Origin of the sequence: Roseivirga sp. UBA1976 (assembly GCF_002336325.1) — a bacterium.
Classification (GTDB): domain Bacteria; phylum Bacteroidota; class Bacteroidia; order Cytophagales; family Cyclobacteriaceae; genus Roseivirga; species Roseivirga thermotolerans.
Genome location: NZ_DDDQ01000114.1, coordinates 1 through 57,671, shown reverse-complemented (window position 1 = coordinate 57,671; position 57,671 = coordinate 1). Strand labels below are relative to the sequence as shown.

General features: G+C 44.0%; 50 protein-coding genes, 1 tRNA gene and 1 pseudogene (1 of these 52 running past the window's edge). 22 read left to right on the top strand and 30 right to left on the bottom strand.

From position 1 onward, the window contains the following. A protein-coding gene (locus B3763_RS11465) for a (Fe-S)-binding protein (RefSeq protein ID WP_414707134.1) crosses the window boundary here: on the bottom strand, nucleotides 1-747 show its 5' portion. 42 nt of this gene lie to the left of the window's left edge; only the first 747 of its 789 coding nucleotides appear in the window; the start codon lies at nucleotides 745-747; its stop codon lies beyond the left edge, outside the window. 13 nt (nucleotides 748-760) lie between these two features. Beyond that, the gene (locus B3763_RS11460; protein ID WP_286746598.1) at nucleotides 761-2,089 is read right to left on the bottom strand and encodes a 4Fe-4S dicluster domain-containing protein; all 1,329 of its coding nucleotides are present in this window, start codon (nucleotides 2,087-2,089) and stop codon (nucleotides 761-763) included. A 100-nt stretch (nucleotides 2,090-2,189) separates the two neighbouring features. Here B3763_RS11460 and B3763_RS11455 point away from each other — a divergent pair. Then, nucleotides 2,190-2,262, top strand: a tRNA-Phe gene (locus B3763_RS11455). 112 nt (nucleotides 2,263-2,374) lie between these two features. Here the strand turns inward: B3763_RS11455 and B3763_RS11450 are convergent. The 5 genes from B3763_RS11450 to B3763_RS11430 form a co-directional block, all read right to left on the bottom strand. Continuing rightward, complete coding sequence (locus B3763_RS11450; protein ID WP_286746597.1) at nucleotides 2,375-3,169, bottom strand: pseudouridine synthase; 795 nt, start codon at nucleotides 3,167-3,169, stop codon at nucleotides 2,375-2,377. 43 nt (nucleotides 3,170-3,212) lie between these two features. After that, a complete protein-coding gene (gene scpB, locus B3763_RS11445) occupies nucleotides 3,213-3,800 on the bottom strand; it encodes an SMC-Scp complex subunit ScpB (protein WP_189628676.1) in 588 nt (195 codons plus the stop codon). Continuing rightward, entirely contained in the window at nucleotides 3,800-4,186 is a 387-nt protein-coding gene (locus B3763_RS11440; RefSeq protein WP_189628675.1) for a TraR/DksA family transcriptional regulator, read from the bottom strand. The genes scpB and B3763_RS11440 overlap by 1 nt, the downstream gene beginning before the upstream one ends. A 205-nt stretch (nucleotides 4,187-4,391) precedes the next feature. Continuing rightward, nucleotides 4,392-4,544, bottom strand: a complete 153-nt coding sequence (locus B3763_RS11435) for a hypothetical protein (RefSeq protein WP_189628674.1) — start codon at nucleotides 4,542-4,544, stop codon at nucleotides 4,392-4,394. Between the two features lie 111 nt (nucleotides 4,545-4,655). After that, nucleotides 4,656-12,107 (bottom strand): lamin tail domain-containing protein, encoded by a 7,452-nt coding sequence (locus B3763_RS11430; protein WP_286746595.1) that lies wholly within the window; start codon nucleotides 12,105-12,107, stop codon nucleotides 4,656-4,658. Nucleotides 12,108-12,187: 80 nt separating this feature from the next. On the opposite strand from B3763_RS11430, the gene B3763_RS11425 reads away from it, so the two are divergent. Further along, nucleotides 12,188-13,180 (top strand): aspartate-semialdehyde dehydrogenase, encoded by a 993-nt coding sequence (locus tag B3763_RS11425; protein WP_189628672.1) that lies wholly within the window; start codon nucleotides 12,188-12,190, stop codon nucleotides 13,178-13,180. Further along, nucleotides 13,177-14,361 (top strand): THUMP-like domain-containing protein, encoded by a 1,185-nt coding sequence (locus B3763_RS11420; RefSeq protein ID WP_286746594.1) that lies wholly within the window; start codon nucleotides 13,177-13,179, stop codon nucleotides 14,359-14,361. The genes B3763_RS11425 and B3763_RS11420 overlap by 4 nt, the downstream gene beginning before the upstream one ends. Before the next feature lie 200 nt (nucleotides 14,362-14,561). Here the strand turns inward: B3763_RS11420 and B3763_RS11415 are convergent, their stop codons facing one another. Next, nucleotides 14,562-17,915 (bottom strand): T9SS type A sorting domain-containing protein, encoded by a 3,354-nt coding sequence (locus B3763_RS11415; RefSeq protein WP_286746592.1) that lies wholly within the window; start codon nucleotides 17,913-17,915, stop codon nucleotides 14,562-14,564. A 150-nt stretch (nucleotides 17,916-18,065) separates the two neighbouring features. On the opposite strand from B3763_RS11415, the gene B3763_RS11410 reads away from it, so the two are divergent. Then, on the top strand, nucleotides 18,066-18,509 hold the full coding sequence (locus tag B3763_RS11410) for a DUF6438 domain-containing protein (protein WP_286746590.1): 444 nt from the start codon (nucleotides 18,066-18,068) through the stop codon (nucleotides 18,507-18,509). A 92-nt stretch (nucleotides 18,510-18,601) separates the two neighbouring features. Here the strand turns inward: B3763_RS11410 and infB are convergent, their stop codons facing one another. The 3 genes from infB to rimP are packed head-to-tail and all read right to left on the bottom strand — an operon-like array spanning nucleotide 18,602 to nucleotide 23,157. Further along, nucleotides 18,602-21,397: a translation initiation factor IF-2 gene (infB, locus tag B3763_RS11405; protein ID WP_286746588.1), complete on the bottom strand. Its 2,796-nt coding sequence runs from the start codon at nucleotides 21,395-21,397 to the stop codon at nucleotides 18,602-18,604. A gap of 39 nt (nucleotides 21,398-21,436) precedes the next feature. Then, nucleotides 21,437-22,681, bottom strand: coding sequence for a transcription termination factor NusA (nusA, locus tag B3763_RS11400; protein ID WP_189628667.1), 1,245 nt, complete (start codon nucleotides 22,679-22,681; stop codon nucleotides 21,437-21,439). Nucleotides 22,682-22,686: 5 nt separating this feature from the next. Then, nucleotides 22,687-23,157, bottom strand: a complete 471-nt coding sequence (gene rimP / locus B3763_RS11395) for a ribosome maturation factor RimP (protein ID WP_286746586.1) — start codon at nucleotides 23,155-23,157, stop codon at nucleotides 22,687-22,689. Between the two features lie 150 nt (nucleotides 23,158-23,307). Between rimP and B3763_RS11390 the strand changes: the two genes are divergently transcribed. Next, the gene (locus tag B3763_RS11390) at nucleotides 23,308-24,312 is read left to right on the top strand and encodes a M28 family peptidase (RefSeq protein ID WP_286746584.1); all 1,005 of its coding nucleotides are present in this window, start codon (nucleotides 23,308-23,310) and stop codon (nucleotides 24,310-24,312) included. Between the two features lies 1 nt (nucleotide 24,313). Here B3763_RS11390 and rfbA read toward each other — a convergent pair whose 3' ends face one another. Then, nucleotides 24,314-25,177, bottom strand: coding sequence for a glucose-1-phosphate thymidylyltransferase RfbA (gene rfbA, locus B3763_RS11385; protein WP_189628664.1), 864 nt, complete (start codon nucleotides 25,175-25,177; stop codon nucleotides 24,314-24,316). Further along, entirely contained in the window at nucleotides 25,174-26,223 is a 1,050-nt protein-coding gene (gene rfbB / locus B3763_RS11380; protein WP_286746582.1) for a dTDP-glucose 4,6-dehydratase, read from the bottom strand. Before rfbB ends, rfbA begins: the two co-directional genes overlap by 4 nt. Nucleotides 26,224-26,392: 169 nt before the next feature. Here rfbB and B3763_RS11375 point away from each other — a divergent pair, with 169 nt between their 5' ends. The 4 genes from B3763_RS11375 to hpf all read left to right on the top strand — a co-directional run bounded on the left by B3763_RS11375 (nucleotide 26,393) and on the right by hpf (nucleotide 29,068). Then, entirely contained in the window at nucleotides 26,393-27,532 is a 1,140-nt protein-coding gene (locus tag B3763_RS11375; protein WP_189628662.1) for an acyl-CoA dehydrogenase, read from the top strand. A 75-nt stretch (nucleotides 27,533-27,607) separates the two neighbouring features. After that, nucleotides 27,608-27,802, top strand: a complete 195-nt coding sequence (rpsU, locus tag B3763_RS11370) for a 30S ribosomal protein S21 (protein WP_189628661.1) — start codon at nucleotides 27,608-27,610, stop codon at nucleotides 27,800-27,802. A gap of 62 nt (nucleotides 27,803-27,864) precedes the next feature. Continuing rightward, nucleotides 27,865-28,746 carry a tyrosine-type recombinase/integrase gene (locus tag B3763_RS11365; protein WP_286746579.1) on the top strand — a complete coding sequence of 294 codons (882 nt, stop codon included), beginning with the start codon at nucleotides 27,865-27,867 and terminating at the stop codon, nucleotides 28,744-28,746. 25 nt (nucleotides 28,747-28,771) lie between these two features. Further along, a complete protein-coding gene (hpf, locus tag B3763_RS11360) occupies nucleotides 28,772-29,068 on the top strand; it encodes a ribosome hibernation-promoting factor, HPF/YfiA family (protein WP_189628659.1) in 297 nt (98 codons plus the stop codon). Between the two features lie 183 nt (nucleotides 29,069-29,251). On the opposite strand, the gene metK is transcribed toward hpf, so the two are convergent. The 4 genes from metK to B3763_RS11340 form a co-directional block, all read right to left on the bottom strand. After that, nucleotides 29,252-30,505, bottom strand: a complete 1,254-nt coding sequence (metK, locus tag B3763_RS11355) for a methionine adenosyltransferase (protein ID WP_189628658.1) — start codon at nucleotides 30,503-30,505, stop codon at nucleotides 29,252-29,254. Between the two features lie 66 nt (nucleotides 30,506-30,571). After that, on the bottom strand, nucleotides 30,572-31,282 hold the full coding sequence (locus B3763_RS11350) for an SAM-dependent methyltransferase (protein ID WP_286746576.1): 711 nt from the start codon (nucleotides 31,280-31,282) through the stop codon (nucleotides 30,572-30,574). A 1-nt stretch (nucleotide 31,283) separates the two neighbouring features. Further along, entirely contained in the window at nucleotides 31,284-32,045 is a 762-nt protein-coding gene (locus tag B3763_RS11345) for an alpha/beta fold hydrolase (protein ID WP_286746574.1), read from the bottom strand. Next, nucleotides 32,042-32,758: a pyridoxine 5'-phosphate synthase gene (locus tag B3763_RS11340; RefSeq protein ID WP_286746572.1), complete on the bottom strand. Its 717-nt coding sequence runs from the start codon at nucleotides 32,756-32,758 to the stop codon at nucleotides 32,042-32,044. The genes B3763_RS11345 and B3763_RS11340 overlap by 4 nt, the downstream gene beginning before the upstream one ends. Before the next feature lie 69 nt (nucleotides 32,759-32,827). On the opposite strand from B3763_RS11340, the gene B3763_RS11335 reads away from it, so the two are divergent. The 11 genes from B3763_RS11335 to B3763_RS11285 all read left to right on the top strand — a co-directional run bounded on the left by B3763_RS11335 (nucleotide 32,828) and on the right by B3763_RS11285 (nucleotide 42,329). After that, nucleotides 32,828-33,280 (top strand): GatB/YqeY domain-containing protein, encoded by a 453-nt coding sequence (locus tag B3763_RS11335; RefSeq protein WP_189628654.1) that lies wholly within the window; start codon nucleotides 32,828-32,830, stop codon nucleotides 33,278-33,280. Further along, nucleotides 33,281-33,805, top strand: coding sequence for a CvpA family protein (locus B3763_RS11330; RefSeq protein WP_286746569.1), 525 nt, complete (start codon nucleotides 33,281-33,283; stop codon nucleotides 33,803-33,805). Then, nucleotides 33,802-34,368, top strand: a complete 567-nt coding sequence (locus B3763_RS11325) for an anthranilate synthase component II (RefSeq protein WP_286746567.1) — start codon at nucleotides 33,802-33,804, stop codon at nucleotides 34,366-34,368. Before B3763_RS11330 ends, B3763_RS11325 begins: the two co-directional genes overlap by 4 nt. Nucleotides 34,369-34,429: 61 nt before the next feature. Beyond that, on the top strand, nucleotides 34,430-35,095 hold the full coding sequence (locus B3763_RS11320; RefSeq protein WP_286746565.1) for a CBS domain-containing protein: 666 nt from the start codon (nucleotides 34,430-34,432) through the stop codon (nucleotides 35,093-35,095). An 8-nt stretch (nucleotides 35,096-35,103) separates the two neighbouring features. After that, entirely contained in the window at nucleotides 35,104-35,979 is an 876-nt protein-coding gene (locus B3763_RS11315; RefSeq protein ID WP_189628651.1) for an NAD kinase, read from the top strand. A 44-nt stretch (nucleotides 35,980-36,023) separates the two neighbouring features. Beyond that, nucleotides 36,024-36,740: a DUF6089 family protein gene (locus tag B3763_RS11310; RefSeq protein WP_286746562.1), complete on the top strand. Its 717-nt coding sequence runs from the start codon at nucleotides 36,024-36,026 to the stop codon at nucleotides 36,738-36,740. 83 nt (nucleotides 36,741-36,823) lie between these two features. Then, nucleotides 36,824-37,561 (top strand): isoprenyl transferase, encoded by a 738-nt coding sequence (locus tag B3763_RS11305; protein WP_286746561.1) that lies wholly within the window; start codon nucleotides 36,824-36,826, stop codon nucleotides 37,559-37,561. Between the two features lie 8 nt (nucleotides 37,562-37,569). After that, nucleotides 37,570-40,230, top strand: a complete 2,661-nt coding sequence (locus B3763_RS11300) for a BamA/OMP85 family outer membrane protein (protein WP_286746559.1) — start codon at nucleotides 37,570-37,572, stop codon at nucleotides 40,228-40,230. A gap of 3 nt (nucleotides 40,231-40,233) precedes the next feature. Beyond that, nucleotides 40,234-40,776, top strand: a complete 543-nt coding sequence (locus B3763_RS11295) for an OmpH family outer membrane protein (RefSeq protein ID WP_189628647.1) — start codon at nucleotides 40,234-40,236, stop codon at nucleotides 40,774-40,776. Nucleotides 40,777-40,794: 18 nt separating this feature from the next. Further along, the gene (locus tag B3763_RS11290; protein WP_286746557.1) at nucleotides 40,795-41,370 is read left to right on the top strand and encodes an OmpH family outer membrane protein; all 576 of its coding nucleotides are present in this window, start codon (nucleotides 40,795-40,797) and stop codon (nucleotides 41,368-41,370) included. Between the two features lie 68 nt (nucleotides 41,371-41,438). Continuing rightward, nucleotides 41,439-42,329 carry a S66 peptidase family protein gene (locus B3763_RS11285; RefSeq protein ID WP_286746555.1) on the top strand — a complete coding sequence of 297 codons (891 nt, stop codon included), beginning with the start codon at nucleotides 41,439-41,441 and terminating at the stop codon, nucleotides 42,327-42,329. Nucleotides 42,330-42,334: 5 nt separating this feature from the next. Here the strand turns inward: B3763_RS11285 and chrA are convergent, their stop codons facing one another. The 6 genes from chrA to B3763_RS11255 are packed head-to-tail and all read right to left on the bottom strand — an operon-like array spanning nucleotide 42,335 to nucleotide 48,394. Continuing rightward, the gene (gene chrA, locus B3763_RS11280) at nucleotides 42,335-43,516 is read right to left on the bottom strand and encodes a chromate efflux transporter (protein WP_189628644.1); all 1,182 of its coding nucleotides are present in this window, start codon (nucleotides 43,514-43,516) and stop codon (nucleotides 42,335-42,337) included. A gap of 6 nt (nucleotides 43,517-43,522) precedes the next feature. Beyond that, complete coding sequence (locus tag B3763_RS11275) at nucleotides 43,523-44,497, bottom strand: isopenicillin N synthase family dioxygenase (RefSeq protein WP_286746553.1); 975 nt, start codon at nucleotides 44,495-44,497, stop codon at nucleotides 43,523-43,525. Nucleotides 44,498-44,540: 43 nt separating this feature from the next. Next, nucleotides 44,541-45,233, bottom strand: coding sequence for a DNA repair protein RecO (recO, locus tag B3763_RS11270; RefSeq protein ID WP_286746551.1), 693 nt, complete (start codon nucleotides 45,231-45,233; stop codon nucleotides 44,541-44,543). Next, nucleotides 45,233-47,470, bottom strand: coding sequence for a T9SS type A sorting domain-containing protein (locus tag B3763_RS11265; RefSeq protein ID WP_286746549.1), 2,238 nt, complete (start codon nucleotides 47,468-47,470; stop codon nucleotides 45,233-45,235). Before B3763_RS11265 ends, recO begins: the two co-directional genes overlap by 1 nt. Further along, entirely contained in the window at nucleotides 47,467-48,069 is a 603-nt protein-coding gene (locus tag B3763_RS11260) for a thymidine kinase (RefSeq protein WP_189628640.1), read from the bottom strand. Before B3763_RS11260 ends, B3763_RS11265 begins: the two co-directional genes overlap by 4 nt. A 1-nt stretch (nucleotide 48,070) precedes the next feature. After that, a complete protein-coding gene (locus tag B3763_RS11255) occupies nucleotides 48,071-48,394 on the bottom strand; it encodes a 2Fe-2S iron-sulfur cluster-binding protein (RefSeq protein WP_189628639.1) in 324 nt (107 codons plus the stop codon). A 34-nt stretch (nucleotides 48,395-48,428) separates the two neighbouring features. Between B3763_RS11255 and B3763_RS11250 the strand changes: the two genes are divergently transcribed. Both B3763_RS11250 and B3763_RS11245 read left to right on the top strand, forming a co-directional pair. After that, nucleotides 48,429-49,436: a hypothetical protein gene (locus tag B3763_RS11250; RefSeq protein ID WP_286746546.1), complete on the top strand. Its 1,008-nt coding sequence runs from the start codon at nucleotides 48,429-48,431 to the stop codon at nucleotides 49,434-49,436. A 423-nt stretch (nucleotides 49,437-49,859) separates the two neighbouring features. Continuing rightward, nucleotides 49,860-50,852, top strand: a complete 993-nt coding sequence (locus B3763_RS11245; protein WP_286746544.1) for a hypothetical protein — start codon at nucleotides 49,860-49,862, stop codon at nucleotides 50,850-50,852. Here B3763_RS11245 and B3763_RS11240 read toward each other — a convergent pair. The 7 genes and pseudogenes from B3763_RS11240 to B3763_RS11210 form a co-directional block, all read right to left on the bottom strand. Then, nucleotides 50,833-51,360, bottom strand: coding sequence for a hypothetical protein (locus tag B3763_RS11240; RefSeq protein ID WP_286746542.1), 528 nt, complete (start codon nucleotides 51,358-51,360; stop codon nucleotides 50,833-50,835). The genes B3763_RS11245 and B3763_RS11240 overlap by 20 nt on opposite strands. Nucleotides 51,361-51,364: 4 nt before the next feature. Further along, entirely contained in the window at nucleotides 51,365-52,639 is a 1,275-nt protein-coding gene (gene rodA / locus B3763_RS11235) for a rod shape-determining protein RodA (protein ID WP_286746540.1), read from the bottom strand. Then, on the bottom strand, nucleotides 52,636-54,474 hold the full coding sequence (mrdA, locus tag B3763_RS11230) for a penicillin-binding protein 2 (protein ID WP_286746538.1): 1,839 nt from the start codon (nucleotides 54,472-54,474) through the stop codon (nucleotides 52,636-52,638). The genes rodA and mrdA overlap by 4 nt, the downstream gene beginning before the upstream one ends. Before the next feature lie 3 nt (nucleotides 54,475-54,477). Then, a complete protein-coding gene (locus B3763_RS11225) occupies nucleotides 54,478-54,990 on the bottom strand; it encodes a Rod shape-determining protein MreD (RefSeq protein WP_286746536.1) in 513 nt (170 codons plus the stop codon). Next, nucleotides 54,983-55,837 (bottom strand): rod shape-determining protein MreC, encoded by an 855-nt coding sequence (mreC, locus tag B3763_RS11220; RefSeq protein ID WP_189628631.1) that lies wholly within the window; start codon nucleotides 55,835-55,837, stop codon nucleotides 54,983-54,985. The genes B3763_RS11225 and mreC overlap by 8 nt, the downstream gene beginning before the upstream one ends. Nucleotides 55,838-55,846: 9 nt before the next feature. Then, complete coding sequence (locus B3763_RS11215; protein ID WP_189628630.1) at nucleotides 55,847-56,875, bottom strand: rod shape-determining protein; 1,029 nt, start codon at nucleotides 56,873-56,875, stop codon at nucleotides 55,847-55,849. A gap of 72 nt (nucleotides 56,876-56,947) precedes the next feature. Next, a pseudogene (locus B3763_RS11210) lies at nucleotides 56,948-57,671 on the bottom strand (bifunctional phosphoribosylaminoimidazolecarboxamide formyltransferase/IMP cyclohydrolase PurH); the annotation flags it as partial.

Sequence of the window (57,671 nt, the reverse complement as noted above, 5' to 3'; positions counted from 1 at the left end):
GACCTCTACACTGTCTTCTTTCTCTTTACTTTTAACACCATCTCGCATCATGGTCATACAGAAAGGACAAGCAGCCGCAATAATGTTGGCACCGGTGGCCAAGGCATCTTCTGTTCTTTCAATATTTACTTCTTTATTTCCTGGCTCAGCATCTTTGAACATTTGCGCCCCACCAGCTCCACAACAAAGGCCTTTGGTTCGGCATCTTTTCATTTCAACCAACTCGGCATCCAATGCTTGCAGCACCTCTCTTGGCGCCTCATAAATATTATTGGCTCTGCCCAAGTAGCATGAGTCGTGGTAGGTAATTTTCTTCCCTTTAAATTCTCCACCACCTTTCATTTTCACCCTGCCCTCATTGATTAATTGCTGAAGAAAGGTGGAGTGGTGAATGACCTCATAGTTACCACCCAGGTCGGGGTATTCATTTTTCAAAGTGTTGAAGCAATGCGGGCAAGCGGTCACAATCTTTTTCACCCCGTAGCCATCCAATACCTGAATGTTGGCCATGGCCTGCATTTGAAAGAGGAATTCGTTACCGGCCCTTCTAGCCGGGTCTCCTGTACAGGTTTCTTCCTCGCCCAAAACGGCATAAGAGATGCCCACTTTTTCTAGAATTTTTATGAAGGCAATGGTTACCTTTTTATATCTGTCATCGAAAGAACCGGCACAACCCACCCAGAAAAGAACTTCTGGGGTTTCTCCTTTGGCGGTCATTTCGGCCATGGTTGGAACACTTGTATTCATAGTACTCATCTTCTTACTTTTCTGCGTTTTTTAATTCATCAGCCCACTTGAACCTATCGGTTGGTGCAAACTTCCATGGTGCGAAATTGGTCTCAACATTCTGGAACATGCTGTTCCAGCTGGCTGGCGAACCCGACTCTTCCATGGCTACATACCTTCTCATTTGAAGGATGATGGAAAGTGGATCTATATTCACCGGGCAGGCTTCTACGCAAGCATTGCAACTGGTGCAGGCGTTAATTTCTTCTTTGGTGATGTAGTCACCCAAGAGTGACTTGCCATCTTCCAGGCCTTTTCCACCTTTGGCCAAACTGGCTCCAACCTCTTCTGCACGGTCGCGGGTGTCCATCATTATTTTTCTTGGAGAAAGCTTCTTGCCCGTCTGGTTGGCCGGGCATTCAGAGCTACAACGGCCGCACTCGGTGCAGGAGTAAGCGTTCATTATATTCACCCAACTCAAGTCATTCACATCTTTGGCTCCGAATCTGGCTACTTCAGTTGGCGGGTTTTCTGCACCTTCCACAGGCATGCCCAGCATCATTTTCACCTCATTGGTTACCACAGGCATGTTTTCCATGTGTCCTTTGGCTTTAAGGTTGGAGTACCAGGTGTTTGGAAAGGCCAAGGCAATGTGCAGGTGTTTAGAGTAAGTTACATACACTGCAAAAGCCAAAATGCCTACAATATGAAACCACCATGCCGAGCGCTCAATGAGAATAAGTGTGGATACATTTAAGCCTTCGAACAGGGGAGTTAAAAAGGAGCTAAAGAAGAATTTACCGGTTTGTGCATAGTGTTCATCTTGTCCCTGAATGAGCATATCCGTAGCATTCATGGTAAGAATGGCAAACATAAGTATGATCTCGATGACGAGAATCAGGTTTGCATCGAGTGTTGGCCATTTCTTCATTTCCGGAGAATGGAAGCGTTTTACTTTGAGTATGTTGCGCCTGATTAAGAAGGCAATGCAGGAAACCAGAACGCCAACAGCCAGAAACTCGAAGATGTTGATAAGCACCGTGTAGAAATCGCCCAAAAGCGGAGCAAAAATTCGGTGAGTTCCGGCCAGGCCGTCTATTACAAACTCTAGCACCTCCAGGTTGATGACCAGAAAGCCGACATATATGAGCAGGTGTAAAAAGGCAGGGACAATTCTTTTAAACATCTTCTTTTGCCCAAAAGCTACCAGCCACATGGTCTTCCAGCGTTTCGGCCGCTGATCGGTTCTACTCTCTTTGCGACCCAATAATATGTTTTTACGAATTTGTGTAATTCGTTTGTAGAGGAGGTAGGTAGCCACCGCAATGACTACTACAAAGGCAATTTGTGGCAAGTATTCCATGTTTTAAATGGGCTTTGTTGGCGATTCTGTTTGAATTTTGAATTTATTGAAAATGTTTTGCACGCTTTAACTTTTTGTATACTTTTGTGCCTCCAATTCAGGTGCTGTAGCTCAGTTGGTAGAGCATCGGACTGAAAATCCGTGAGTCGGTGGTTCGAATCCACTCAGCACCACAACCCAGAAGCCTCCTCGTGAGGCTTTTTTTATTGATGGGTATAGAAATCGTTTGCACATCTTTGCGAATATAACAAACCACGAAAAAATAGTATGCATGCATACTATTTTTTATTTAAGCGAGCGCAATTCTTTTTCACTCAAAAACCTCCATTTCCCACGGGGGAGGTCTTTTTTAGTGAGGCTCGCAAAAACGGTTCGATCGAGTTTTTCTACCCGATAGCCAAAGTGTTCGAAGATTCTTCTCACAATTCGGTTTCGGCCCATATGAATCTCAATGCCTATTACCGTTTTGGTAGCGTCTAATATGGCCAGGTCGTCAACCCGCACAGGGCCATCTTCTAACTCAAAGCCTTCAACAATAGCAATGAAGTCGTTTTTAGTAAGGGGCTTGTCTAAGGTTACCTGGTATATTTTTCTGATATTACCGGAGGGGTGGGTGAGTTTCTTGGCCAAGTCTCCATCGTTGGTAAAAAGAAGCAGGCCCGTAGTGGTTCGGTCTAGCCTTCCTACAGGAAATATTTGCTCCGTACAGGCATTCTTTACCAACTCCATTACGGTTTTTCTGCCTTCCGGGTCGGAGGTTGTAGTAATATAGCCTTTGGGTTTATTCAGAAGCACGTATACGGGCTTCTCGGGTTTTAGCACCTTGCCTGCGTGCCGCACTACATCATTTTTTTGCACCTGAAAACCCATTTCGGTGATCGCTTTGCCATTTACGGTAATTTCTCCTTGCTCAATGAGTTTATCGGCTTCTCTTCTGGAGCATAGCCCGGAGTTGGCAATGTATTTATTGAGCCGCATAGGAAAAGCTTCCATCACGTTCTTTTCCGGAGCAGCTTGTTTACTTGAGGCTTTGTGTTTGAGGCCGGAGTGGCCTTTTGGTCTGAATGGTTTTTTGCCCATAATTCTTGTGCAGTATCATTACTGTAGTTTTGGGCAAAGGTAGTTAATCTTCTTCTATGCTGGGCTCTTCTTCTTTTTCGGGGCTGCCTATTTCGTTGTCGTTCTGGGCAAAATCTTTGGGGGTGGGTAGTTCTTTCAGGTCGTTAATGCCAAAGTAGTCCATAAATTTCTCGGAGGTACCGTAGAGCATTGGTCGACCTATGCTTTCGGCCTTGCCTTTGATTTCGATGAGCTCTTTTTCTAGCAGTTTTTGTACGGTATAGTCGCAGTTAACTCCCCTTATCTGTTCTATTTCCGATTTAGTGACGGGCTGTTTATAGGCAATTATGGATAGGGTTTCCAGAGCAGAGGCCGAGAGTCTTCTTTTAGACTGCTGCTTTAGTAATATGCCAATGCTCGCCTGATAGGCCGGCTTGGTAAGAAACTGATAGCCTCCCCCGCTCTTAATTACCTCAAAGGCATATGCATCGGCTGCGTACTTTTCCTGTATGGAAGATATGGTTTTATCGATATCTTCCATGGGAACATCGGCCTCAAACATTTCGCTTAGGCATGCCTGTATGTCTTCTGCCTTAATGGGTTTGGGAGCACAGAAAATGAGCGCTTCAATATGGTTGGCCAAAAAGTCCACTAGCTGCGCTGAGCCAATTTGGCTTCAATGGAGTGCATGGTATGCGGAACGGCCTTAAGACGCTCTTTGGAAATTAGCTTGCCGGTATCTACACATATACCGTAGGTTCCGTTCTTAATGCGGATAAGAGCATTTTCCAGGTTGTTAATGAACTTTTGCTGACGTGCCGCCAACTGGTTAAGGTTTTCTTTTTCCAGCGTGTCTGCACCGTCTTCCAATACTTTTGTAGAGTTATTGGTTATGTCTTCACCGGTGTCACCACTTTTGGTAAGACTTTTCTTCAATTCGGCCAGTTCATTTTTGGCCTTTTCTATTTTATCAAGAATGAGCGCCTCAAATTCCTTTAGCTCACTTTCTGAGTACCTTGTTTTCTCCGTCTGGCTCATATTGTTATTGAATTAGTGTCGAAAAAAATTTGCGCTAAAATAAGTTGACCCAACTCATTTACAAAGAATAAATATGTTTTTTAAAAACAGCTAAAATTGAGTTTTCGTGTGGTGAACTGCTCTTTTTTGGGGTGTTAATTCTGTGATGGGCGGGTTCGGCCAAATTACTTTTCAAAAGTAAAGGCTCGTGATGAGCCTTTAAGTTTTAGTAATTTAAGTTGATGAGATCTAAACGTTTGGATAACGCGGAGTTCTCGATGGTTACTTTGTACTTTAGCCGTATGTATCGGGCAATTACGTCCATTCTACGACCTTTTCGCATATAGCGATCGATAGTCTCATTGATTAAGCAATTCATTTAGTTGATTCTTTGGTGGTCTCATTTAGTTGGTTAACAGAAAGATAGGTAACATTGTTATAATATCCATAACATTAGGCTAACAATTGTTAGTTTGTCAATTGTGCTATACTAAAGTCTTGAACCTATAGCTACCTTGTCTCTTATGTAACTGATTTTTCCCTCTGCTGAGATCACTTCCATGAGCACCATGTAGTATCCCACTCTGGCCTTGCCTCCGTCTTCGGTAGTGCCATCCCAGGTAAAGAATCCTTCCTTGCCCACAATAGTGTTTTGAGTTAGTCTTTTTACTATGCGTCCTTCGGCATCGATAATTCTAATGTTCAGGGTGTTGCCGGGCGTGTCGAAGGCGTAGTTGAGCGTGGTGAAGTTTTTGGCTCCGGCTACATCGGGGGCAAAGGTTGGTGGATCTACCCTCACGGCCCCTATCTGGTTTTGAGGGGTGCGCGCCTGCGAATTTTCATAACCGGGTGTAGCGTAATTTTCTGTCGAGGAGGCCGAGAACCAATTGTTTTTGTCGTTGGAACCACCCGAAAACAGAATTCTTTCCAGCGATACACCATCCACATCATCCAACAAGGGAGAATGATAATCTTCACTGTAGGCGAAATGGTCAATTTGCAGGTTGTTTAAATTGTATATAAACACGGTACCCTCGTTGGTTGGTAAGCTGGGCATTGAGCTAATTTCAATAAAGGTAGACTCATCGGCTGAGGGGTACTGGCTCTTAATGTTTGCTCCGTTTGAGGTTACCACAAAGTAGGACCCCGGATGGATAAACAGGTCTTTGTCTGTAATTACCCGGGTGTTCGTAAGGCCGGCAATCTTCCAGCCTCTTAGGTTAATGTATTTGTTAGACCGATTATAGAATTCCACAAAACGATGACCACCGGTTACCGGATTAAAGAGTACCTCATTCACTATTATGTCTAGTGGTTCGGCTTTGGCCGGAATAATGAGCGTGGCGGATTTGCCATTGGCTTGTATAAGGTTGCCCGTGCAGTCTGTAATGTTGTCTGCCGTAATGGTGTAAAGGCTATTATCAGCCAAATCTGTGGCCGTAACCAGGGTCACAATTCTTTTAGTTTCATCCAGTTGCGCGGAGATAAACGATAAACTATTGTCGGCACTAAAGCGGTCCAGGGCCACGGTGGATGATTCTAACTTTTCACTAAAGGTTAATTGCACTACGCTTTTGGTAACAGCCACGGCCTGCAACAAACTAGGGCCAGTAAGGTCGGGGTTGTCGCCATCTACAGAGTTTAAGGCTCCCGGTGTTCCTCCGTTTGGGTTGTCTGAGGCTATCCAGTTTGCTCCCTCAAGGCATGGAAAGTCAGGGTCTATCATTTCTAAAGAATATCCGCCATTGGCCTTGGTGCTGCTTCTGTACCAGCTGGAATTGTAGTTTACCTGGTGTATTTCTACCCCGCTTGGCGTATATAGAGTCGGGCGGTCGGCAGAATTATTGAGGTTGGGCCAATTGGTTACTGGCAAAACTTTTCCGTAACCATTGAGTTGACTGGCAGTTGAAGATGGAGCCAGTAGAACGTATTCTCCCGGGCTTATATTCATGTTACCCAACAGGGTTGAGTTGGTAGCATCGGCTAATATTACTCCGGTTAGTGATAGTATTTGGTTCGAAACATTGAGTATTTCAAGATACTCTACCTCCGGAAGGCCTTGAGCTGGAGTGGGGTTGGCCATTATTTCGGTAATAATGAGTTGGCCTGGTGAAGGAGTGGCACCCCGGCTGAACTGAAGGATTTGCTGTGGCAGTGTATTGCCAGCACAATCGCTCAGGTTATTAACAGAAAGTGTATATGGTGTTCCGGTGGCAAAGGCAGTAGAAAGAGTAAGCCTAATTTTTCGGCCGAACTTTTCGGTTTGAGTAATGCTGCTTAAACTGAGCCCTCCTGAAAAGGTGAAGTTGGCAGGAACCAGTGTGGCCACATTCATAGATTCGCTAAACTGAATATCGAAAGTAGTTGAGGAAACCACTGTGAACTGCGTAATGGTTGGAGCCGTGGTATCAGGTGAATTGTCATATACTGAGTTTTGAGCTCCAGGAGTGCCCCCAACAGAAGAGTTGGTCACTATCCAATTGGCTTTATCGAAACAGGCCGGTGCCAGATTAATCATTTCTATACTAAACCCACCATCGTCTTTACTGTCGTTTTGGTAATAGGTTTTGTCGTATTCAACTTCAAAGATTAATTCGTTATGGATGTTTTCCAGCCGTATGCGATCTTTTTCAGTAAGGGTAGGAAAGGAGTTAACTCCCAAGACGTGTCCATAAACGGCTAAGTCGGTAGCCCCGGAGTTGCTGGTTATAATAATGTATTCGGCAGGTTGCAGATTAAAACTGCTTAGACGGTAGGTGCCGTTGTCATCTTTAAAAATTACCTGACCCAAATCCATCACCTCACTACTGTTGTTATAAATTTCAAAGTATTCCCTTACCGGAAGCCCGTTGCTGGGGGCAGGTGTAGCCATTATTTCCGTTACCAAAAGCTCGTTAGCCTCCGGTGTAGATCCTTTGAGGAAGGTACCTTGTGTGGAAAGAGTGTTTCCTGTACAGTCCTGAATATTGTTGAGTGTGATGGTACGCGATATTCCGGTTTGGAAAGGAGCACTTAGGTTGAGCAGTATCTGACTTCCAAAAGTGTTTTCGAGTGTTATGGTGCTTACGGTTATGCCATCTTCCAACGTGAAGTTGGCCGGTATAAGCGAGGCCAAATTCATTGATTCATTGAATGTAAGGCGCAGTTGGGTGCCTGAAACTACAGAGACACTTTGCAATAAGGGTGGCGTAGTATCGGGTGTGGTGTCGTACACCGAATTTTGGACTCCGGGAGTGCCTTTGTTTGGGTGAACCGATGCCGCATAGTTGGTTTGGTCAAAGCAGGGTTTGTTGGGGTTAATGAGCTCTACGGTGTATCCTCCAGATGATTTGGTGTTGTCATTGTAAAAGGCCTTTGTGTAGCTCAGTGAGTCGACAACATTCTTGTCTCTGTCCAGAAAAACAATGGTCTCCCCTGTATTGGAAAGTGAAGGAAAGCGATTTACTCCCATGGCCGGACCAAAGTTTTGCAGGCTTACTTTACCGGCCTGAGTAGAAACTGTAAGGTAAGCATTGGGCTGAAGTACATAACTGGTCAGGTAGGCCGTATCTCGCTTATCGGTTATGGCAAAGTCTCTCAACTCTATGGCTTCGGTACCTCTATTATAAAGCTCAATAAACTCGTAATTGGGTATGCCCGAAGTAAAATGTGTGTCGAAATAGATTTCATTAATCACCAGGTCTCTGAAGGCCGGAGATATTGGGGAACTAAAGGTAAAGTCGAAGGTAGAGGCAGCAATGGCTTTGCCTTGCAGGTCTTCTACCCGGTCTACGGTGAGTGTATAGTTCAAACCGTCTACGAGGCTATTGGCAAAACGGAGTGTTACGGTGGTAGCATCGGTTGAAAGACGAATGCTTACCGGTTGCCCTACCCCGTTGTTCAAGGAGTAATGGTTGAGGCTGGTGGCTGTTGCCCTGTCGAGTGGTTCGTTGAATATTACATCTATTTCGTTGTTGTAGGTAGAGTTTACAGCGCTAATGGCCGGGGGAGTTACATCGTAGAGCAGGGTGGTTCTGCTGGCCGGAACCACGTCTCCGTATATGTCTCTTATGCGTTGTATGGTAAGTTGGTAGGTAGCCGATTCGGTCAGGGCCTTATCGAAAAACAAGGTAACCCGCTTGCTGTTGGTCGAACTCCTAACGGCAGTCAAGGGGTTGCTAATTCCTTTGTTGAGGGAGTAATTGGTGCTGGTTTCGGCAAGGGTTTCATCCACATCCACTTCAAAGAGCACCTCCAAAGTGTTGGCGTTAATGAGGCTCACCTGTGTAATAAGATCATTGTATGTAAAATCGAAAGTGGTTGGCGGCACTGTGTTTCCGTCAAGGTCTTGAAGGTTGTTAATAACTAAGCGGTAGTTGAGGTTTTCTTCAAGCCTTGTGGTTAAATAGAGAGTAACAATGGAGGCATCTGTGCTACTTTGAACCAGGCTAAAGGGGCCAAGACCTCTATCGAATCCATAGTTGCTGATTCTTTCGGCACTTGCCTTTGTAAGAGGTTTTGTGAACTGAATTTGAATACTTGTGTCGCTCAATACAATAAAGCGACCAAATTCGGGTAGCAAAGTAGAAAAACTTGCCGTAAGGTTGGTCGGCAGATCGTTGTTAAACAGGTCGGAGATATTGGAAATGGTTAGCGTGTTGCTGGCATTGTTGCCCAGGTTGCTGAAGGTTAGTTCAACAATACTTGTGTTTTTTTCGGTTCTAACCGCCTGAATGGGGTTTCCTATACCATTATTGACCGAGTAATTGTTCACATTTTCTGCCACCGCTTTGACTACCTCTTCTGAGAATTCAACCGCCAAAACCACGGGAGAGAGCAGTTCAACCCCCACAAGTCTTGGTGGCAACCGGTCGAAAGTAAAATCAAAGTTTCGGTTGGTTGAAATGGCGTTTCCTGCTAAATCTTCTATAGCAGTTAGGGTAAGTACGTTTTTGACTTCCTGCTCAAAATCCACTGCAAAATTTAAAACCACCGAAGTGCCCCCCGGTTGAAGTATAGCCTGAGCAGGGGTGCCAATGCCATTGTTTGCGGAGTAGTTGTTAATGGTTTCAGCGCTGGTTTCATCCAATATTTCATCAAAATAGACCTGTAAGGTATTCTGGTCTACAACCACTACCGAATCGATATCGGGGTCGTCTGTGTCATATACAAAAGGAGTATTGAAAAGCTGAAGGTAGGCCAGACCAGAGTTTTGTATGTTCTCGAAAGATATTTCCGTAGTTGTATTCTCGGGAAATGAGCTGTCAAAAACCAAATGCACCAACCTGGGGTTGCTGTTGTCTAGAGCCGCGCTAATAGGGTTTCCTATACTTCTGTTCACCAGGTAGTTGCCTACTGTTTCCGCAGCCGGCTCATTCAGATCGGCCTCGAAATACACATCTAGAAGCTGGCTGCTCACCACTATCACTGTGTCAATTTGGTTCACAAAGCCGAACACTTCGTTGCTGTTTGTAATTGTATTGCCTAAGGTATCGGCCAGGTTTTGATAGGAGAGGGTGTAAGAGTCTCCTTCTGTAAGGGTAGTGCCAAAGGTTAGGCTAACCCTGTTGCGCTGTGTGTTATTTAAAGTAGCCTGCGAAGGGTTGCCTATTCCCTGGTTAATGCTAAAGTTAGTTTCGGTTTCGGCAATGCTTTCATTGAGTTGCTCATCGAAAATCAGGTCTATTTGCTGAGGAGTTTTATAGACCAATCGGCTCAATACAGGTGCTTCATTGTCGAACAGAAAGTCGAAAGTGCCATTGACCACTGCGTTTCCTGCGCAATCGGTGAGCCCATTTACTGTAAGGGTAAAAATATTGCCGGAGTTCATCGCGGGACTAAGGCTCAGGGTAATGCTGCGTCCGTACGGAAGGTTTTGTGTGGCCGAAGAAACGGCCGCTCCATGGTTGAGCCCGAACGTTGCTCCACTCACGGAAGCCGGATCGATAAACTCATCGAACAACACCACAATTTCTTGATTGGAGTTAGCCAACACATTGACTATACCCGGAGCGCTGTTATCAGGAGTGTTATCGAATACTGAGTTTATCGTACCTGGCGTGCCTCCTTGCGCACTTATGGAAGAGTTCCAATTTTCTACATCGCTACAGGGTCTTTCCGGATTTATTTGCTCCAAGCTCCAGCCACCATCGGCTTTGTTGTTGTCTCTATACCAGGTCAGGTCATAGGTCAGGCTATCGACTAGGTTGCCCAGGTTGTCCCGTAGCACAAGAGCTTCGCCAGTGTTGGTGAGGGCATTCCATGAAGAAACAGCCACCACGTTGCCAAATGGTTGAAAACTGGCCACATTGCTGGAAGAGGTAAGTATTACATAGTCACCTCCATTTAGCACATGGTTACCAATGGTGCCTCCCGAAAGCTCAAAGCCGGTCAGGTCTATGGCCTCGCTGCTTGTATTGAACAATTCGACAAACTCTTCTGACGAACCAGAGGGTAGGACCACCGGACTTGGGGCATTGGCTCCCGAGGGATCGGCATATATTTCATTAATTACTATTTGCCTGGTAGAAGTGGGGGTTTGAAAAGAAGCATTGGCCGTAAGGTTGGTCGCCACCGAGTTGCCGGCTGCATTGGCCACATTGTTTATTGTAATCTCATAGGTATTATTCACCAAGCCCGGAGATACGGTTAAGGTAACTATCGAGGCGTCTGTAATGCTTTGTACTACGCTGGTTGGATTCCCTCTTCCAAAATTAACGCTATAGTTGGTGGTGTTCTCGGCCGAAAGAGTGTTCAAGTTTTGATTGAAATCTATGGTAATGCTAGTAGAAGAGTTGACCGTAACCGATTCCACAGCCAAGTTGAGATAGCTGAATGTGCCGGTAAGGTTACTGGCTGTAGCTAGTGTAGACTCATCTGTGACATTGTCAACGGTTAGGGTGTAACTGGCATCGGCCAGGTCGGTACTAAAAGTGAGGGTTACCAGATCATTAGAAACACTATTCCTTACCGCGGAGCTTGGGTTGCCCATGGCATTGTCCAGACCGTAATTACTAAGGGTTTCTGCTGTGGTTTGTTCTACATTCAGATTAAAGTCTACCAGCAGTGTGTTTTTATCTACCACGCTAATACTCTCAATAGCCAGCGGGACCACATAACTAAAGCTACTCTGCAGGTTATTGGCAGCCGTGTTAGTTGCTTCATCTTCCACACCGTTCACGGTAAGGGTATAATTGTTATTTACCATGCCGGAGGTAGTAAGCCTTACCACTTGGGAAGAACTTCTGGAAGCTGTGGTTACCGACACGCCATTGTCTATGGCGTAGTTTCCGACAGTTTCGGCAGTGACCTGCTCCACCGGCTGGTTAAAAGTTACCTCCACCGTATTGGCGTCAATGGCCGTAGTATTGCTAATGGCCAAAGGGAGCACTTGCTCCTCAATGGTAAAGTCGTCCATTACGAGTTCGGCAGCCGATCCGCTTCCGTCTCCTCTGCTAGCCGTTATGCGTACAATTACATTGTTTTCACCGTTTGCTGCCGTAGGTAGTTCATATTCATAGGCAGTGTAGCTGGTTAGGTTATTGTTAGGAAAGGTGTTCTCATCACCTATACTGGTGTTGTCCAAGTAGTTGTTTCCACCATCAATAGAGGTGGAAAAAGAAAGCAATACCGGTCGTGTTGAACTGGCTCCATTTTGTTTGGAATAGGCATAAAAAGTGACTTTCGGATTGCTAATTCCGGTAAGGTCGAGAGTAATTAATACTTCTCCACTAAAAGTAGATGTTGGAATAATGTGTAGGGAGGAACTGCCGCTTCGTGCATCACTTCCCTGAAAGATACGGCTGGAGGTAGACACCTCATTACCTGTCCAGTCAGTAATGAATTCTACGTTGTTGCCGGTGGTAAATGCATTCTCGAATCCCTGTGAATAGGGAAAACTGCCTATCTGCCCAATAGCATACTGTGTGCAGAGTAGAAAAGTAAGGAGAAAACAATTTCTCATTTTTTGTGCTCAGGTACACTAAAGTAGTAAATTTGACGCGTTTTTCGACTTTAAGTCTAAATAGTTAATGAATTGATTTTATGAAGATTGCAGTTGTAGGTGCGACCGGACTTGTGGGAGGGGAAATCCTGGAGGTTCTAGAAGAAAGAAATGTTCAATTTGATGAGCTGCTATTAGTGGCTTCTGCCCGTTCGGCCGGAACAAAGAAAACCTTTAAGGGTAAGGAATACACTGTAATCACTATGGAAGATGCGGTGGCTCAGGCTCCGGATTTTGCCATATTTTCTGCAGGAGGCAGTACCTCCTTGGAGTGGGCTCCTAAGTTTGCTGCTGTCGGAACAACCGTGGTAGATAACTCCTCGGCCTGGAGAATGAGCCCCGATCATAAGCTGATTGTACCGGAAATTAATGCCTCAACGCTTACAGCAGAAGATAAAATTATTGCCAACCCCAATTGTTCTACCATTCAAATGGTGGTGGCACTGGAACCCCTGAGAAAGCGCTATGGCCTTAAGCGTATTGTTGTTTCTACTTACCAGTCGGTTACAGGCTCCGGTAAAGCGGCTGTAGATCAGATGATGAACGAACGGCAGGGTATTGATGGGCCCATGTGCTATGCTCATAAGATCGACATGAATGCATTGCCTCATATTGATGTATTTCTGGACAATGGATACACCAAAGAGGAGATGAAGATGGTGAACGAAACCCGCAAGATTTTTAATGACTACTCCATTGGTATAACATCTACTACGGTGAGAATACCCACTGTTGGAGGACACTCTGAGTCGGTGAACGTTGAGTTTAAGGAAGACTTTGACATGGAAGAGGTTAAAGCTTTATTGAATAGTGCCGAAGGGGTGGTTTTGCAAGATGATCCTAAGCACAACGTATACCCCATGCCGCTTACGGCTCATAAAAAAGATGAGGTGTTCGTTGGCCGACTTAGAAGAGATGAGAGTCAACCTAATACGCTCAACCTTTGGATTGTGGCCGATAATCTTAGAAAGGGAGCGGCAACCAATGCCGTACAGATTGTAGAATACCTTCAGAAACAACTCAAGATAGCTTGATAGAGCAGCTGGCTTTAGCGGAGGTACAGGCTTTTATTCAAGAGCATTTGTCGGAAGACCCGGTATCGTTATCGCTCAAAAAAAGCCCATTCCCCAACATCGCCATGCGCGATTTGGTGGAGCAAATAGCCTCACGACAAAAAGCTAAATATAAAGTACCCTCTTGGTATGCTCAAGAGGGTATTTTGTTTCCTCCGGCCATTTCTATGGAGCAGTGTTCCTCAGAGAGAACGGCCCGTTACAAGGCCTCGCTGGTTAGGGGAACGCGTATGGCCGATCTGACCGGTGGGTTTGGTGTAGATACTTACTTTATATCTCAGCACTTTGAATATGCCGTGCATGTAGAAAGCAATGCCTATTTACATGAGCTGGTCAGGCATAACTTCAGGGTTTTAGGAAGTCATATTGTGACCCTTCAGCAGCAGGCCGAAAAAGCCATTGATGAACTAGAAAGTCAGGACCTCATTTATCTCGATCCCGCCCGAAGAGATGGAAACGATCAAAAAGTAGTTTTTTTAGAGCACTACAGTCCTAATGTAGTCGAAATGCTTCCGCAGTTGATGAACCGTTGTGAGCAATTGCTTTTAAAGGTTTCTCCCATGTTGGACATTAAAAAGGCTGTCAACGATTTAGGTTGTGTAAAAGAAGTGCATGTAGTAGCTGTTCACAACGAGGTAAAGGAACTACTGTTTCTAATGCATAAAAATGGGGGAGATCGGGTAAACATAAAGGCCATAAACCTTGGGTCAGGTTTGCATGAGAATGAAGTCCTTGAGTTTACCTATGAAGATGAAGAACAGACTGATGTTGCATTGGGCAGCATTGGGCAGTTTTTGTATGAGCCAAATGCCAGCATTCTCAAGGCCGGAGCTTTTAAGTCATGTGCACAGCAGTTTGGCCTTCTTAAACTTCATGCCAATACCCACCTCTATACTCACCACAGTGAGGTGAAAAACTTTCCCGGTCGTGTGTTCAGGGTAAAGGAAGAGATATCGCTGAACAAGAAGCAACTGAAGAAGTGCTTGCCTGAGTATAAAGCCAATATCTCTGTTCGCAATTATCCTCTTTCTGTCAAAGACATCAGGAAAAAAACGGGGCTTAAAGACGGAGGTAATCATTACATTTTTGCTCTAACAGATGTGGAGGGCAAAAGAGTGTTATTGTGTGAAAAAGTAAAGTAGCCATAAGGCAAGCAATAGGGTTCCGTAGTAGGCTAGAACTTTGTAGCGGTTTTTAGTGGCAAGCCACCAAAGAACCCACCACGGTTTAATCATACCCATAATGAATACAATAGCTGTGAGCCAACCCAAAAAGTAGAAAACGAACATTGAGCCCTAATCAGGTAAACAATCGGGGCTCAAGTTATTCTTTCCAAAGCAGATTATTCCAGTTTCAACACTTTAAATACTTTGGAGCTTCTGCCCTGTACCACCCTTAGAATGTAAAGACCCGAAGGCAAGCCTGAAATGTCTATGGCCGTTTGCCGTGAATCATCTAGTTCAACACCTTTGGCACTCAGCTTTTCAAGGCCATTCATGGTTTTAAGGCTAATATCAATCGAACCACTACTTTCCATGCTCTTTATGTAAAGCAGGTCTCCGGTTACCGGGTTAGGAAATATTTCGGTGCCCAAATTAAATGCAGTATTGTCAATGGCTGTAATCTGGTCGTTTTGAACTTGTAAATTGTCAATGGCCCAACCCCAGCCTTCTCTGGTGCCGCGCCTTTCCAACCTAAACCTTAGTAGTATTTCGTCACCCGCATTTATCTGGGCATTGTCTGTAAGCTTTACTAACCGGGTTCTAAACATTGATGGCTCAGGAGGAGTGCTGGCCGCAAATGCATTGCCCCAAACCGAAGACTCTGTATTGGCTGTAGATCGCCTGAGTTCCAGCCATGTTTGTCCTCCATCTTTAGAAACTTCCAAAGCCGCGTAATCGGCCACAGGGTCTACCAAGGCAATTTCGTCATAGGCTATATATGGCATAGTTGCGCTCACTGTAATTGGTTTTTTGAGCGTATATGTAAAAGTAGTACTGCCGGACAATCCGAAATTGGAAGGGTAGGGATGCCGACTATGAATGGCTCCGTTGCTGAACCCACTGGGCGTTTCTATACCAAAGAAATTGCCTACAAAATCTTCAGAGGCCTCATTAAAATTATTGGAATAAGTTGTAACGGGGTTACCAAAGTTAATAAGGGGTATTGAGAAGAACTCGTTCGGCCCGGGCAGGAATGAAGCATTTTTTATAGGAGAGCGGCTATCAAAAGCTGCAATTCTATATTCAATTACATCACCTTCATTTAAGGCGGTAATATCTACCAATGCCCGGTAGAGATTGCTCCCCAGATGAGTCATCTGAATGATTGGTTGTGGCTGTCCGTTCACTTCGCTATACAAGGCAACACTATCTACCTCCACATTGTCAGTTACCAGGGCATCGAAACTAAGACTGTTACTTTCTGATGCGTAGTTGAAGTGCTGATGCCTCAGAGTTGGTGGTACCACATCCATTTGAATGTTCAGGTTGTCTATGGCCCAACCCCAGCCGTGAGCGGCTTCATCGGCAAACAGCCTGAAACGAATGAGAAGCTCGTCTCCACCCTCAAAATCGCCACTGGCTAATAAGTCAATTTCTCGTTTGGCGTATATGGAAGACTCGCCAACAGCGGTAGAATTGTTGTCTACTAAACTACTTTGGTAACGGGAAAACCAGTTGGAGCGCACCCGGCTATCATAGCCATCAAGCAGGGGTAGCCAGGTTTCTCCTCCATTTTTAGAAGCTTCCACTATTACATAGTCGTAAAATCCGTTGTCGCCAAACTCCGAATTGGCTTCCCCGGGTTCCACCAGTACTACTTCATCGAAGCTCATTTTAGCATTCTGTTCGTTAACAATAATGGGTATTTTTAGCTCAAAGGTGTAATTGCTTTCGTTGTTGCTTCCGGTGCCATCGGCATAGGGGTGATCTGAATGAATGGCTCCGTTTTCAAATGTGGCTTCTTCACGAATAGAGAAGTTGGCGCTGGTAAAAAAGTCTTCGGCCGCTTCCGAGATGTTGTTAAAGTCGTTGAAATAGAAGTGCCGGGGCTCTGCAGTGGCTACTACATTTACTTTGGTAAAACCTGTTGCCGGAAAAACAGTTTCATTGCGCGCAGCGGCCTGGTCAGTAGCTTTTATTCGGTATTCAATATAATCTCCATCGGCAAGGTTAAGTGAAGAGAGGTCTAAGAAAAGACGATATAAATTCTGATTTTGGTTAGCCAGCCTGAATATTGCGCTTTGCAAAGTCCCACCATTTACTGCGTACTCCAGGGTTACGTCTACCGGTAAAAAGTCGGTTACCGTAGTTTCCAGGGTAACCCCCTGATCGGTGGTTCGGATAAAATTGGGAGGAGTGTGCGACACTATGGGGGCTTCACTATCATTTCCCGACTGAAACCTAAGGTATCGTTCAGGAACCAGCACACTGGGTCTCGAAAACTGTCGGCCTTTATCGTCAACCGCGGTGATATAGTAAGTGTACACCTGGCCTTCTGTTTTAGCCGACTGTATTTGCGCACTAAATTCATTGGCGTTGTTGGTACTCGTCATTTGAACCTCACTGCTGTTGGCTACAAAGCCATCCGTTGAGTAAAACAGGCGAACCTCATTGGGGTTGAATCCGATATCGCTGAAAACTTTGGCTGTAATGGTGTAGGTATCTGAGGTAATGTCTTCTGTATTTGGCCTATCAATGCTGTCTATATAAGTGAGTTCCCAGCCCATGTCTCCAAACATATCCAGTGTTACGGGGCCCGGGTCGTGCATCACCTCGTTGAATCCAATTTGAGGAGTCATTAGTGAATTGGCATTTCCCGAGGCATAGGTGTTTTCATTAAGGTGTGCTATGCTCGATCCGGCATCGTAGGGGTTTGGTGCATATAGCCTTGGTCTTGTACCTGTACTGGCTTCAGAAGTGGGCGAGTTAAAATACACGGCATTGCTGGAGAGTGCATTGCCTAAGGCCACCGTGTTGTTGCCCATTTCTACGAGCGACTCTCGGGCACTGTTTTCCACACTCAAGTCGAAAATAAAAGGGAATTCCTGAATTCCGTACGTGCCCAGATCGGAGTCTTCGGAGTAATTGAAGCTATCTACAAAACCAAGACCATGACCAATCTCATGCAGTACTACAGTGACCAGATCGAACTGATTGGGAGCGGGGTTTCCATCGGTGCCGAGATACCAGGGTGCGCGACTGTTAAAATTGGCAACAATGTCGGGCTCGTTGGGGCTGTTGAGCTCTTGGCGGGCCATTTTTTCGGCCAGTGCCACCGGGTACCAGGTGTTTAGTTGCTTGGCACCATCGAAATTGCGAAAGGCGGTATTCCAGATGGCCGATCCCAGTACACCTTCATCGAGGCTCTGCCAGGTGGCATTAATTCGAATAGGGACCGGGGAGGAGATTAGCCCTGCCCAAATGTCTACGGCAGCCTGAAAAGCCGCTTTGGCTTCTTCACTGAATCCGTTGTATTCTACCCGAATATCGGCCCTTTGACGGGTGCTGTTGCCATGGTTCAGGGCATTGCGCAAGCGAGCATAGTGAGCCGGGTTATGAAAAATGCGTGTTCCGGGGCTCTCATCTGAAGCGTAACAAATAACGGGTATCTGTACATCTAGCCTTTCGGCTTGCTGGGCAAGGCTGAGTTGAGGTATCCCTAAACTTAGTAGCAGAACAAATATTTTTCTCATGGCAAATGTTCAATTAACTTTCTTGAGTGCTATTAAGAAAAACGCCTATTGAATCATTCGGTACACTCTGTATGAAACTGATTCAAAATTTGACGTTTAAACTGATAAACTACATACATTGTATTAAGTTAATACTATAACTGGTTCTCTATGAAAAAGCACTTTGTTTTTTTAATGCTCATTTTATTTGGGTGCAAATCGGCCGAAAATAGCGGAAGCGAACTGCCTGTTGTTTTCATGAAGAAAACAGCTTGCATGGGTGCTTGCCCTGATTATGATATTTCAATTTTCAGTTCAGGAAAGGTGATACTAAATGCCCGGAAGTTTCTTCCTCTTGAAGGAAGCTTTGAGGCTCGGCTGCCTGAGGCACGGTTGGATGAGCTGCTAAGTTTGTTTGTAGAAAACCGCTTTATGGAATTGGAGAGCCAATACACATCCAGTCGAAAGGATTTGCCAACCACTACTGTAAGCTTTTACAATGGGGGCAAGAAGAAAACGGTGATCGATTATGATGGTGCACCGGAACGGCTTAAGGCTATTGAGGCCTCCATACACAATCTCATTGATTCTCTGAGCTGGTCTGCGGTGAAGTAGTAAAAAAAACTGCCTCAAAAGCACCGGTCTTTGACGATTGTTCAAAGCTCCAATTTGCTTTTGAGACAGTTGTAGAAACTCCTAATTTATAATTAGAGCGTTCTTTTTACTTCCTGAATTTCAAAGCCTTCAATTATATCTCCTACTTTGATATCGTTGAAGTTTTTAATGCTCAACCCGCATTCGTAACCGGCTTTTACTTCACCTACATCGTCTTTGAAACGCTTCAGTTGGCCGATGTCTCCGGTATATACTACAATACCATCGCGGATTAGTCGGATTTGATTATTTCGTTTCACATAACCATCGGTTACATAACATCCTGCCACAGTACCCACTTTAGATATTTTGAAGGTTTCGCGGACTTCGATATTACCCGTGATTACTTCTTTTTCAGTTGGTTCCAGCAGGCCTTCCATAGCATCTTTGATCTCGTTTATGGCATCGTAGATGATGGAGTAAAGTCTGATTTCAATTTCTTCGGTTTCAGCGAGTTTTCTTGCTCCTCCCGATGGCCTCACCTGGAAGCCCAGAATAATGGCATCTGAAGCGGTGGCCAGCAGTACATCGGACTCTGAGATTTGACCAACGGCCTTGTGAATGATGTTTACCTGAACCTCATCAGTAGAGAGCTTAAGCAAGGAATCACTCAGTGCTTCTACAGAACCGTCCACATCACCCTTCACAATTACATTGAGTTCTTTGAAGTTTCCAACGGCCAAACGTCTTCCAATCTCATCGAGTGTAATGTGCTTTTTGGTTCTTACACTTTGCTCTCTGAGTATCTGCTCACGTTTGTTGGCAATTTCGCGAGCTTCTCGCTCACTGTCCATTACGTTGAACTTGTCTCCGGCCTGAGGGGCACCATCTAAACCAAGCATTTGAACCGGGGTAGAAGGGCCAACTTCTTTGAGTCGGTTGCCACGGTGATCGAACATGGCCTTTACTTTGCCATAGTGCGACCCTGCCAGCACAACATCGCCAATTTTCATTGTGCCTGATTGTACCATAAGGGTGGCGAGGTATCCTCTACCTTTATCGAGAGAGGCTTCTATCACTGTTCCTACGGCATTCTTATTTGGGTTGGCTTTTAGCTCCTGAAGTTCTGCTTCGAGCAATACTTTTTCGAGAAGCTCATCAATTCCCTGACCCGTTTTGGCCGAAACTTCCTGGCATTGGTACTTTCCTCCCCAGTCTTCAACCAGAATATTCAGGTTGGCTAGTTCTTCTCTGATTTTGTCAGGGTTTGCGTTGGGCTTATCTACTTTGTTAATGGCTATAACAATAGGTACCTCCGCTACCTGAGCGTGATTTATGGCCTCTTTGGTTTGAGGCATAACGTTGTCGTCTGCAGCCACTACAATAATGGCAACGTCAGTGATTTTAGCTCCACGAGCACGCATGGCCGTAAAGGCTTCGTGACCTGGTGTATCCAAAAATGCTATTCGTTTACCATCTTTGGTTTCTACATCATATGCACCAATGTGCTGGGTAATTCCACCCGCCTCACCGGCAGTTACGTTGGCGTCTCTAATGTAATCGAGCAATGAAGTTTTACCGTGGTCTACGTGACCCATTATGGTAACAATTGGTGCTCTTTCTTGCAGATCTTCCGGGCTGTCTTCTTCTTCCAGTACTTCTACTTCATCATCGGCCGAAGTAAACTGAACATCGTAGCCAAACTCATCGGCAATAATGGTTATGGCCTCTGCATCCAGTCTCTGGTTTATGGAAACGAACATTCCCAAAGACATACAGGTGGAAATCACATCGTTTACCGATACGTTCATTAAACTGGCCAGATCGCTGGCTGAGATAAACTCAGTAACCTTAAGAATTTTGCTTTCTTCTTGCTGTTTGAGCATTTGCTCTTCGGCAGCTTCGGCAGCAGCACTTCTCTTTTCCTTTCGGTACTTGGAGCGGCTTTTTCCTCCACCTTTTCCACCTCCGCTCAAACGAGCAAGTGTTTCCTTAATTTGTTCCTGAATTTCCTTATCGGTAAGCTCTTCTTTCGGAGCCTGACGTTTGCCTCCTCTTTGATTGCCTCCTCTTCGGTTGTCATTGGCGCCTTTAGAAGCACGCTCAACTTTAGTTTGTTGAATTCGCTTTCTTGGTCGTTTGCCGCGGTGTTCGCCCTGATTTTGTTTGTCGTCATCTTTCGACTTCTTGGGCTTGTCTACCGGCAGTTCTATTTTACCCAGTACCTTCAGTCCTCTTAGTGAATCGGCTTTGGCTTCAATGAGCTCGTTTTCCTTCTTAGGGGCTTCAGGAGCTTTTTCTACCTTGGGAGCCTCCTCTTTCTTTGGCTCAGGTTTAGGTTCTTCTTTCTTCTCAGGAGCCTTTTGTTCGGGCTTTTTCTTACCGGCATCAAGGTCGATTTTGCCTAGCACCCGTAGTCCGGGTTTTCGCTCTTCTTCCTCTTGCTCTTCCTCCTTTGCCTTGGGTTGTTCAGTAACCTTCGGTTTTTCGGCTACCGGTTCGGCCTTCGGCTCTTCCTTTTCCTTCGGCTTTTCCTCTTCAGCCGGCTTTTCAGCTTCTGGCTTGGCCTCTGGTTTTTTAGGTTCCTCAGCTTTGGGCTCTGCCTTCTTAGGCTCTTCTTTTTTGGCAGGCTCCTTTTCTTTAAATGGTTCTGTCGTAATACCACTGGAGTCGATTACCATGTCTTCTACATGTTTCGTCCCAATGGTTAGATGAGAGGCCTCTTCTTTCTCATGGGCCGATGCAGCAAACTCCTTGGCCAGCATATCATATTGCTCTCCAGATATCTTGGCGTTAGGGCTGCTATCTACCGCGAAGCCCTTAGCAGAAAGAAAATCTACGATGGTGTTTCTACCCACGTTTAGTTTTCTTGCCACCTGGCTTAGCCTCATCATTTTATCTTCTGACATACTCAAATATCCCTCTTTTTAAGGTTTTATAAAATTCTACTATTGCTCGAACTCCTTATTAAGGATTTCGAATAGATACTTTACGGTTTCTTCTTCCAGCTCAGTTCTTCTTACAATATCGTCTTGAGCAAGGGCTAAAACACTTTTGGCAGTATCAAGGCCAATTCTTTTGAGCTCATCGATAATCCAGCTGTCAATCTCATCGGCAAATTCGTCCAGATCAACATCTTCTTCTTCGTAGTCGCTCAATTCTCTGAATACATCTATTTCTAAGCCAACCAGCTTAGAAGCGAGTTTAATGTTTTGGCCTCCTTTTCCGATGGCCAAAGACACCTGATCTGGTTTGAGATACACAGATACACGTCCCTCATCGCCCAGTATTTTCATGCTCGATATCTTTGCCGGACTCAAAGCTCTGGCAATGTAGAGCTCCATGTTGTCGGTAAAGTTGATCACATCAATATTCTCGTTTTGCAACTCTCTTACAATGGAGTGAATTCTGGAGCCTTTCATACCCACGCAAGCTCCTACAGGGTCTATTCTGTCATCGTAAGATTCAACAGCTACCTTTGCTCTTTCACCGGGCTCACGAACCACCTTCTTAATGGTAATGAGGCCATCGTATACTTCCGGAACTTCGCTTTCGAACAGTCTTTCGAGGAACTCACCAGATGTTCTGGAAAGGATAATTTTCGGGTTGCCATTGATCATTTCAACACGATCTACAATGGCTCTTACGTTGTCTCCTTTACGGAATCTGTCTTTAGAAATTTGCTCGTTCTTAGGCAGTGAAAGCTCATTACCTTCACCATCTACCAGCAATACTTCTCTGCCCAGAATTTGATAAACTTCGGCCGAAATAATTTCGCCAACCAAGTCTTTGTATTTCTGGTACAGAATGTCCTTCTCCAGGTCTTTGATTCGTTGAATTAGTGTCTGACGAGCGGTCATTACAGCTCTTCGGCCAAAGTCTTCCAGCTTGATTTCTTCAGCTACTTCTTCGCCAATTTCAAAGTCAGGCTCAATTTTTCTGGCCTCGGTGAGACTAATCTTATCATAGTCCCAAATATCTTCAGAGTCGTCATCAACGATTTCTCTAAACCTCCATATTTCAAGGTCTCCTTTGTCTGCGTTAATGATGATGTCGAAATTATCGTCTACTTCGAATTTCTTGCGGATCATTGTTCTGAAAACATCTTCCAGAATTCTGATCATGGTAGGTCTATCGACATTTTTCTGCTTTGCAAAATCTGCAAAAGACTCAATTAAAATTCCACTGTCCATTTTCTTTACTTAAATGACACTAACACATTGGCTTTTTCAATATCCGCGAAGGAAATCTCTTTCTCTTCTACCACTTTCTTTTTTTTCTCTTTACTTTCTGCAGCCAACACTATGGCGGCTTCGTTTACTACCTGAAGGTTGCCTTCTATCTGGCTTCCTGACTTCAGTCTGACCCTCAGTTTGCGGCCTACATTTTTCCTGAACTGTCTTAGCGATGCAAGCGGGTGGTCAAGACCCGGTGAAGAAACTTCCAGTACATAGGTCACATCTATAAGATCTTCCAGTTCAATATCTTCAGCCAAATTTCTGCTCAATTCGGCACAATCATCTATGGTTACTCCCTGGTCTCCATCTAACAGCACCAAAATCTTTGTTTTGCCCGAAACACCTTTGGAAATCACATCTACAATGAAGTAGCTGTCGTCTTTCAAATGGCCTTCTGCAAGCGTTTTTATTTGGTCTGTTAGTTCTTTCATAGTCAATAATGAAAGAGGGGACTTGCTGTCCCCTCTGGAAAGTAACCATTAAGTGTTGCAAAAATAGAGGTTTTTTATTTCATATCAAATAGCTCTTTCATTCGTTCAGAACCAGAAATGCCTTTATTTTTACCTCAAGAATAAGATGTTATGAAAAAAGCCTGTTTACTGCTGTTGGCATTTTTGGCCGCTATTACTTTTTCTTGCGACTCTACGGGAAGCAAAATTTCTGTAGCAAAAGCAAGCCTGAACTTAAAAGAGGCTCCCAGACCCAACAAGGATTCACTGTATGCTTTTGTAGAGCAGCAGGTGGAGTTTGGCCCCAGAGTGCCAAATACTGAGGCTCATGAGCAAGCAGCCAATTGGTTTGTAAATAAGTTTGAAGGATATGGTGGTAAAGTGACTGTGCAGGCATTCAAAGACAGGGTTTATGACGGAACGGAGGTTCAGCTTAAGAATATTATCGCCTCGTTTAACCCTAGTGCAAAAAAGAGAATCTTGTTGGCAGCTCACTGGGATACCAGGCCGTTTGGCGATAAGGACCCAAACAATGATATGATAAAGATAGATGGTGCCAATGATGGCGGAAGTGGTGTGGCCGTGTTACTGGAAATAGCTCGAATAATGAGTGGCGACAACCCTCCTGCTGTTGGAGTTGATATGATTTTATTTGATGGGGAAGATTGGGGGCAACACGAAAACATGAGCGATGTGGCCAATCCCAGAGACTATGGTAAAGAGTCTTGGTATTGTTTGGGGTCTCAGTATTGGAGCAAAAACAAGCATAATCCAAACTATACGGCATACTACGGTATTCTTCTGGATATGGTAGGGGCTCAGGGGTCTACGTTTTACTACGATGGTGTTTCGCAGCAGAATGCCGGCCGAGTGTTATCCCGAACATGGGATATTGCCCATGAACTGGGTTACTCCAACCTGTTTGTTAAAGAGATGGGCATGGGACTGATTATTGACGATCATAAGTTTGTGAATGAACATGCGCGCATACCGATGATTGACATTATTGATTATCGGAAAAATGTCAATGACTTTGGGCCATATCACCACACACAGGAAGACAATCTTTCGGTAATTTCAAAAGACGTATTGGGTGCTGTGGCACATGTGGTACTCACTGTACTCTACAACGAGTAGTTTACTGCTTTAGTAAACCGAGTAGGTACTCGCCATATCCCGACTTTTCAAGAGGCCGGGCAATTTCTGCTAGTTTTTCTGAAGATATATAACCCATTCGGTAGGCAATTTCTTCGATACATGAGATTTTGATACCCTGCCTTTTTTCCAGGATTTGAACAAACTGCCCCGCCTGCATCAGCGAATCAATCGTTCCGGTATCCAGCCAGGCCGTTCCACGGTCCATAGTGCTCACCTTGAGCTGCCCCATATTCAGGTAGGTTTTGTTTACATCGGTAATTTCCAGCTCACCTCTGGCACTGGGTTTTAGGTTTTTGGCAATGTCAACCACCTGATTGTCGTAGAAGTACAAGCCCGGTACCGCCCAGTTGGACTTTGGGTTTTGCGGTTTCTCTTCTATGGAAATGGCATTCATGTCTTTATCAAACTCCACCACTCCGTAACGTTCCGGATCGTTTACGCGGTAAGCATAAACAATGCCTCCCTCCGGATCGGCATTTTCCTTCAGCAATTTTGGCAAACCCGATCCATAGAAAATATTATCTCCCAGAATAAGGGCTACTTTGTCGTTGCCAATGAATTCCTCTCCAATGGTAAAAGCCTGTGCCAAACCTTCCGGTTTGGGCTGTTCCGCATAGCTAAACGAGCAACCAATGCGGCTACCATCGCCTAACAATTTAATGAAGTTAGGCAAGTCGTGAGGGGTTGAAATAATCAGTATTTCTCTGATACCCGCCAACATGAGTATAGACAAAGGGTAATAGATCATGGGTTTATCATAAACCGGCATTAGCTGCTTACTTACAGTATATGTAAGTGGATATAGTCTGGTGCCGGAGCCTCCGGCCAAAATGATTCCCTTCATATCTGATATTGTTTTTGGTAATAGTTTTGGTACGCACCCGAAGTTACATGATCCAACCATTCTTCATTGGCCAGGTACCAATCTACGGTTTTCTCCAAACCCTCTTCAAACTGCAGCGAGGGCTGCCATCCCAGTTCATCTTTAATTTTCGAAGCATCTATGGCATAACGCTTGTCGTGGCCGGCCCGGTCTTTCACAAAAGTGATAAGCTTTCTGGACTGCCCCAAGGTACGGCCCAACTTGCGGTCCATTACGTCACAGAGAAGTTCTACAATGTCCAGGTTCTTCCACTCATTAAACCCACCAATGTTATAAGTTTCGCCCAGCCTACCCCTGTGAAAGATCACATCGATGGCTCTGGCATGGTCTACCACATACAGCCAGTCTCGTATGTTATCCCCTTTGCCATAAATGGGTAGAGGCTTGTTGTTTTTGATATTGTGTATGCAAAGCGGTAGCAATTTTTCCGGAAACTGATTAGGGCCATAGTTATTGGAACAATTGGAAATAACCACGGGCAATTTGTAGGTATTTGCATAAGCCCTTACAAAATGATCAGACCCTGCTTTTGAGGCAGAGTAGGGCGATTGAGGATCGTAAGGAGTACTTTCTAAGAAGAATCCTGTTTCACCCAGCGATCCATAGACCTCATCAGTAGAAATGTGATAAAACCTTTTGCCCTCCAAGTTGTCTGCCCAGTGTTTTTTGGCAGCGTTCAACAAGTTGACCGTACCTATAATGTTGGTTTTAACGAAAGCCAGGGGGTCGGCAATAGACCGGTCTACGTGCGATTCTGCCGCCAGATGTATGACCCCATCGAAACGATGGGTAGCAAACAAGTCGTCCAGAAATCCAGCGTCTGTAATATCACCTTTTAAGAAGGTATAATTAGACGCCCCTTGTACATCCTTGAGGTTTTCCAGATTACCCGCATAGGTGAGCGCATCCAGATTGAAGATATAATAGTCTTGATAGTTGTTCACGAAGAGCCGAACTACATGGCTGCCAATAAACCCAGCCCCTCCCGTGATCAATATTTTTTTCATGATAGGATTTTTCACGAAGCTAATTGAGTATGTTTTAATTACAGGTGCAATTTAGTTGAATGTCTGATTTTCAAAGTTAAAGCTCTCCAAATTATCGTTAAACTATTCTACCTAACGATCGTTTGTTTGGTAACTCAAATTTGGTAATTTTCGACAAACTATAAGGGAAATGGATTTTGAATTGAACGAGAATCAGCGACTGATTGCTGATATGATCAAAGACTTTGGAGAGAGAGAAATAGCCCCTTTTCGCAATGAGTGGGACGATAAGCAAGAGTTTCCGGTTCATATTTTCAAGAAGTTTGGAGAGTTGGGCTTAATGGGAGTGTTGGTACCCCAGGCCTATGGTGGTTCTGGTTTTACCTATGATGAATACATTACAGTGGTTTCTGAGGTGGCTAAGCTTGACCCGGGAATTGGTCTTTCTGTGGCTGCGCATAACTCTTTGTGTACCGGACACATTTTACAGTTTGGCAATGAAGAGCAAAAGCAACGTTGGCTACCAAAGCTGGCTACAGCTGAGTGGATTGGTGCCTGGGGGTTGACCGAGCCAAACACAGGTTCAGATGCCGGCAACATGAAAACTACGGCCAGAAAAGATGGCAACGAGTGGGTAATTAACGGTACAAAAAACTGGATTACACATGGCAAGTCGGGAGATGTGGCTGTGGTCATTGTGAGAACCGGAGAAGTTGGCGATTCGCATGGAATGACTGCCTTTGTGGTAGAAAGAGGCACCCCTGGTTTTAAAGCGGGTAAGAAGGAGGATAAGCTGGGTATGCGAACCTCTGAAACGGCTGAGATGATTTTTGAAGACTGCCGGATACCTGAAACAAACATGTTAGGTAAAGAAGGAGAGGGCTTTGTTCAGGCTATGAAGGTTTTGGACGGAGGTCGTATTTCCATTGCTGCCCTGAGTTTGGGGATCGCTGAGGGAGCCTTTGAAGCTGCTTTGGCCTATTCACAAGAAAGGCATCAGTTTAATCAGCCAATCTTTAATTTTCAGGGCATATCGTTCAAATTGGCCGACATGGCTACTAAACTAGAATGTGCCAAGCTACTAACCTACCAGGCGGCTCACTTAAAGAATAATGGCAAGCCGGTAACCAAAGAGTCGGCCATGGCCAAGTACTATGCTTCTGAGTGTGCGGTATCTTTTGCCAATGAGGCTGTTCAGATTTTTGGTGGATATGGCTATACAAAGGACTATCCGGTAGAGAAGTATTATAGAGACAGTAAATTGTGTACAATTGGTGAAGGCACCTCTGAAATTCAAAAACTGGTGATTTCTAGGCAGATACTTCGGTAAATCATTCTACCTTCCTTGGAATCTGTAAATCCTTTCTTTAACTTTGCGCTCCATTTGAGAGGAGGTGTTTAGATTATGATCATTATCAACGTAAAAGAAAACGAATCAATCGATAAGGCGCTCAAGCGTTTCAAAAAGAAATTTGAGCGAACCGGAGTTCTAAGAGAATTGAGATCTAGAACGAATTTCGAGAAGCCTTCTGTCACCCGCAGAAACGAGAAAATCAAAGCGGCCTACAAGCAAAAAATGTACGCCAAAGAAAACTACTAATCCATTTCTTTAGTAGTTATAAATTGCTATGTTAGTACTGTGTGTAATGACGCAGTACTGGCATGGTAGATTCCTTCCTTAGATACATATCCTACGAAAAGCGCTACAGCCAACACACTGTTAAGTCTTACCAAAACGACTTAAAGCAATTCGAGTTTTTCTGCCAGAGTAAGTTTAAAGTTCTAAACATAACCGAAGCCAATCAATTAATGATTAGGGCCTGGGTTTTGTCTTTGATGGATGGCGGTACTTCTCCCCGAAGTGTAAACAGAAAGATTGCTTCACTTAAATCGTTTTATAAGTATCTGCTCAAGAGAGATACTATTTCAAAAGATCCGACTGTCAAGATAAAGTCGTTAAAAGTAAAAAAAGAACTACCCGGCTTTGCGAATGAGGAGGAGTTTTCCGATTTTCTGAATAGGTTAGTTTTTGACGATTCACTGGAGGGCCAAATGGAGCAACTGTTGCTAGAGCTTCTCTACGGAACTGGCATTCGGCTCTCAGAACTTTTAGGTCTAAGGGTTTCAGACTTTAACCCCGGCCAGTCTACCATAAAGGTTTTGGGTAAAAGAAATAAGGAGCGTATAATTCCTATATCCCGTTCATTGAACAGTTTGTTAAAAAATTATATAACTGAGAAAAATCATGCCTTTTCTCACGATAGCGATTCGTTTTTGATCGTTAACAAGAATGGAGGGCAGGCATATCCGATGATGGTCTACCGAATAGTGAAGAAGTATCTTAGTCAGGTACAGTCATTGGATAAGAAGAGCCCTCATGCGTTGCGCCATACCTTTGCCACACATTTGTTGAACAAAGGTGCCGATTTGAATGCGGTGAAAGATTTGTTGGGGCACAGTAGTTTGGCAGCAACTCAAGTTTATACACATAATTCTTTGGACAAGCTGAAGTCGGTTTTCGATCAGGCCCACCCAAAGGCATAAGTTTAACCCTTAAAATTATATCATCATGAAAGTACAAGTTCAATCACTCCACTTCGATGCAGACATCAAGTTGATCAATTTTATCCAAAAGAAACTAGACAAGCTGGATACCTTTTATGAGAGGACTATTGATGCCGAGGTAATTCTTCGATTGAATAATGAGGGTGTACAAAACAAAACTGTAGAGATTAAGCTCAATGTGCCGGGCGAACAGTTATTTGCCCAAAAAACCAATGGTTCTTTTGAGGCGGCCACAGATCATTGTACGGAGGCACTTAGAAGACAGATAAAGCGGCATAAGGAAAAAATGCTAGCCCACTAGGTCGCCCAACTATAACAGAAAATGAAAGAAGCTGTCTCAAAAGCTAAATGAGCGTTACCCTGAACTTGCCTGCCTTATGTAAAGGCAGGTTGCAGGGTCTTCACAGGGCTCATTATAGAACTCATAGATTCTGATTGAATTCAGAATGGGGAGTTTTAGAGCTTTTGAAACAGCCTCTTTATTTTACAGGCCGAATGCCTTTTTCACCTTATCTACATAATCTAATTTTTCCCAAGTAAATAGTTCTACTTCAAACTCCTGAGGCTGATTATTAGAATTGATGAATACTTTCTTCACTACTTCGTTTTTTCTTCCCATATGGCCATAGGCGGCCGTTTCTGAATACATGGGTGTTCTTAAATTGAGCCTGGTTTCGATGGCGTAAGGACGCATATCGAAAATTTCGGAAACCTTTCTGGCTATATCGCCATCGTTCATTTGGACTTTAGAAGTACCATAAGTGTTCACATAAATGCCCATTGGCTCAACTACCCCAATAGCATAGGACACCTGAACAAGTACTTCATCGGCTACTCCGGCTGCCACAAGGTTTTTGGCAATATGTCGCGTTGCATAAGCCGCAGACCGGTCTACTTTAGAGGGGTCCTTACCAGAAAATGCACCGCCACCATGAGCCCCCTTACCGCCATAAGTGTCTACAATAATTTTACGCCCGGTTAGACCTGTATCTCCATGTGGCCCTCCAATAACAAACTTTCCTGTAGGGTTGATGTGGTATTTGATATCATCGTTGAACAGCTTCTGAATTCTTTCCGGCAATTGAGCTTTAACTCGTGGGATCAGAATGTTGATGATGTCCGATTTAATTTTGGCCAGCATAGCTTCCTCCTCGTCAAAATCATCGTGCTGTGTAGACACCACAATAGCATCGATGCGAGTAGGGGTGTTGTCATCGTTGTACTCTATAGTAACCTGCGATTTAGCATCGGGTCTCAGGTAAGTAATTTCTTTGTTTTCTCTTCTAAGGTCTGCCAGCACTTGCAGTATCTTGTGAGACAAATCCAGAGCAAGAGGCATGTAGTTTTCCGTTTCGTTGGTTGCGTAGCCAAACATCATGCCCTGATCGCCTGCGCCTTGCAGTTCTTTTGAAGCTCTATCTACCCCACGGTTAATGTCTTCGGATTGTTCATGAATAGCCGATAGTACACCGCAAGATTTGCTGTCGAATTGATACTCTGCCTTAGTGTAACCTATTTTTTCGATCACATCTCTGGCAATTCTCTGCACATCGAGATAGGTGTTGGACTTTACCTCTCCGGCCAAAACTACCTGACCGGTGGTAACCAATGTTTCGCAAGCTACCTTTGAGTCCGGATCGAAAGCCAGAAAATTGTCTATCAGCGCATCGGAGATTTGGTCTGCTACTTTGTCTGGGTGACCTTCCGATACTGATTCTGAGGTAAATAGGTATGGCATATTAGAATGTTTTAAGGCTGCAAAAATAAGAGTATGTATAGAACTGTGAAAGCTTTTTACAATTCTCTAGTTGGCATATAGGAGAAAGATAGTAGGAATTTTTTTGAGCTCTATCTCGCGCGCATTCCATTTGGCAACGGGTTTTGTTTTAATAAGCTCCTTTTCGCCCGTAATATCTCGAGCTATACAAAGAAACGAATCGGGCCGGGCTACTTTAAGAATATCCATTAGAAGAGGCTCGTTGCGATATGGAGTATCCATAAATATTTGTGTCTGATCCTTTTCTCTAGACTCCTTCTCCAACTCCCTTATTTTTTGCTGGCGAGCTTTCCTATCTATGGGCAGGTAGCCATGAAAGGCAAAAGACTGGCCGTTGAAACCAGAGGCCATGAGCGCCATCAAAATTGACGATGGCCCTACCAATGGTTTGCAAGTCACTCCTAATTGCTGTGCCATGTGAACCAGTCTGGCGCCAGGGTCTGCCACTCCTGGACAACCGCTTTCCGAAATAACGCCTAAATTTTTGCCCTCAAGGGCAAGTTGGGCAATTTCGAAACACTGTTCAAAGGTGGTTTTCTTATCTAAAATTCTGAAGTCGAGATTCTCTATGGTTAGGCCAAGTTGTAGGCTGCTCACGTATCTTCTGGCGGTTCTTAGGTCTTCTACCAGAAAAATGTCAGTAGCTTTTATGGCATCTTGTACCTGCGCGGAGATCACCTCTGTTTGAGTGTTTTGCGAGATGATATTGGGAATTAAGTATACTACTCCTGTGGCCATGTTAGTCTAAAAAGGCATTTACAATTTCAAAAAATTCTGTAGGCTTTTCAGCATGTAACCAATGACCAGCACCTTCTATGGTTTCTACTTTTGAGTTGGTAAAAATGGAATGAATTAAATTAAGGTCATCATTTAAAACGTAATCGGATTTAGAGCCTCTTATAAACAATGTGGGTTTTTCGAAGCGAGCATTCTGATTAAGGCCCTTTCCTACCTCTTCAATGTTTTTAGCAATAATATCCAGATTCATTTTCCAGCTAAAGCCTTCCTTGCTCCTCGCCAGGTTTTTGAGCAAAAATTGGCGAGTGCCGAAGTCCGGAATTTGCTCCTTAAGCAGCTCATCGGCCTCATTTCGGGAACTCAGATTCTTGAGTGGAACAGAGTAAAACGCTTTTATAATGGTTGTATGGTGAACAGGGTATGATTTTGGTCCAATATCGGCTACAATTAGACGCTCAATCATTTCGGGAAATGCCACAGCAAACTCCATAGCTGTTTTACCGCCCATGGAGTGGCCCAGTAATGTACATTTGGTAATGTTTAACTCATTTAAAAGCTGCTTTAAATCCTGAGCCATTACACCATAGCTAAACTCATTGTGATGAAAAGAATTGCCATGATTTCTTTGGTCAACCAGAATGACCTTTTGGTACTCCGCCCATTTTTTTCCGAGAGTCATCCAGTTGTCTAATGAGCCGAAAAGACCATGAAGAATAACCAAAGGCTCTCCTTCGCCCAGAATCTTGTGGTTGAGAGTGCTCATATATTTAGTTCTCTTAAGTAAAGTTGAATAGTATTTTCCAAGCCATAGTACAGGGCATCACAGATGAGTGCATGGCCAATAGATACTTCATCTATATGGGGTATAGTCTTGACCAGATAGTTAAGATTTTCCAAATCCAGATCATGGCCAGCATTAATACCAATGCCCAACTCATGGGCTCTTTTGGCCGCAGCTGCGTATTTTGCAATAGCCTGTTCAGGGGTCTTTCGGTATGCTGTAGCATACATTTCTGTGTAAAGCTCAATGCGGTCTGTTCCAAGTTTGGCAGCTCCTTCTATAATATCTATCTCCGGTTCTACAAAGATTGACACTCGCACACCAAGATCTTTTATGTGGTCGATGATAGGCTTGAGCTCCTCGGCTCGGCCAATAGTGTCCCAACCAGCGTTAGAAGTAAGCACATTAGGAGGATCCGGTACCAGTGTGGCTTGCTCGGGACGTACTTCTTCTATGAGTTTTAGGTAGCGTTCATCAGGAAACCCTTCAATATTGTATTCGGTGGTTACTACCTGTTTTAAGTCGTAAACATCTTGGGTGGTAATATGGCGTTCGTCTGGCCTTGGGTGAACTGTAATTCCTTGAGCACCAAAACGTTCTGCATCTTTGGCCACTTGAACTACATTGGGGTTGTTTCCTCCCCTGGCGTTGCGAATGGTAGCTACCTTATTGATGTTCACACTTAGTCTAGTCATTCAAATTGTCTTTATTGCATAACTTTGCGCGCAAGTTAATGATTTCAAAACTCTCAAGAATATTTTGCCATGAGCCTAAAACAGCAAATTGATGCCGACATAAAGCAAGCTATGTTGGCCAAGAATAAGGACGAGCTAAAAGCTCTTCGTGCCATTAAATCAATGATTTTGTTGGCTGAAACCGATAAGGGTAGCTCCGGTGAACTCTCTGGCGATGCCGAGATGAAGCTATTGGCAAAAGCAGTGAAGCAAAGAAAGGACTCAGCAGCTATTTATAAAGAGCAGGGCAGAGAAGATTTGTATGCTGTAGAAATGGCTGAGGCCGAGGTAATTGAAAGATACCTTCCGAAACAACTAACAGAAGCTGAACTAAAGCAGGAACTTGAACAAATAATTGCTCAGGTTGGTGCTTCCGGTCCACAGGATATGGGCAAAGTAATGGGTGTAGCCTCCAAGGCTTTGGCCGGTCGCGCAGAAGGCAAGGCAATTTCTACCATGGTTAAAACTTTGCTTAGTCAATAGTTGAAAACCCTCGACATCATCTTGCTTATTCCATTGATTTTTGGAGCTGTTCTTGGTTTCAAGAAGGGGCTTCTGCTCGAAATAATAGGTGTATTGGCTTTTGTGATGGCTATTATAGGAGGCTTTAAACTCATGGAAGTAGGCATGGTGTATCTGTCGGAGTATTTGCAAGACTTTGATCAGCTGCTGCCCTTCATCTCTTTTCTTGTCATTTTTTTGGCCATTATTATTCTGGTGAACATGCTGGGTAAGTTGCTTAAAAAAATGATAGACATGACCATTTTGGGTGGATTCGATAAGTTTGCAGGAGCCATACTAGGCCTTGTAAAATGGGCGATTGGCGTGAGCATTCTCCTGTGGTTAGTCAGTAATTTTGGTCTTCAATTGCCTGGCCAAAACGAAGAGTTAGTGCTTTACCCGTTTCTTACCGAGTTGGGCCCTAAACTCATAGCCTCACTGGATGTGGTGTTGCCATTTGCTCAGGAAATGCTCGATTCAATAAAAGCACTACTTTCTCCGGTGTGATTTTACTAATTGATAATTACGATTCGTTTACCTACAATCTGGTAGACTATTTCCGGCAGCTTGGCCTTGAGGTGGTTGTTAAGAGAAACGATGAACCGTTCGAGGAAATAGTATCAGAAACGTATCAGGCGGTGGTGCTTTCTCCCGGACCCGAAAAGCCTCAAACGGCTGGTCAGTTAATGGCTTTGACTAAATATTACCTGGGTAAGTGCCCTGTATTAGGAATTTGTCTGGGGCATCAGGCTTTGGGTATACACTATGGTGCTCAACTTGTGAAGGCCATAAGGCCCATGCATGGCAAAATTTCCAGCATTCAACACAGTGGCACCGGTTTGTTCGGACAGTTGCCTTCAAAGCTAGCGGTGGTCCGTTATCATTCGCTGGTGCTTGCTGAGGTGCCCAAAGGCTTTGTAGCCACTGCTCGCACTAGTGAAGGAGAGCTAATGGCCATGGAAAACCTGAATCTAATGGCCTGTGGCGTTCAATTTCACCCGGAGGCCATTCTGACAGAATACGGTTTGCAGATGCTTAGAAATTGGGTTAGATTTTATAATATTGTTTGAACCGCGGTGTTCTAACAGCAGAACTTTAGTGCTGAACGGCTTGTTGAACTAACCAAAACTCATGGTAGCAGCAGATCTTATTAATCATATGATTCCTCCTCTAAAGCCGACAGACGATGGCAACAAGGCCATTGTTTGGATGGAAGAGCTACGTACCAACCAGCTGCCTGTTATTGAGAAAGGCCGTTTTCTAGGCTTCATTTCAGAAGATATTATTCTTGAAGACAATGATCCTCAAAAGGCAATCAGCGAGTACGACCTGGAAGATGCCGGTTGCGTGGTGCTGGAGCATCAGCATTTTTACGATGTAATTCGGATGGCTTCCGATTTCGATTCTCAAATGGTAGCGGTATTATCTTCTGCTGGGAGTTTTATGGGGGTTGTGGGTATAGAAGACACCATTCGTGCCATTGCTAACTCAACAGCCGTGCAAGATCAGGGAGCCATTTTGGTGTTGCTCGTTAACTATCGCGACTATTCTCTGGCGGAAATTTCTAGGCTGGTGGAGGGTGAAAATGCCAGAGTGTTGAGTGTTGCAGTGAGCCGAGATATTGCCGACAGCAGTATGTTTCGGGTAACGTTAAAGATAAATCAGACAGAAGTTTCTCACATTGTTGCCTCTCTTGAACGTTTCGGATATAAAATCATAGGCAGATTTCAGGAAGAAGAATCGAAATCGAACGAAAAAGAACGGTTCGACCTTCTCATGAAGTATCTCAACATTTAACACCCACTATGAAGATAGCCATTCACGGAAAAAGCACAGGGCCTGAAGCCCAGGGCTGTATTTCAGACATTATCGATTTTTTAAATAAAGATGGTATTGAGGTTGGCGTTTCTGCCGAGTACCTGAGCGATCTGGCAGAAAAAGATTTTAGACTACCCGCAGTCAAATCATTCAGAAGAGGAGAAGACCTCTCCGGTTTCGACTTTGTGTTGAGTTTGGGGGGAGACGGTACCATTTTGGACACGGTAACTTACACCGACCGATGGGAAGTACCCATAGTAGGTATAAACCTCGGGAGGTTGGGCTTTTTATCTACCACCCCGCGCGATGAAGTACAAGAGGCCCTACAAAAACTCGTAGCCGGCACCTTCGATATCGAATCACGGTCGCTCATTCATGTAGAATCTAATCAAGGGCTTTTTGAACCCTTTAACTTTGGGCTAAACGAGCTGACAATTGTTAAAAGAGAAACCTCATCCATGATTGTGGTGCACACATATGTGGACGGAGATTACCTGAACAGCTACTGGGCCGATGGTCTCATAATCGCCACACCCACCGGATCTACAGGATATTCTTTGAGTTGCGGAGGGCCATTGGTGCACCCCAGCATGAAAAACTTTATTCTTACTCCCGTTAGTCCACACAATTTGAATGTACGACCGATTATTCTATCCGACAGAAGCCGGATAACTTTTGAAATTGAAGGAAGATCTCGTCAGTTCATGGTTTCTTTAGATTCCCGGTCACAGAGTGTAGACGATTCGGTGGAAATAACCGTTAAGAGAGAGGAGTTTGAGGCCAAATTGGTACGCTTTCCGGAGACAAGATATTTTGACACTCTCAGACAAAAGCTAAATTGGGGCCTCGATGCCAGAAATTAACTTAACAATATTTAACTCGACTCATCTAAAACCTATTTCATCAGTTGTCTAGCTTGCAGCCATATCGTACGGATAATCTGTCCATTGAAAGGTATCTGTTCATCATTGCCTTTTTTATTATCCCTTTCGCAGCCAAGGCTCAGTTGTCTGAAATTGGTTTGGAAGTGGGCACAAATAACTACCTGGGCGATGTGGTGAGAAAATACGATTTCTCCAATGGATCTTTGGGTGGGCAGTTCTTCATCAGAAAGCACCTTAATGAGGGGGTGAGTTACCGCATTTCGGCTGGAATTGGTCAGTTGAAAGGGGCAGATGATGAAGCATTTGACGTGTTTTCAGCCAACAGGAGAGCTTCGTTTGAAGGTAGCTTCTTTCTAACCGACCTGCTCATTGAGTATCATTTTCTTAACTACAGGAATGAAAAACTTCAGCAGTTCTGGACTCCCTATTTGTTTTTTGGGGCAGGCCTTTACCGAATGGAAGGACAAGATAATTTTCTCAATAACTACGACACAGGTATTAATTTGCGCATACCAGTGGGTGTAGGAGTAAAATTACGATTAGACAGGCGGTGGGTATTGGGTATTGCCACTTCGGCCATAAGTACTGGCTCAGATATGCTAGACAATGTATCAGAAGCCACACCGAACATTAAAGACTACCGGGGAGGAAACCCCAACGACAATGATTGGATGTTTAATACATCCATATCGCTCAGTTATACCTTCTATAAGATTGTGTGTTGGAAGCCATTCTTCTAATCTGATTGACAAAGAGTACATTAGCTTTTAGAAAGCTGTTTCAATTTTGTACCTTCGCGCTTGATTTTTTTAGAGGTGTGTAGATGAAAGAAAAAATCAGGCAAGACAATCTTCCGGAGCATATTGCAGTAATTATGGACGGCAATGGCCGCTGGGCCAAAAAACAAGGCGCTGCCCGGGTGTTTGGGCATAAGAGTGCAGTAAAGTCTGTAAGAGATGTTACAGAAGGTTGCGCAGAGCTCGGTGTAAAATACCTTACGCTCTATGCCTTTTCTACAGAAAACTGGAATCGCCCAAAGTTTGAAGTTACGGCCCTTATGGAGTTGTTGGTTTCCACCCTTAGCTCAGAGATTAAAACGCTGATGGATAATGACATCAGGCTTGAGTCTATTGGAGACAGGGCAAGCTTGCCCCCCAAATGCCAAAGAGAGCTACAAGAAGCCATAGACAAAACCAGTGGAAATAGCCGGATGACACTTATTTTGGCCCTGAGCTATAGCGGTCGGTGGGATATAGCCCAAGCCATGAAAAAAATAGCCCTCGAAGTAGAAGAAGGAAAGCTTAAAGCTGAAAACATAAATCAGGATATAATTAATAACTATTTGGCAACTGCGGGAATTCCAGACCCTGAGTTGTTGATCAGAACAAGTGGAGAACTTCGTATTAGCAACTTTTTGCTCTGGCAAATGGCCTATACCGAGTTTTTCATTACAGAAACGTTGTGGCCCGATTTCAGGAAAAAAGACTTATATGAGGCCATAGTTTCTTATCAAGAAAGAGAAAGAAGGTTTGGAAAGATTAGCGAGCAAATAAAGAAGTGAGTTTGGGAATGAGAAAAATATTGGTGGCTACCAGCTTCCTGATTCTGGCCATGTCCAGTGCATTGTGTCAGGTAAGGTATGGAGTCAATGCTGGCGAAGGTGTACAAATCGACTATTCCAACCCTAAGGTTTTTGAAGTAGCAGAAATAAAGTTTACCGGACTCAATGTGCTTGACGAAAGAGCGTTGGTTTCGTTTGCCGGTATTAAAGTGGGAGATCGGATTACCATTCCGGGGCGTCAGGTTTCAGATGCCATCAAAAAACTTTGGACTCAAGGCATTATTGCCGATGTGCAGTTTTGGCTCACCAAAACAGAAGGAGACAGGGCCTACATAGAAGTAAGAATTGTAGAGCGCCCACGTATTCTGCGTTTCAGTATTGAGGGTGTTGGTGCCGGACAAAAGTCTGAACTGAAGGACCAGCTCGATGTAAATGGAAAAGTAGCCAGTGCCCCTCTCATCAAAAATTCAGAACTGGTTATAAAGAAATACTTTGTTGAAAAAGGCTACCTCAACGCCACCGTTAAAACAGAGCAAAGACTAGATTCCATAGTGAATGATGGTATTGAGTTGAACTTTGTAGTAGACCGAAAAAGCAAAGTTAAAATAAATAAAATAGAGTTTGAAGGAAACACTGATTTTGAGGACTCTCGCCTTAAAAAAGCTTTAAAAAACACGAAAGAAAAGCCCCGTTTTTGGCTCATCAACCGATTCTTCGAACAAGTGTTCAACACCTCGCCAAAAACCATTGGCAACTTTGTTGACAGCACCGAAACAGTGACTAACAAAGACTTTAAGCAGTTTATTAATGAAAACGTAAAGCTCAATTTTCTAAAGGGCTCCAAATTCATTGAGGCCGACTTTAAGGAAGATAAAATGTCGCTCATCAACTTCTACAATTCAAAAGGCTATAGAGACGCAGAAGTAATTGAAGATGAGGTAACTACCCTGAACGATGAGTACATAGACCTCCGTATTAAGGTAGACGAAGGAAATAAGTACTACATTCGGAACATAGACTGGGTGGGCAATTTTAAGTATACCGATGAATTTCTTACTGAAAAATTGGGAATCAAGAAGGGAGACGTTTACAACAAAGAGCGGATTGAAAAACGGACCCAGTTTGATAGCGATAGTGGTGATGATATACTCTCTCTTTATCAAGACGATGGCTACTTGTTCTTTAGGTTAGAAGTAGTTGAGGTAAGAGCAGAAAACGATTCGATCGACCTTGAGATGCGTATGTACGAAGGAGAACAAGCCACAATTAAGCGCATTATACTAAAAGGTAACGACCGCACCTCTGACCACGTGGTGTTGAGAGAAATCAGAACTCTACCAGGGCAGAAGTATAGCCGTAGAGAACTTATCAGAACCATTAGAGAGCTGGGTCAATTAGGCTATTTCGATCCGGAGCAAATTAATCCCCAACCCATTCCCAACATTCAGGATGGTACGGTAGATATTGTCTTTAATTTGGTAGAGAAGTCGTCCGATCAAATTCAGCTTTCGGGAGGTTTCGGAGGGCCGTTTGGCTTTGTAGGTACTGTAGGGCTATCGCTCAACAACTTCTCAGTAAAAAACATAAACGACTGGAGCAAGTGGAGGCCGTATCCGAGTGGAGACGGGCAGAAACTATCCCTTCAGTTGCAGTCCAATGGCCGAAGATTTAGAAACTACAGTCTGGTATTTTCTGAACCATGGTTGGGAGGAAGAAAACCCAACAACTTCACCATTAGCTTTAACCGAACCGTTAATAGAAACATCAACTTTAGAACCAATGAGACGGACGGTTTCTTAAAAGCTTCAGGTTTCTCGGTAGGGTTGGGAAGAAGACTTAGGTGGCCCGATGATTATTTTCAAATACAAAATAGCATAAGGTATCAGTTCTACGAGGTTTCTAACTTTGGGAATACACTCGGGTTTTCAAGCGGTCAATCCAACAGTTTAACCTTTAATACGGTTATTTCAAGAGGTAATATAGACCAGCCCACCTTCCCATCGTATGGATCTCAATTTACCCTGGCCATTAATGCCACTCCCCCATGGTCCATCCTTAACCCCGATTCCGACCGGTACGTAGATGGGGCGGACGAAAGTAGACGCTATAAATTTGTAGAATACCACAAGTGGATGTTCGATTGGTCTATGTTCATACCTGTCGGGCCAAAGTTTGTGATCAATGCCCGAGCTCATCTTGGCTTTATTGGCACATACTCCAAAAGAACAGACTCCGGACCATTCGAAAGGTTCTTCCTAGGGGGTAATGGATTAAATGGGGCAAACAACTTTATAATTGGACAGGACATTATAGCGTTAAGAGGGTATGAGGATAACTCAATAGACCCTGTTGACCCTGTAACCGGTTTTAGGGGAGGTATTGTCTACAACAAGTTTACGGCCGAACTGAGATACCCGGTATCTAAGGCACCAACTTCTACCATTTACCTTTTGGCATTTGGAGAAGCCGGAAATACCTGGATCGATTTTAGCGAATACTCGCCAAGAGACTTGTTCCGATCTGCCGGATTTGGTGCAAGAGTATTCTTGCCGGCCTTCGGACTTTTGGGTATCGACTGGGCCTATGGCTTCGATCAGGACAATTCACTATCGCCAGCCGTTTTGGGTGGGTCGCAGGTGCATTTTACTATCGGACAACAAATTAGGTAACCCATGCACAAAATTTTCTCCACCCTAGCATTATTGACATTAATCTCTAATTTTGCGCTGGCTCAAGGCAACGGATTTGGGCAGAAAATTGGCCATTTCGATTCAGAATACGTTCTTAGTCAGCTTCCTGAATACGCAGAAAAACAAAAGGAGCTGGAGGCTCTGGCAAAGACTTACGACAAAGAGGTACGAAGTTTGTACGATGAGCTCGAAAAGATGAGAGCCGAGCTAAGAGCCAATGAAGTATTGCTCACTCCGGCTATGATTGAAGAGCGAAAAAAGGCCATAGAAGCCAAAAGCCAGGAAGCGCTTCAAAAAAATACAGAGCTTTTTGGATTTGATGGCCTCTACTACAAAAAGGTAGACGAACTGCTAACACCTTTGCGTACCCGGCTGAACCTGGCCGTAGAGGTGATTGGAAAAAAACACGGACTGGACTATATCTTTGATAAGGCAGCCGATGTGGGTATAATTTACAGCAACCCGGTTCATGACTATACTGAATTTATACTGGAAGAACTGGGAGCACAGAAAAAGAGAAATTAAAGAAATTAAATAAGGATTATGATGCGTAAACTAATAGTGATGATTGCTTTTCTGTCAGTAGCGGCAGTTGCAAAGGCTCAGGAATTTAAGATTGGATATACCTTCCTTGAATTTATTGTATTCAACATGCCCGAGATGGAATCTATTTCTTCAGAATTAGAAACCTACGAAGCTCAGTTGGGAGCGCAGATTGAAGCTAAGCAGAAAGATATTCAAACCAAATATGCTCAATTACAGCAAATGGCTCAGCAGCCTAATGCCAATCAGGTAGTATTGCAAGAGAAGGAGAATGAACTCATAAACCTTCAGGAACAATTGCAAAAGTTCAGAGTTCAGGCCGATCAGGCTTATAGGATGAAAGAAACAGAAAAAATTAATCCTGTATATGCAAAAGTGCAGGACGCCATTGAGGCTGTTCGAAAAGAAAATGGGTTCGCTCTTATTTTAAACTCAAGGGTTGCAGCCAATTCGGCAGGTATTGTTTTGGCTGCTGACGAGTCTCTAAACATCACAGAGTTGGTGTTTAAGAAATTAGGTGTGCCAATGCCAAAAGAAGAACCAAGTGGCAATGCGGCTCCTACCGGAAATAACTAGAATAAAATTTTAAATGATAATGGAGGCTGTTTTTTAGAAGACAGCCTCTTTTTTTTACCTTCAATTCTATGAAACCTGCCCCTTTAAAACCAGGCGACAAAATAGCCATTGTAGCTACAGCTAAGAGACTAGAGAAGTCTATCGAACCGGGGCTTGGAATATTAGCCTCCTGGGGGCTTGATGTATGCAAAGGGCAGTTTCTTAATAACCCAGATGAGTATTTTGCAGCGAGCGATGCCAATCGCCTGGCCGATTTACAATGGGCTATGGACAATCCGGATGTTAAAGCTATTTGCTTTGCCAGAGGGGGGTATGGAACCACAAGAATCTTAGATCAGGCAGACTATAGCTCTTTTTCTCAGAACCCGAAATGGACAATTGGTTTTAGTGACTTAACCGGTTTTCAGTTGCAAATGGCTTCGTTGGGTATAGCGGCTGTTCACGGCCCCATGGCCTACACCCTTGGGCAAGACGATGCTTCTGATGTAGCCCTTAAAAATCTACTTTTTGGGGAACAGCAGTTTGCCATTGAGCTGAACCCTATGAGGCATTCAGCGGAAGGCAAGTGCATGGCAGCCATTACCGGAGGGAACCTAAGTCTTATTTATGAGTCTATAGGGGCCGCCAATGAAATGGTTTGTGATGGAAAGATTCTATTTCTGGAAGAAGTGGGAGAAAGCTTATATGCCGTAGACCGTATGCTCAATAAACTAAAGCGAACGGGTAAGTTAGATCGACTGGCCGGACTTATTGTAGGAGACTTTAGCCACATTAACGATCCGGCAGGTTATTTCAGTAGAGACTGCTATGCACTCATCGCTTCATATTTCTACAACCTGAACATACCCAAGGCCTTTGGTTTTCCCGGAGGGCACGAAAACAGAAACATATCCCTACTTATGAATGCTCCCGTCCAAATGACGGTTGAGTCAGGCATTCTATATCTGGACTATAAATAGGACGCTTATATTAGAAAACCGGCCAGTAATCCTGCCAGAATGATTAATGGAGGAGGCACCTTTGTATAGGTGAGCAGAAGGAAGGTTCCAATAACTACCGAAACGTTCATTACCGAGTTATCTATAGGCTCGAACAGCAAGAAGGCTGCTGCAGCAACCATGCCCGCACTAGCAGCATGAATACCTTCTAAGGATGCTCGCACAACTCTATATTTTTTGAGGCTGTCCCAAAAGCGGATGACAAAGAAAATGAGAAAAGTACCCGGTAGAAATATGCCGCAGGCGGCTATAAAGCCACCTAGTATTTGTCCTCCGATACCGAGATCGCGAACGGAGAGAGCCCCCACAAACGAACTCACCGAAAAAGTAGGGCCGGGAACCGCCTGTACCATGGCCAGCCCGGAAAGAAACTCTTCTGAACTCAGGTAGCCTTTAAATTCTACGAATTCCTTGTTAAGAAATGGAATAAGTACCTGCCCACCTCCAAAAATGAGACTTCCGTTTCGATAGAAATTTTCGAACAGTAGGACTATACGGTCTTGAGTGAACGCACCCAACAAAGCGGCAGCAATGAGTACCAAACCCCAAAGGGTAAAGTTGCCCCATTTGATTCTCACCTTTTCCTTAACTTCTATTTCTTGTTTTTTATACTTAAAGGCGGTGAGCGTACCGGCAAAAACCAACACAATTGGCAGGGCGGCAGGTTTGGAAATAAAGTAGGTGACTATAGCAGAGAGTGCCATTAGAGCCCCGGCAGTTTTGGTAGTCACCATTTTTGAGGCAATAACGTAGGCTCCATAACTTATGAAACCAACGGCCATAGGTTGTATAAACCGGGTAAATTCCAGGCTAAAGTTCTTGGTTTGATACCTGTCTACTAAAATGGCTGCCGTAGTCATTATAGCTACTGCAGGTAACATCCAAACCAGCAAGGTAAGGTAGGCAAGGTTGGCACCACCAATTCTAAACCCAATAGCCGTTATGGTTTGTGTGGAGGTAGGCCCTGGTAATATCTGACAGAGAGCATATAGCTCCATGAGTTCTTCTTCAGAAACATAGCCACGCTTCTTAACCATTATTTTAAGAAGCATGGCTAAATGTGCCTGTGGGCCACCAAAAGCGCTAATGGCCAAAATGAATACATCTTTTAGAAAGATGAAGTATCGAATGCGTTTTACCGCTGGCACTTCCTCTTATTTTTTTCGAAGGCCAATCTCGGCCAAACGTTGCTCTAGGAACTCGCCCGCAGTAATATCGTCATACAACTTAGGGTGTGCATCATCTATACAGCTCTCCAGGCAAGTAAGATCCATTTCAGACCTTGGGTGCATAAAGAAAGGTATGGAGTACCGCGATGTACCCATTTTGTCTTTCGGAGGGTTAACCACTCTGTGAATGGTAGACTTAAGCTTGTTGTTGGTATGTCTTGAAAGCATATCGCCAACATTTACTACCAGTTGGTCCGGTAGGGCAGTAATAGGGATCCATTTACCATCATTCCTGAGCACTTGCAGACCATCAGCACTTGCTCCCATCAATAATGTAATCAGGTTAATGTCGCCATGCTCAGCGGCACGAACTGCATCGGCCGGAACCGCCTCCGGGTTTTCAATTGGGAAGTAGTGGATAGGTCTTAAAATACTATTTCCGTTGTGCACTTTTTGGTCAAAATAGTGTTCGTCCAAACCCAGATAAAGAGCGATAGCCTGAAGCATTTTTACCCCGGCATTTTCCAAAGTTTTGTATACTTCCTTACCAATGGCTTCCATTTCAGGCACTTCTTCAGGCCATATATTGTCCGGATACTCATTTTTTATGGGGTCACCATCGGTTACCTCCTGACCAATGTGGTAGAACTCCTTCAGGTCTCCAGTGCTTCGGCCTTTCGCATGTTCTTTTCCTTTGCCAATATAGCCTCTCTGGCCCGCTAGTTCCGGTACTTCATATTTCTGCTTCACTTCATCGGGCAGAGCAAAAAACTTTTGAATAGCCGCATAGAGTTTTTCGGTCATTTCATTGGTTAAGCCATGGTTTTTAATGGCTACGAAACCAATGTTGTTATAGGCTGCTCCCAGATCTTGAACGAAAGCCTCTTTTTGTTCCGGGCTTCCATTAGTAAAATGTGCAAGGTCTAGCGATGGCACTTCATCATATAGAATTGAGCTCATGAGAATAATATTTGACTTGTAAATTAAACATAAAGTGTCGATTTCAGCTACTCATTATCGTTTTCAACACGTCTATCGACTTTATTTCCTTCAGACTATCTGTATGAACCTGGTAAAACTTAATAATATGGTCGAGCAAATCGCGCCTCAAGGCATTACTCAAACCAATATGGGTTCCCATTTTTTCATGCATGAGCTGGTCGAGCAGAGCGAGCTCATCTGTTACTAAATTAAAATGATATCCGGCCTCAGCCAGTTGGTCAATAAGGTCGGCTCCGTTGGCGGGGCCAAAGCCCATAAATGCACTGGCTTTAAGAAGTAATTGCAAATGAAAATTGTTGAGGTATTCAGATTGGTTGTCGAATAGTATTAGCGACTGTTCCAAAAAAAGAAAGAGCTCTTCATTAGGCGATTCGTTTCGTAGCACTTTACCAAATACTTCTGTCAGAAACATGCCTATTGCCCTTTTGGTAGGGTGGAAAGGCAATTGCTGATAGCTGAGAGAGAAGCGGGCCTCAGAAATGCGCTGAATGTCTTTGCCGGGTTTATGGTACACCATCAGGTCGAGCAAAGAAAGCGGTTGGTAGAGGGCCGTTTTGCCCCGGGCCTTTTGGCTCCTTACGCCATTCACTATGTAGGACTGCATCCCGTAGTTTTGCGTAAAAATACGCGCGATAATGGAGGTTTCGCTGTACTTAATTGTGCCCAGCACAAGCCCTTTGGTGTGGTATAGCATTAGATAACCACTATTTTAGTTACATAGGTTTCTGTTCCAAGTTCATTGGTACTAAACACCAGATAGACCCCGGTTTTTACCCTGGTGCCGTTTACATCTCGTACATCCCAAATGGCTGTACTGCCATTGGCCCGTAAGTTTTTTACCAGCTTTCCTGATACATCTGTAATTTTCAGAAAAGCATTATTCACCAAACCTTCTATTACTACTGAACCTTCAAACCCGGGCTTAACAGGATTAGGGTATGCCACTACATCTTCATGCCTATCGGTACCTAATGTGGCGTCACCTCTAAAAGAAACCATACCCAAAGGAGTGGCAATAAACAACTCGCCCGTTTGTGGCGCCAATGCCAGAGAAACAATGTGGTTGGAAGGCAGTGGACTATTGTTGATAGTGAAATGATAGATCAGCTCATCGCCCGATTCGGAGAATAGCCAGAGACCATTACTTCTGGTGGCAAACCACTTTCTGTTGGCCGGGTCAACTACCATATCGGTAATGTACTCATTGCGAAGCAACAGACGGTTTTGATATATCGGTATTGAAGCCGTAAGCGATTGATTGTTTAACACAGCACCCGGATTGGTGAAGAAGGCCATGCCCTGACTGGTGGTGACCCAAACAAACAAGTCATTATCTGAATAAATCGATGTAATCTCATTGCTGGGCAAGCCGCCTTGCCCTCCGTTGAGATTTAAATGTCTGGAGCGCCCCGATTCATCATCGTATACTACGATTCCTCCACCAAAATCAGGGTCTATGGTAAGCCATTTGAGTCCGGTTGGTCCCACAAAAACATCAATGGCATAACGCGCCAAATCGTGGGGAGGAGTATAGCTTTGCCAGGTATTGGTAGAAGGGTTGAATGAGAAGAGCGAGGGGCTTCGATCATGCAGTGTCAGCCATAAAAGTCCGTTGTTATCTGAAGTTACCGCGGTTGCTCTGTATTCATTTTGGGCATTGGGCTGAGGTGCCTGGGCACTCGTTCCCGGTTGCGAAACATCATTTACTCCGGTCCATTCTAGCAGCCCGTGTTCAAACGAAACCACGTATGAGGTTTCGCCAATTCTTTCTACATCTACTATGTTTTGGATTGGTTCATTGTTCCATATGAATGAATAATTGGCCCAAAGGTTGGTTTCAACATCGAACTCACCTATGAAACCTTGGCCGGAAACCCGGTTGTTGAAAGAGCTGCTATTGAAAGCGATTTTTCCCTGGTTAAACTGACCGTTGTGCAGAGTATCGCCCATTGGCCCGGCCGGCATAAACTGTTCAAAATCTGACTGGGAAGGAATAGCCCTCAAAAGCCCTTTTTGGGAAGTAGCCAGCCAGATAAAGGGAGGGTTCTGCGCAGAATAATTTACTCGGCCTGACGATGCTGAAACGGCCACCGATTGGGTAAGCTGTGATCCATTGAGCTGATATACTCGATCATGAGTGGTAATCCATAATTCTTCATTCGTGCCTTCCAGGCGCACAATGGTGGAGGGGAAATTTTCTGTAAACTGCCAACCAGCCGATGTTTTCTGAAACAAATCGGTTTCACTACCGGCAAAAAGCCCATCATTGGTCTCGGCAATGGTTTCGAAACCTATTCCTGTGAGCGCCCTCTTCCAGTTGTTAAAGTCTTGCCGGTTGGTACCGTTGTTAAGGCTGGCCGAAAGCAGACCATCGGCCGTAGCGGCATATATACTATCGTTATCGAAATGCAGATCGTAGATGGCCAGAGGGCTTCCGTTTTGCCCCAGGTTCTGATAGGCTTCGCTAATTTCATTCCGGCTTAGGTTGTACACTATAATACCCAAATCTCCGGCCAGGTAAATATTGCCATTGTGGGCTTTTATGGAATGGTATTTTTTAGAAAGGGTGGTCTGGAAGTTTTTTACCGTATTGATATTACGGACAGAGGACGGGCCTACCAGGTCGATGTTGCCGTTCTTATAGCCAATCACCAATGTTTTTTCATCGGAGAGCAGGCCAATGGCACCTATGCCTACATCGGATAAGCCGGTTAGTTTGTTAAGCTTGGTCAGGCTCAACTCTTCCCTGTCAATACTAAAAATAGCCTGTTCAGTAGCCACAAAAATGGCCTCTGATCCCACCACTACTTGTTTTACATGCGTATAGCTAAAGTGTGTTTGCCAACCGAGTACAGGTATAGCACTCTGAGCCAGAGAAATTACCTGACTTATCAGCCAAAAGGCACCCATAAGTAAAGCCAGTCTTTTCACTTTTTCTTGTGCTGCTTTTCTTTTTGTCCCTGGTAGAAGTATTTACGGTTTCGGGCCTGATAAATATCTTTTTCTCCCAGTTCAACAGTTTTATCGCTATCGGTAAGCTTAAAGGAGAAAGAAGCCAAAGACCCGCTCACAGCACAAATGGCGTGCAGTTTGGTTACAAACTCGGCAATAGCCAAGAGATAGGGCATAGGTCCAAAAGGCTGCCCGTTGGCGTCCATGTCAAGGCCTGCAACAATTACTCTTTTGCCTCCATTGGCTAGTTTACGGCAGACATCTACAATGTCTTTGTCAAAAAATTGAGCTTCGTCAATACCAATTACATCGCTGTCGCCAGCCAGCAGCAAAATGTCTGAAGCAAACTGTACGGGGGTAGAGCGAATGGCTGTTTTGTTGTGCGAAACCACATCTTGCTCATCGTAACGAGTATCCAGTGCCGGTTTGAAAATTTCCACTTTCTGTCGGGCAATGGTGGCTCTTCTAAGCCTGCGGATTAGTTCTTCCGTTTTGCCTGAAAACATACAGCCGCATATTACCTCTATGCTTCCCGTGGTATGCTCTCCGGAAATATTGGTCTGTGGCTCAAGAAACATATCAGTCCGTATAGGTTAAATGTGGAAACTTATTCTGTTCAGCTACACTCACCTCAATATCGCCATTTAGGGTGTTTTGACAGGCCAAGCGCTCGTTTTCTTTTAATCTACCCAAATCTATCAACTTTTGCTCGGCCTCATTAGGAGCAGAAAAGTGCTCCTGGCCTGAATGAATGACCATACGGCAAGATGTGCACCTCCCTTTGGCACCACAAGCAAACATCCAATCAATCTGATGGTCATGAATAATTTTGAGGATTGAATCGTTACTAGTGGGAACATCAATCAGTTTATTATTCAGATTTCGGATCAGGATTTTGGGCATTATGATTTAATTTAACTTTGAAAAACTGCCGTACATGCTTTATCAACTAAAACAGTCAGAAGTACTAACAGTGAGCCAGAAAATTGGCGAATCTATCTGCGATAAAACTTTTCAAAATTATACAAAAATAGATGGAGAGCAGTTGATTTCTCTCACCAATTCAAGACAAGTCAACTCTTTCATCATCCGATCGCTTTTTAATCAGTGGCGCAAAGAGGTAGAGCGCTTGGAAAGCCCGTATTTCGATTTTAAGCACGAGAAAGTACAGGCGGCTTTAAAGGGTTTTATGAATGTGCTTTCCAACCACATCAGTATTGATAGAAAGCATTTAGAGCCCATACTTAATCAGGCAATTGCCGATACCGTGCTCATAGTGTTTGAACCCAGGGTATTTTTAGAAACGGTGCTGGAGCGATTGGCTAAACCTCAGGATTTTAAACGACAGTTTAAATACATAAAGAACAACCGGGAACTCTTTAAAAAGCTGGTGGATCAGATGGGTGATTTTGATACAAAAGCCAGTGTTTTGCAGATCTACGATGGGCTCGATCCATCGAATAAGGAAGAGGTAAATGCACCTGCTTTTCTGGAAAAGCTCAATGCTGGTCATTTGCTACACAATCTGTTTGATGAAAAAGAAGAACCCAAGCCAGAAAAACCTACTGAGCCGGAAGTTTCCGCTAATGTAGCCTCCAAAGTTGTGGCGGAAGAGCTTGCCGTTGAAAAGAAGGAAGAAAAAGCAGCGACAACGCTCAACGACAGATTTGAAAAAGGTAATAAAAGCCAGACTCTTGCGGAAAAGCTGCAGAGAAAGGTGAATAAATCAATTGAGGCCAGCCTTACTTTGAATGAGAAATTTATGTTTCAGAACAACCTCTTTCATGGGGATAATAGTCGAATGAAACAGGCCTTTGCAGCTATCGATGAAGCGGAGAGCCTTCAGGAAGCGCTAAATAAAGCCAATACTTTTAATGATGGCTGGGATATGGACAGCGAGGAAGTGGAGGCTTTTATGGGTGTGCTGGAGCGAAGGTTTGCGTAAGACAGTTATATCAGTTGATTGGAAATCAGTTAATGGTGTAAACCATCCACAGGGTTTTCTGAAGAGGACATGGATTGTTTGAACGGAATTCATCTTATTCCTGATTATAAACTTCGGTTCGATTAATCAAATAAAACTCAAAGAAATCGAATAGGGACTTTCGCGGTGTAACATCTCTCCAAAAGTTTACTTACAAAGATTAAAATAAGCCTAAGAACATTCGGGTAATTGTGGATATTAACTTTTGGAGGGTTTCTCACATTCTATCTGCCTAAGTTTCTTCTTAAAAGGGGCACTGAAGAAAGTGGTTCACCTGAATCCACTGAGGAAGATGCGGTGCATACAGATCAATTTTCTGCTTTTGGGAGGACTAGTTTAGCTTTCTACTAAAAAAATAGTTATAATGATGTGTCATAGACACACATGAATAAGAAAGCTTTTCTTCTGCCCCTACTTCTCCTGATATTTTTTACAGGATGTGACAAAAGGCCGTACAAGAACCTTCCGGAAATTGATTTGGTAGAGTCACCAAATCAAGCCATAATCATTATCAATAATTCAACTGACTCTCCAATCTCAATTGACTTACTTGATTCAGGTTGGAATCAAAGTTCAGCCGGATTGCTTACCAGTTACAAGGAGATCGATACGCTTTCTTTAAAAATCAACCAAACGGCAAGGATTGTTATCCATTCTCTGATAAGTTATCCAGAGACTAGATTTGTTTCTCCAGGGGACACACTAAGGATGGATTTAAAACCTTCTGAATTGCAGCTTGAATCCACCGATAGACTCAATGCGCAAAAATTGATTGAAGAAAGAAGTGAGGCTTTATTGAAGATTGATTCATTGTACAATTTGTTCATCATAGCCGATTCAAGTAAGGCAATGCGTGGTAGGAATGACTTAAGTATCAGCTTGCTTGTTCCTGTGTCTGGGGATAAGTCTATGATCAAGAGCAACCCAAAATTGCTAGACGAATTAGTGAACAGACTGGTTGATCAATTGGAGTTTGTTCCAACAACTCTTTCCGAAACGAATAACTTTGAATTAGAAGCTATTCAGGGTCTCAAGTATGAGATAGACCGTCATGAGGCTTTTATAAGGCTCAGGCTTCTAATCAGCCAGTTTGATAGACCGGAAATCCGAGATAAAATATTCGATTCAAACCTTTACCAAACAGACCTATCTATAAAGAGCCCATTTGCATACGGTTATTTAGTTTTTTTCATAAAGGAATATGTGCTTGAAGGCATTGAGGATAGGTCAAGCAACAAAGCTTACATTGATTACAAATTAGCCTATGAAAAACTTCCAGAATATTTAGAAGGTAACCTTCTAAAAACCGCACGAAAACTATGCTTGGAAAAGATGATAGATTATGGAGAAAGCCATGTTAGAGATGAATCTCTTTAAAGACCTCCTTGGAAAAGAGAGGTTCAAAAAATCTTCTTTGACCTTCATAAAACCACCCGTTGGTTGTCATCTCCAATAGGTGATCTTCAGATTTAATGATGAGTGTCATCTCATTAATAGAGTAATCTGTTGAATTTACAGTAAAGTAGCGTGCTAGTCTTAAAGGAACACCTAGTTTCAGAAGCCAAGCCATTGGTGAATACCATTTGGGATCAATGATCTCCTTTCCTTTGATTAATAGTACTTGTGAAACGCTATCAAATCTGAAGATGAGGTTTTCTACATTGCCAGAGTGAAATACACGTGCCAATAGGCCCTGCTCATATTTTTGGAAGGCACACTTATGGTTTTCTTTAAGAGAACTCTTTTTGGTGTGGCTCTCGAATTTCTTCAAAAAGAAAGATGTGCTACCCAATGCTTTTCTGGACTTGATGTCGGGCTTTATAGGTTTCCCTAAGATCCTTTTAATTTCAAATTCAGATAACTTTTGTCCTTTGGATGTTGTCATTCCCCTAATGTCTTGAAAGCACCTGTGCTCTGTGCATATCTATTTTGAGCAGCACAAAGAGCATAATGGTAAACGACCATAGGGATGACCCACCATAACTTATAAATGGCAGAGGGATTCCAACAACGGGAAACAGACCAATGGTCATGGCAATGTTGATGGTAAAGTGAAAGAATATAATACCAGCAACGGCATAGCCATAGAACCGGGCAAATTTAGACTTTTGTCGTTCGGCTATAAAAACCAAGCGCATAACCAAGGCTATGAACAAGAAAATAAGTACAGCGCAGCCCAACCAGCCATGTTCTTCGGCCAGGGTACTAAAAATAAAGTCGGTGCTTTGTTCGGGTACATAGCCAAATTTTGTTTGGGTGCCTTCTAAAAAACCCTTACCGGAAAAGCCGCCTGAACCAATAGCAATTTTAGATTGCTCCAGGTTCCAGCCTTCAGCCTTTGGGTTCACCAGTTCGGGCCGAAAAATGGCTTCTATTCTGCTCCTCTGATAGGGCTTAATTAGGTTATTGAGAAAATAGTCTATTCCAAAAACAAATGAGCTGATGACCAGCATTAGGGCAATGGTCGACAGTATTCTCTTACGGCTTTTTTCCTGAAAAAGGATGAGTAAGAGAGTGAGCGAACCTATACCAATGAAAATATATGGCTGAGGAACCAAAAGGGTTAAAATAAAGAGTACGGCTGCAGAGATGCCCAGAATAAGATATATGGCAGGAAAACCTTCTCTGTATAGTGGAATGAGCAGTGCAGCGAACACCATAGCCGAACCGGTGTCAGGCTGAAGCTGTATGAGGCCTATGGGAATGAGAATCATAAGGAGAGCCTTCACCTGGGTACTAAAGTCGGTGAGTTTTACATTGGTTGTGGCAATGTATCGGCCCATAAAAAGAGCCGTGGCCAGTTTAGTAAACTCTGCCGGCTGCAACCGAAACGAACCTATCTCGAACCATGCCTTTGCTCCATTTACCTCGCGACCAAAAACCAAAACCCCGGCCAGGAGCAAGATCATAAACACGTAAAGAATGGGAGCAAACGATTCATAAATACGGAAATCGAGAAGCAAGATGACAACAATCAGTATTACTGATGTACCTATCCAAAGGAGCTGCTTGCCCGATTCCAGACTCAGATCGAAAATGTTCTGGTCTTGTACCGGGTCATATACAGAGGCATATATGTTTGTCCAGCCCAGTACAACCAGGGTGAAGTAAAGAAAGACCACCAGCCAGTCTAAATCGCCAAAAAGTCCGCCTTCTCTTCTCAATTCTCTTGTTGTAAGCCTATGAGGTATTTTTTGTTAAGGATATAATCTTCTCTCTTGGCCCAGGTTTCTTTAATGTAACCTCGCAGGTATTTTTCAATAACCAGGCTGGCGGTTACTGCCGAGGCGCCTCCACCCCATCCGGCATTTTCTGTGTATACTGCAATGGCAATTTTGGGGTTATCAGCAGGGGCAAAAGCCATAAATACAGAGTGATCAAGCGATTCATTCTTCACCCCATTTTCGGCTGTTCCAGTCTTTCCGGCAATTGGTATATCGGGGATTACAGCCCGCCCGGCTGTTTTCTTTACAGCCCGAACCATGCCCTCAATAATGGCGGGGTAGTACTCATCGCCACGCCCGGTATAGTGTTTCTCATATTCCAGTTCTGTGATTTCTCCATTTTCTTCATAAGCTTTCACCAAATGGGGCGTAACATAATATCCACGGTTGGCAATTATGGCAGCCAGATTGGCCACCTGAAGAGGAGTTACCTCCAGCTCTCCCTGCCCAATTGAAAGAGAGTATATGGTGCTATAGGCCCAGCTTCCCTTTTCGCGAGGGTACTTTTTGTGATAAAATTCAGCATCAGGTACTGTACCACCAATTTCACCAGGAATATCTAGCCCCAAAGGGCTGCCAAAGCCAAATCGTCTTACTGCTTCTGCCCACTTGTCCAGCCCTATGTGTGTATCTGTAAACTTACTGCTCGATACGTTCTGGTTCACAGTTCGCCTCATTACTTCCCAAAAGTAGTTGTTAGAAGAGAACTCTATACCGCGAGCCACATCGTATGGGCCTAGCGGTGCATGGTCTCCCAGTCGCAGTCTGTCAACAATTATGGGTTCATTAGGTTTAATCACTCCCTCATCGAGAGCAATCAGTGCTTGCACAGTTTTAAATATGGAGCCCGGAGGGTATTTGGCCTGAATAGCCCTGTTGAGCAGAGGGCCTGTTGTGTCATTTTTAATTTGCTCGAAGTACTTGCCAAAATTCTTGCCAGACAGCTGATTGGGGTCGTACGATGGCACCGAAACCATAGCAAGAATTTCTCCTGTAGAGGGTTCAATAGCTACTAAACTACCACGCTTACCTGCCATTAGCTTTTCGGCATAGCTCTGAAGTTCCAGATGGATGGTGGTGATGAGGTTTTTGCCCGGTACGGAAGGGATGTCCAGCTCACCGTTTTTGTAGCTTCCTTTTTCTATACCGTTTACATTCACCAGCTTACGGCTTTCTCCTCTTTCTCCCCGCAAGGCCTTTTCATAGTACTGTTCCAGGCCGGTAAGCCCTTTGTAGTCGCCAGACTTGTAATAGTTGGTGGTGTCTCTGTCCAGGTCTCGCTGACTCACTTCTCCAATGTAACCTACTTGTGTGGCCAAAATAGGCTTGGTATATCTTCTTACAGTTCTGGGGTTTACATATAGCCCCGAGTACTTGTACATATGGTCCTGTATCTGGGCATATTTTTCGTGCGGTATTTTTTTGAGTAGGGCAGAGGGTTTAACTCCGGAGTATTCTTTGGCCTTCTGCAGGTTAGTACGAAATTGTTCTTCGGTAATGTCAAAGAGTTGGCAAAACTCTGCGGTGTCTCCAATGTAAAGGTCGCGCGGAACCACCATTAAATCATAAATAGGCTCATTATAAACAATGAGTCTTTTTTCACGATCATACATGAGCCCCCGGAAGGGGTATTCGGTTATGGTATGAATAATATTGCGATCGGCTTTGAGTTGGTATGTTTTATCTACCACCTGAAGAGCAAAGAGCTTGATGAGGAAAATCAAGCCTACAAAAATAAACAGACCCTGAATAACCAGTCTTCTATTTTCGAGCATGGGTTAATTGGTTTTTGGATAAAAAAGATACTGCGCAAATACCACAAATACCAATGTTATAACCGTAGAAACCAGGGCTTTTGTTACGGTATGCCAAAACAATTGTGCGGTACCGGCTTCTACAAAAAACACTACCAGGCAATAAACCAGCACTAAGGGTGTGGCATAGCCCAAAAACCACTGTAATCCGTAAGTGCCAATGGTGGTCATGTCGTTTGGTTCATACCCTCCACGAGGGAGCACGGCCTTTAGCCATGTAGGACGCACAAACATGATAAATACTGCTGCCGAAGCATGAATACCCAACGACTGGTAGAACAAGTCAAGAATGAGGGCACTAATGAGCCCCAATATCATACCGGCCGTAAAACCCACCTCCATGGGTAAGCTAAGCAGGAAAAGGAGATAGACAAAAGCAAACCCAACCTGAAAGAGCACAAAGTTTCGGAACACCAGTATTTGCACCAGCATAAGCAGTATAAACGATACCGTAAGTAGAACAATGTGCTTACTCATTGATGATTTCGGGATTTAAGTTTATGAGCGAATCCTGTTCGGGCTTTTTATGGTTTTTAATAATGTAAACAAACGAAAGGCTACCAAAGTCTACACTTAGGTCTATTTCAATATTCAGGTACGTATTATTCTTATCAGGCTCACTGCTTCTAACCGTACCTACCATAATTTCTTTTGGGAAAATGGCATTGTAGCCGGAGGTTACAATGGTGTCGCCCGGTTCTACGGGTACATCGGGGGTTAGGTAGAGCAGTCGGGCAGTTTTAGGGTTTACCCCTTCCCAAAGCACGGTGCCCATTCTTCCTGAAGGTTGGTGTTTTACTGAGGTTGGGTTTTTAATGTTGAGTAACGAAATACCCTCTGAAAACTCCTTGCTCACTCCTCGTATTTTACCCACTACTCCCAGTGAGTTGATTACTCCCATACCCTCTTCAATGCCATCTTTGGCTCCTTTATTAATCATAAAGAAGTTTTTAGTACTGCGAATATCGTTTCGAATAATTTCGGCAGTAATCAACTCAAAAGAAAGAGCGGTAGTATCGGCTGAATCGACCGGTATGAGATTACCCGCCAACGAATCTGTGGGCAGCGGCTCTAAAGAGAGCAGCAAGGACCTCAGTCGGGCGTTTTCTTCAGCCAACTGCTGGTTTGTTTTTTTTAGACTAAAGTATTCGGAAATGTTGCCGGTAGACTCATTGATGGTGCCTACTGTGGCCGACATCAGGCTGTTGAAGCTACTTCGCTGGTAATCGTTATGCCGAACAATTAGCCATATACATATTAACTCAAGGAGCAAAAATGTAAAGAATGCCCTAAACCGATATAGGAATGAAAGTAGCTGACCCATTCATTCAGATTATGTCATTAACACTGCTCTGTATGAATTGATGTTTTTCAGGGCTTCGCCTGTTCCACGAACTACAGCTCTAAGCGGATCGTCTGCAATGTGTATTGGTAGCTTGGTTTTCAAAGCTAAACGCTTGTCAAGCCCTTTCAGCATGGCACCACCACCTGTCAGATAGATACCTCTGTCGTAAATGTCGGCAGAGAGTTCTGGTGGTGAAATCTCCAAAGCTTTGAGCACTGCTTCTTCAATTTTTGAAACGGACTTATCCAGAGCGAAAGCAATTTCTGAGTAGGAAATCTTAATTACCTTCGGAATTCCCGTCATCAAGTCACGACCTCTGATCTCGTAATCTTCTGGGGCATCTTCCAGTTCGGTTAGGGCAGAGCCTATAGCTATTTTTACCTTTTCGGCACTGCGCTCACCAATAAGAAGGTTGTGTTGCCTTCTCATGTAGTCCAAAATGTCTTTGGTAAAAGTATCGCCCGCTACACGGATAGACTGGTCGCACACTATACCGCTCAATGCGATAACGGCAATCTCTGTAGTACCTCCTCCGATATCAACAATCATAGAGCCTACCGGCTCATCTATTTTAATACCTGTACCAATGGCCGCAGCAATAGGTTCATAAATCATGTATACCTCTTTAGCGTTGGCATGTTCGGCAGAGTCTCTAACCGCACGTTTTTCTACTTCGGTAATGCCTGAAGGAATACAAATGACCATTCGGTGAGAAGAAGGCATAAAGCTTCTTTTCTTCAGGTCGATCATTTTGATCATCCCTTTGATCATCATTTCGGCTGCCTCGAAATCCGCAATCACACCGTCTTTCAGAGGCCTGATGGTCTTGATGTTTTCATGCGTCTTTTCGTGCATGTTCATGGCCTCTTTGCCAATGGCCAAAACTTTATTGGTGTTCTTATCTATGGCAATGATAGACGGTTCGTCTACCACTATCTTGTCCCTGTGAATAATAAGCGTATTGGCTGTTCCAAGGTCTATGGCAATATCGCTGGTTAGAAAATCGAAAAAACCCATTTGAGTTGGTCTCCTTCTTGTTTAAATAATTGGACTAATGTAATGATTCGTTAAAAGCTAGCCTAATCAAAATTAGTGTTTAAAGTGTCTTGTGCCTGTAAACACCATGGCCATGTTGTGCTCATCGCAGAAATTTATCGACAATTCGTCTTTGATGGAGCCTCCGGGCTGAATTACGGCTTCTATCCCTTCACCATGGGCAATTTCCACGCAGTCGGGAAAAGGGAAGAAGGCATCTGAGGCCATTACGGCTCCCTGAAGCTCAAAACCAAAAGATTTGGCCTTCTCTATGGCCTGCTTGAGCGCATCAACCCTGGATGTTTGGCCAACACCACTTGCCAACATTTGATTCTCTGTGGCCAGAATTATGGTGTTCGATTTGGTGTGCTTGCAAACCTTGGAGGCAAATACCAAAGCTCTTTTTTGTGCCTCGGTTACCTGCTTTTTAGTTACGGTTTTAAAATCGGCCGCTTGATCAGTTACCAGGTCTCTATCTTGCACAATAACACCGTTGAGCAAACTCTTATATTGCTTTTTAGCTGTTAGGTTTTGCTTTTTAACAAGTAATATTCTGTTCTTCTTGCCCTTCAATAAATCCAAAGCTTCCGGCTCGAAACCCGGGGCAATTAGTACTTCGAAGAAAAGTTTGTTCAATTCTTCGGCAGCAGCAAGGTCTATGGTTTGATTAGAAACTAAAACGCCCCCAAAAGCACTCACAGTATCGGCAGCAAAGGCCTTGAGATAAGCATCTTTTACATCTGAGCCAATGGCCACCCCACAGGCATTTGTGTGCTTC

Excerpts from the sequence above, each read along its gene's own strand:
- B3763_RS11460 (WP_286746598.1), bottom strand. The coding sequence starts at position 2,089 with ATGGAATACTTGCCACAAATTGCCTTTGTAGTAGTCATTGCGGTGGCT.
- B3763_RS11450 (WP_286746597.1), bottom strand. The coding sequence starts at position 3,169 with ATGGGCAAAAAACCATTCAGACCAAAAGGCCACTCCGGCCTCAAACAC.
- B3763_RS11440 (WP_189628675.1), bottom strand. The coding sequence starts at position 4,186 with ATGAGCCAGACGGAGAAAACAAGGTACTCAGAAAGTGAGCTAAAGGAA.
- B3763_RS11435 (WP_189628674.1), bottom strand. The coding sequence starts at position 4,544 with ATGAATTGCTTAATCAATGAGACTATCGATCGCTATATGCGAAAAGGT.
- B3763_RS11430 (WP_286746595.1), bottom strand. The coding sequence starts at position 12,107 with ATGAGAAATTGTTTTCTCCTTACTTTTCTACTCTGCACACAGTATGCT.
- B3763_RS11425 (WP_189628672.1), top strand. The coding sequence starts at position 12,188 with ATGAAGATTGCAGTTGTAGGTGCGACCGGACTTGTGGGAGGGGAAATC.
- B3763_RS11415 (WP_286746592.1), bottom strand. The coding sequence starts at position 17,915 with ATGAGAAAAATATTTGTTCTGCTACTAAGTTTAGGGATACCTCAACTC.
- B3763_RS11410 (WP_286746590.1), top strand. The coding sequence starts at position 18,066 with ATGAAAAAGCACTTTGTTTTTTTAATGCTCATTTTATTTGGGTGCAAA.
- infB (WP_286746588.1), bottom strand. The coding sequence starts at position 21,397 with ATGTCAGAAGATAAAATGATGAGGCTAAGCCAGGTGGCAAGAAAACTA.
- nusA (WP_189628667.1), bottom strand. The coding sequence starts at position 22,681 with ATGGACAGTGGAATTTTAATTGAGTCTTTTGCAGATTTTGCAAAGCAG.
- rimP (WP_286746586.1), bottom strand. The coding sequence starts at position 23,157 with ATGAAAGAACTAACAGACCAAATAAAAACGCTTGCAGAAGGCCATTTG.
- B3763_RS11390 (WP_286746584.1), top strand. The coding sequence starts at position 23,308 with ATGAAAAAAGCCTGTTTACTGCTGTTGGCATTTTTGGCCGCTATTACT.
- rfbA (WP_189628664.1), bottom strand. The coding sequence starts at position 25,177 with ATGAAGGGAATCATTTTGGCCGGAGGCTCCGGCACCAGACTATATCCA.
- rfbB (WP_286746582.1), bottom strand. The coding sequence starts at position 26,223 with ATGAAAAAAATATTGATCACGGGAGGGGCTGGGTTTATTGGCAGCCAT.
- B3763_RS11375 (WP_189628662.1), top strand. The coding sequence starts at position 26,393 with ATGGATTTTGAATTGAACGAGAATCAGCGACTGATTGCTGATATGATC.
- rpsU (WP_189628661.1), top strand. The coding sequence starts at position 27,608 with ATGATCATTATCAACGTAAAAGAAAACGAATCAATCGATAAGGCGCTC.
- B3763_RS11365 (WP_286746579.1), top strand. The coding sequence starts at position 27,865 with ATGGTAGATTCCTTCCTTAGATACATATCCTACGAAAAGCGCTACAGC.
- hpf (WP_189628659.1), top strand. The coding sequence starts at position 28,772 with ATGAAAGTACAAGTTCAATCACTCCACTTCGATGCAGACATCAAGTTG.
- metK (WP_189628658.1), bottom strand. The coding sequence starts at position 30,505 with ATGCCATACCTATTTACCTCAGAATCAGTATCGGAAGGTCACCCAGAC.
- B3763_RS11350 (WP_286746576.1), bottom strand. The coding sequence starts at position 31,282 with ATGGCCACAGGAGTAGTATACTTAATTCCCAATATCATCTCGCAAAAC.
- B3763_RS11345 (WP_286746574.1), bottom strand. The coding sequence starts at position 32,045 with ATGAGCACTCTCAACCACAAGATTCTGGGCGAAGGAGAGCCTTTGGTT.
- B3763_RS11340 (WP_286746572.1), bottom strand. The coding sequence starts at position 32,758 with ATGACTAGACTAAGTGTGAACATCAATAAGGTAGCTACCATTCGCAAC.
- B3763_RS11335 (WP_189628654.1), top strand. The coding sequence starts at position 32,828 with ATGAGCCTAAAACAGCAAATTGATGCCGACATAAAGCAAGCTATGTTG.
- B3763_RS11320 (WP_286746565.1), top strand. The coding sequence starts at position 34,430 with ATGGTAGCAGCAGATCTTATTAATCATATGATTCCTCCTCTAAAGCCG.
- B3763_RS11315 (WP_189628651.1), top strand. The coding sequence starts at position 35,104 with ATGAAGATAGCCATTCACGGAAAAAGCACAGGGCCTGAAGCCCAGGGC.
- B3763_RS11305 (WP_286746561.1), top strand. The coding sequence starts at position 36,824 with ATGAAAGAAAAAATCAGGCAAGACAATCTTCCGGAGCATATTGCAGTA.
- B3763_RS11300 (WP_286746559.1), top strand. The coding sequence starts at position 37,570 with ATGAGAAAAATATTGGTGGCTACCAGCTTCCTGATTCTGGCCATGTCC.
- B3763_RS11295 (WP_189628647.1), top strand. The coding sequence starts at position 40,234 with ATGCACAAAATTTTCTCCACCCTAGCATTATTGACATTAATCTCTAAT.
- B3763_RS11290 (WP_286746557.1), top strand. The coding sequence starts at position 40,795 with ATGATGCGTAAACTAATAGTGATGATTGCTTTTCTGTCAGTAGCGGCA.
- B3763_RS11285 (WP_286746555.1), top strand. The coding sequence starts at position 41,439 with ATGAAACCTGCCCCTTTAAAACCAGGCGACAAAATAGCCATTGTAGCT.
- B3763_RS11275 (WP_286746553.1), bottom strand. The coding sequence starts at position 44,497 with ATGAGCTCAATTCTATATGATGAAGTGCCATCGCTAGACCTTGCACAT.
- recO (WP_286746551.1), bottom strand. The coding sequence starts at position 45,233 with ATGCTATACCACACCAAAGGGCTTGTGCTGGGCACAATTAAGTACAGC.
- B3763_RS11260 (WP_189628640.1), bottom strand. The coding sequence starts at position 48,069 with ATGTTTCTTGAGCCACAGACCAATATTTCCGGAGAGCATACCACGGGA.
- B3763_RS11255 (WP_189628639.1), bottom strand. The coding sequence starts at position 48,394 with ATGCCCAAAATCCTGATCCGAAATCTGAATAATAAACTGATTGATGTT.
- B3763_RS11250 (WP_286746546.1), top strand. The coding sequence starts at position 48,429 with ATGCTTTATCAACTAAAACAGTCAGAAGTACTAACAGTGAGCCAGAAA.
- B3763_RS11245 (WP_286746544.1), top strand. The coding sequence starts at position 49,860 with ATGAATAAGAAAGCTTTTCTTCTGCCCCTACTTCTCCTGATATTTTTT.
- B3763_RS11240 (WP_286746542.1), bottom strand. The coding sequence starts at position 51,360 with ATGACAACATCCAAAGGACAAAAGTTATCTGAATTTGAAATTAAAAGG.
- mrdA (WP_286746538.1), bottom strand. The coding sequence starts at position 54,474 with ATGCTCGAAAATAGAAGACTGGTTATTCAGGGTCTGTTTATTTTTGTA.
- B3763_RS11225 (WP_286746536.1), bottom strand. The coding sequence starts at position 54,990 with ATGAGTAAGCACATTGTTCTACTTACGGTATCGTTTATACTGCTTATG.
- mreC (WP_189628631.1), bottom strand. The coding sequence starts at position 55,837 with ATGGGTCAGCTACTTTCATTCCTATATCGGTTTAGGGCATTCTTTACA.
- B3763_RS11215 (WP_189628630.1), bottom strand. The coding sequence starts at position 56,875 with ATGGGTTTTTTCGATTTTCTAACCAGCGATATTGCCATAGACCTTGGA.